Genomic DNA, 55,754 nt, shown 5'->3' on the forward strand with positions numbered 1-55,754 from the left:
CCGCCATCGAGCACCCGGTAATAGTTGCCCGCGCGGCGGTCGTCGCCGATCGCGGCCTGGGTGCGGATGGCCTCGCGCACCCGGTCGCCCAGTGGTTCGGTCAGCATGATGTAGGTGGCGATCGGCAGCATCGCCCGGCGCAGCGCCGGCACCACATCGCCGGTGTAGCCGCCAGTGGCCAGCACCACGGTGCGCGCGTCGACCTGGCCGGCGGCGGTGCGCAGCTGCTTGACAGCCCCATCCAGGCGCGCCTGCGTGACGGGCGAGTCCTCGTGGATGCGCACGCCCAGCCGCGCGCACTCGCGGGCCAGGGCGCGGGCATAGTTGAGCGGATGAAAATGGAATGACGCAGGGTCTTCGATGCCCTGGAAGTAGGCGTCGGACAGCAGCCGCTCGCGCACCTGCGCGCGGTCCAGCAGGCGCACGTCGCGTTGGAAGTCGCGGCGCTGGTCCTCGCAATAGCGGCGCAGCGCCTCGGCGGCCTCGTAGCGCACCACCCGCAAGCGGCCATCGACCTTGTGGGCATCGGCGATGCGCAGGTCGCGGATGTTGTCGCGGATGATCTCCACGCCTTCCATCGACAGCCGGTACAGCTGGCGGTAGTGGTCTTCGTCGACGTGCCGACGGATGGCGTCGGCGCCGGCCGAGAACGCCGGCGACACCGAGCCGCCGTTGCGGCCGGATGCGCCCCAGGCGATGCGGCGCGCCTCCAGCAGCGTCACGGCGCGGCCGCGGCGCGCCAGTTCCAGCGCCGTCGACAGGCCGGCCAGGCCCGCGCCCACCACGCAGACATCGGCCTCGGCCGTGCCCGCCAGCGGTGCGTAATAGGTTTGCGCCTCGCCCAGCGTGCGCTTGTAGTAGGTGTCGATGTACTCAGTGGCCATGGTCTTGGTTCAGTTCAGCCCTGCGCCCTGCAATCCGCCGGTAAGGCGTTTTTCCAGCCAGGTGGCCAGCCGCAGCAAGGGATAGCAATACAGGAAATAGATGGCCGCGATCAGCCCGTAGATGAACAGCGACTTCGCCGGGAAGGTGATGATGAACACTTCGCCCTGGCGCGTCAGTTCGGTGATGCCGACCACCGACAGGATGGCGGTGCTCTTGATCAGCATCACGTACACCCCGCTCATCGGCTGCACGATCAGGCGCATGGCCTGCGGCAGGATCACCAGCCGCAGGATCTGCAACGGCCGCAGGCCCAGCGTCATGGCGCCCTCGGTCTGGCCGCGCGGCACCGCGCGAATGGCGCCGGAAACGATCTCCGCCACATAGCAAGAGGTGTAGACCGACAGCGACACGAAGGCCGCCGTGGCCGAGTCCCAATGCAGCAGCGCGATCCCGGTGCCGGGCAACACGAAGTAGAAGATATAGAGTTGCACCAGGAATGGCGTGCCGCGCAGCACATGGATATACAGCCCGAGCAACTGGTGCAGGCCGCGCACCCGGTAACTGCGGATCACGCCGATGACGAAGCCCAGCAGCGAACCGGCGATGATCGCCACGAACGAGATCTTCAGGGTCTCCCAGAAGCCCTTGAGCAGGAACGGCAGCACGACGCCGGCGGTGGACAGGTAGGAATCCAGCATGCTCACCTCGCGTTCCAGGCGGGACCCGCCAGCCACAGGCTGACCCCGCGCGACAGCAGCAGCATCACCGCGTAGATCAGCAGGTAGCCGGCCGCGATGGTCAGGAAACTCTCGGTGGGCACGATGCGCTCGCTGTTCATCTGCACGCCCGCGGCCACCAGTTCGAAGACCGTGATCAACGACAGCAGCGAGGTGTCCTTGATCAGCACGGCGGTCTGCCCCAGCAGGGGCGGCAGCGTGTTGGCGAAAGCCTGCGGCAACACCACGTAGCGCAAGCGCTGGTGGTAATTCATGCCGCAGGCCTTGGCGCCCTCGATCTGCCCGCGCGGGACGGATTCGATGCCGACGCGGATGATCTCGCTCATGTAGGCGGCGTGGTGCAGTGTCATGGCCAGGATGCCCAGCAGCATTTCGCTCCAGCCCTTGGCGCCGGGCACCAGCATGGGCACCGCGTAGTAAACCAGGTAGATCTGCACCAGCAGCGGCGTCGAGCGAATGAACTGCACGTAGCCCGCCACCGGCCGCCAGACCCAGGCCCGCGCCGACATGTGCGCCAGCGCCAGCGGAATGCCGGCGAGCACCGACAGCACCAGGCTGGCGCCGGCCGCGATCAGGGTGTTGACCAGGCCCGTGGCGAACTGGCCCGTGTACTGGCCGACGATGCGCCAGTTGTAGTAGTCGATGAGCCAGTCCATTCAGGTCCTGTCGGTCAAGGGTGGCGGATGCGCGCTATCAGTGGTCTTTTTTCCAGTCGGTCGAATACCAGTACTTGATCTGCTCGGGCAGCGTGTTGTCGGCGGTCTTGAGCGTCTGCCAGTTGTCGAGCCAGAACTTGAGCCGGAACGCATTGGGCGCCACCGCGAAAGCCAGCGGCTCGCGCACCATGACGCCGTCCAGCACCCGCAGGTTGCCGAAGTCCACCAGGAACTGGTTGGCGGTGGACAGCGACATGATGCCGGCGTCCAGGCGGCCGCTGGACAGCGCCTGGCCCACCGGCGCGCTGCCGCCGGAGAATTCCTTGAGCGTGGCCTTGGGGAGCATCTTCTTGCCGACCTCGGCGTAGGTGCTGGCGCCCAGCGCGCCGACGGTCACGCCGTCCTTGTCCAGTTCCGCGTACGACTTGTAGGGCGAGTCCTTGGGCACCACCGCCACGGTGTCGGCGTAGAACATGGGCGTCGAGAACAGCACCTGGGCGGCGCGCTGCGGCGTCGGCGTCATGTCGGCGGCCACCATGTCGGCCTTGCCGGACAGCAGCGCCGGGATCAGGCCCTTCCATTCGTAGTCCTGCAGCACCAGCTTGACGCCCAGGTCGTCGGCCATGCGCTTGGCGACTTCCACCGCCAGGCCGGTGCGCTTGCCGCTCTTGTCCATGAAGCTCATCAGCGGGCCGGAGGTCTGCACCGCCACCCGCAGCTCGCCGCGCTTGATGATGTCCGACAGCTCGTCGGCCCGCGCCGGCTGCGCGATGGCGGCCACGGCCAGCACGACGCCGGCGGCGCCCAGCCATTGTTTGATTTTCAGCATTTGCTTCCCCTTCTGGATGAAAGACATGTGTCGTTCCGGGCGTACACCTGGTGCCGGCGGCGCCCGGTCAGGCCGGGCCGGCCCTGCTTGCTGCTTGCTGCCTGATGCGGTTGCTGCCTGATGCGGATGCGGTGTGCTGCTTGCTGCGAAGACTGCGTGATGCGCAAATAACCAACGGCAATGCGGGCCCGGCGCCAACGGCGCGGCGCGCCCGCTACAGAATCTTTTCCAGGAAAGCCCGGGTACGCGCCTCTTTCGGCTGGCCGAAGACTTCGGCCGGCGTGCCGGATTCGACGATGCGGCCGGCGTCCATGAACAGGGCGCGGTCGCCCACGTCGCGGGCAAAGCCCATCTCGTGCGTCACCACCGCCATGGTCATGCCATCGCGCGCCAGGGCGCGCATCAGTTCCAGGATGCCGCCGACGGTCTCGGGGTCGAGCGCCGAGGTGGCCTCGTCGAACAGCATCAGCTTGGGGTCCATCGCCAGGGCGCGGGCGATCGCCACGCGCTGCTGCTGGCCGCCGGACAACTGGCTGGGATAGCGCGGGCCGAAGTCGGCCATGCCGACCCGGTCCAGCAATTCAAGCGCGTAGCGTTCGGCCTGGGCGCGATCGCGCCCGCGCACCACGCGCTGCGGCAACGCCACGTTGTCGAGCGCGGTGCGGTGCTGGAACAAGTTGAAGTGCTGGAACACCATGCCCACGTCGGTGCGCCAGCGGTTGACGTCGGTGGCCGGGTCGGTCAGCGACACGCCGTCGACGCGGATGGTGCCGCTGTCGATGCGCTCCAGGCCATTGAGGGTGCGCAGGAAGGTGCTCTTGCCCGAGCCCGACGGCCCCACCACCACCAGCACCTCGCCGCGGTCGAGCCGGCAGTCGATGCCATCCAGCGCCAGGTGATCGGGCTGGCCGTCGCGCTGGTAGGTCTTGGTGACCGCCTCGACTACGAGCAGGGGTTCGGACACGAGCATGGCCTTCAAAAAGGTTTCGCATTTCGCGCTGGAGTTTCGTATAGTAAATTTATTTCCAGAATCGCCACTTAGGCATAACCCTTAAGCGAAGGCCCGCCTTCGCCGGCATCTCCAAGGAACCGGTATGGACACGCCCCAAGACATCCTGCGCGCACTCGGCCTCAACCCCGCGACCCTGACCGGCGGCACGCTCGTCGCCCGCAGCCCGATCGACGGCGCCGAGCTGGCCCAGGTCCACGAGCACACGGTGGCGCAGGCCCACGCGGCCATCACCCGCGCCCGCCAGGCCAGCCTGGCCTGGCGCGACGTGCCGGCGCCGCGCCGCGGCGAACTGCTGCGCCTGTTCGGCGAAGTGCTGCGCAAGCACAAGCGCGAACTGGGCCGCCTGGTCAGCCTGGAAGCCGGCAAGATCCTGGCCGAGGGCGAAGGCGAGGTCCAGGAAATGATCGACATCTGCGACTTCGCCGTGGGCCTGTCGCGCCAGCTTTACGGCCTGACCATCGCTTCCGAGCGCCCCGGCCACCGCATGATGGAAACCTGGCATCCGCTGGGCGTGGTGGGCGTCATCAGCGCCTTCAACTTCCCGGTGGCGGTGTGGTCCTGGAACGCGGCGCTGGCGCTGGTGTGCGGCAACGCCGTGGTCTGGAAGCCGTCGGAAAAAACGCCGCTGACCGCGCTGGCCTGCCAGGCGCTGTTCGCGCAGGCTTTGCAGCGTTTCGGCGATGCGCCGGCCGGCCTGTCGGAAGTGCTGATCGGCGGCCGCGACGTCGGCGAGGCGCTGGTGGATTCGCACGCCGTGGCGCTGGTGTCCGCGACCGGCTCGACCCGCATGGGCCGCCAGGTCGGCCCGCGCGTGGCGCAGCGCTTCGGCCGCGTGCTGCTGGAACTGGGCGGCAACAACGCCATCATTGTCGGCCCCACCGCCGACCTCGACATGGCGGCGCGCGGCATCGTCTTCGGCGCCATCGGCACCGCCGGCCAGCGCTGCACCACCACGCGCCGCCTGATCGTGCACGAAAGCGTGGCCGACGATCTGCTGCAACGCTTGCACAAAGCCTACGCCAGCGCGCCCATCGGCAACCCGCTGGACGGCAAGAACCTGGTCGGACCGCTGATCGACCGCGCCTCGTTCGACGCCATGCAGGCCGCGCTCAAGGCTGCCGGTGAACAGGGCGGCAAGGTCACGGGTGGCGAACGCGTGCTGGCCGACCAGTACCCGGACGCCTGGTACGTGCGCCCCGCCATCGCCGAAATGCCCGGCCAGACCGACGTGGTCTGCCACGAGACCTTCGCGCCGATCCTGTACGTGATGCGCTACAGCGATTTCAACCAGGCGCTGGCGCTGCAGAACGGCGTGCCGCAAGGCCTGTCGTCGGCCATCTTCACCAATGACCTGCGCGAGGCCGAGACCTTCCTGTCGGCGGCGGGCTCGGATTGCGGCATCGCCAACGTCAACATCGGCACCTCGGGCGCCGAGATCGGCGGCGCCTTCGGCGGTGAAAAGGAAACGGGCGGCGGCCGCGAATCGGGCTCGGACGCCTGGCGCAACTACATGCGCCGCGCCACCAACACCATCAACTACTCGCGCAACCTGCCGCTGGCGCAGGGCATCAAGTTCGGCGAGTAAGCCGCCAGCCATAGGGCAAGAGGCCCCGCGCATCGTCGCTGATGCACGGGGCATCCTGCCTTGCGGGGCGCCGATATCGGCCGGCAGCCGCGCGCCAGCGGGTCCCGCGGACACGCGGGACGCGGCCGGCGGCGCGTCCACGCTACCGCGCCCATGTTGCAAGTCCTACATCCGATAAGCCCGACTTACAAAATGTAGGCCGGGCCGATGCTACATTGCATCGTCACAGATTCCACCCGCCTCCCATGACTTCGTCCCGACGCATCGCCCTTCCCCCGCGCACCCTGGTCGCCGCCCTGGCGCTGGGCCTGGCCGGCACAGCCACCGCCGGCGTGTCCTACCGGCTCGACCGTCCTTCGGCCGCCCCTGGCGACACCGTCACCATCGAGGCCGTGTACTTCAACGAAGGCAACGCCCGCGCCACTTGGGAGGCGCCGCCCGAACTGGTGCTGCAATGGCGCGGCCAGGACGGCCAGATCGTGCGCAGCCTGGCCAAGCTGCAAGGCGGCAAGGCCAGCTACAGCGTGCCGGTCAACAATTTCGCGCGCATGGCCTGGAGCGCGGAAGTGCCCGCCAGCGCCCGCGGCCTGCAGGCTATTTCCATCGAGGGCCAGCCGGCCATGATGGCGCTGGACGCCACCGGCCGCGACAGCGGCACGCTGGCCAGCACGCCCGCTCCCGTCCCGGTGGTCGATCCGCGCACAGGCCAGCCGGTGCCGCCGGCCGTGGTCACGGCGGCCGGCGCATCGCCCGAAGGCGGCCCGGCGCCGGACAGCGTGGCCGTCTCGTCCTACCAGCAATCGGCCTTCGATCATTTCCGCAGCGCGATCTCGGAATACAAGCCGGTGTACTTCGACATCGGCACCCGCGGCCAGACCACCGCGCGTTTCCAGATCAGCGCCAAGTACCGCCTGTTCAGCCCGTCCGGCAACCGGCCCGCGACCTGGGGCGAGAACTTCTACCTGGGCTATACCCAGACCTCGCTGTGGGACCTGCAGGGCGATTCCATGCCCTTCATCGACACCACCTTCAACCCCAGCCTGTTCTGGCTGTCGGACAACATGTGGCAGTCGGAAAGCCAAAGCTGGCGCCTGGGGCTGAACACCGGCGTCGAACACAACTCCAACGGCAAGGCCGGCGACGACTCGCGCTCGGTCAACGACGCCTACATCCAGCCGCAGTTCAACTACCGTTTCGACGGCGGCAGCACGCTGACCTTCGCGCCCAAGGTCAAGGCCTATTTCGGCGTCGCCAGCGAGAACTCCGACTACGCCGACTACGCCGGCCGCGTCGACTGGAACCTGCGCTGGGCGCAGGACAACGGCGCGGTGGTCTCGGCCATGTACCGCCAGGGCGACCAGCGCCGCCGCACCACGCAGCTCGATTTCGCCTGGCCGCTGCAGCGCACCTGGCTCAACATGAACGGCTACCTGCACCTGCAGTATTTCAACGGCTACGGCGAAACGCTGCTGGGCTACAACCAGCGCAACGAATCGCAGTTCCGCATCGGCTTGTCGCTGGTGCCTTGACGCGCAGGCCGGCGTCGGCCTGGCGTCCTAGCGCCCCCAGCGCAGCACCAGCGGATCCAGCCGCCGCGCCACGTCCAGCAGGCCCTGCCGCACTTCCGGCCGCATGGCCGGAAATGGATGGCGCGGCGCGTCGCAGGCGATCACGCCGCCCGCCTTCATCAAGGCCTTGGCGGTCAGGATGCCGCCCTGGCGGTTCTCGTAGTTGATCAGCGGCAGCCAGCGCTCGTACAGGCGGTAGGCGTCGTCGGCGCGGCCTGCGCGATGCGCCTCGATGATCGGCCGGATGCCGTCGGCGAAACCGCCGCCCGTCATGGAGCCGGTGGCGCCGGCGTCCAGGTCCGGCAGCAGCGTGATGGCCTCTTCGCCATCCCACGGCCCTTCCACCGCCGCGCCGCCCAGCGCGATCAGGTCGCGCAGCTTGCTGGCCGCGCCGGCGGTTTCGATCTTGAAGTACGACACCTGCGCGATCTCGCGCGCCATGCGAGCCAGCAGCGCGGCGGGCAGCGGCGTGCCGGCGACCGGCGCGTCCTGGATCATGATGGGGATGTCGATGGCGTCCGACACCCGCTGGAAGAACCCGACCACCTGCTCCTCGGCAACGCGGAGGGTGGCGCCGTGGTACGGCGGCATGATCATCACCATGGCCGCGCCCTGCGCCTGCGCCCGGCGGCTGCGCGCCGCGCATACCTGGGTGCCGTAGTGCGTGGTGGTGACGATCACCGGCACCCGGCCGGCCACGTGTTCCAGCAAGGTGCGCGTCAGCACTTCGCGCTCGTCGTCCGACAGCGAGAACTGCTCGGAGAAGTTGGCCAGGATGCACAGGCCGTCGACGCCGCAGTCGATCATGAAATCGGCCGCGCGCTTCTGGCCCGGCAGGTCCAGCTCGCCCGACTCGGTGAAGATGGTGGGCACCACCGGGAAGATGCCGCGATAGCGCGGCGCCGGCACTGTCGTCGTGGTCATGGCGCTCACTCGATGATGTTGAAGTCTTTCAGGTATTCGGTCTTCAGGCTCAGGCCCAGCCCCGGCTTGTTGTCGTCCAGGTCGATGAAGCCTTCCCTGGCCACCGGCTCGCCGTCGAAGATGTAGTAGAACAGCTCGTTGCCCACTTCCACGTCGAACATCGGGAAATACTCGCTCATGGGCGAGGCCAGCGTGCTCATGGTCAGGTGGTAGTTGTGCATCTGGCCGGCGTGCGGGATGACCGGCACGCTGTAGGCCTCGCACAGGGCGTTGATCTTGTGCGCGGCCGTGATGCCGCCGACGCGGTTGGTGTCGTACTGCACCACCGACACCGCCTTGCGGTCCAGCAGCTGCTTGAAGCCATACAGCGAGAACTCGTGCTCGCCGCCCGAGATGGGGATGGACGTCAGCTGGTTCAGCTCCGCATAGCCGTCGATGTCGTCGGCGATCACCGGTTCTTCCAGCCAGCGCGGCTCGAACTTCTCCAGCTTGGGCAGCATGCGCTTGGCGTACTCCAGGTTCCAGCCCATGTAGCATTCGAGCATCAGGTCGGTGTCGTAGCCGATCACCTCGCGCACCGCCTCGACCGATTTCAGGTTCTCCGCCACGCCGCGCTGCAGGTGCGCCGGGCCGTAGCCGAAGCGCATCTTGAACGCCGTGAAACCCTGGTCCAGATAGGTCTGGGCCTCTTCCTGCATGGCCTTCAGGTCGGTGCGGTACAGCTTGGAGTAATAGACCGGAATCTTCTCCTTGGTGCGTCCGCCCAGCAGCTTGAAGACCGGCTTGCCGACCGACTTGCCCAGGATGTCCCAGATCGCCAGGTCCACGCCCGAGATCGCCGCCATGGTCACGCCCTTGCGGCCCCAGGCGTGGGTGGCGCGGTACATGCGCTGCCACAGGTACTCGTAGTCCCACGGGTCCTGGCCGATCACCAGCGGCGCCAGGTACTGGTCGATGATGGCCTTGGCCACGCGCGGCGCCAGCGCCACGTTGCCCAGCCCGACGAAGCCGTCATCGGTCTCGACCTCGACCACGGTCCAGCCGTGGAAGCGGAAGGTGCTCATGGTTTCCTGCGGCGAATACAGCAGGTCCATGGCGTTGGAGCAGAAGTTGCCTTGCGGCGGCACGGTCTTGCCGGTCCATTCAAAGACGCGGGCGCGGACGGATTTGATCTTCATGGGGGGTTCCTGCGAAAAGGGGTCGAACGATGCGATGAACGGTAAAGAACGGCCGCCTCAGGCCGCCGCGCGCGCGGCGCGATGCGACAGGCCCATGCGGCAGGCGATGCGGAAGGCCTGCCAGGTAGCGTCGACGCTGGCGCGTCCCTGGCCGGCAATGTCGTAGGCGGTGCCGTGGGCCGGCGTGGTGATCGGGATCGGCAGGCCGCCCTGCACCGTCACCCCGCGCGAAAAGCCCAGCAGCTTGATCGCGATCTGGCCCTGGTCGTGGTACATGGTGACGATGGCCTGGAACTCGCCCGCCTGCGCCTTCAGGAAGATGGTGTCGGCGGGGAACGGGCCCTGCACCGGCAGCCCTTCCTGGTTCAACTGGCGCACGGCCGGGGCGATGATGTCGACTTCTTCGCGCCCGCAGGTGCCGCCGTCGCCGCCATGCGGATTGAAGGCCGCCACCGCCACCCGCGGCGCGGCCACGCCGTTGGCCTGCAGCGACTGGTAGATCAGCCGCGTGGCGGCCTTGATGCCGTCGATGCTGAGCGCGGCGGCGGCGTCCTTGAGCGGAATGTGCGAGGACACGCGCGAGGTCCACAGCTCGCCCAGCGTGTTGAATTCGCAGAAGTAGCCGGTCACGCCCAGGTACTGCGCGAAGTGGTGCAGTTCGTCGTCGTGGCGCAGGCCGCCCTGCTTCATCGCGTGCTTGTTCAGCGGCGCGAAGCAGATGGCGTCGATATGGCCGGCCAGCGCCGCGTCCATGCAGGCGTCCAGCACGCGCAACACCGAGGCGCCGCCGGGGGCCTGCGCCTGCCCCAGGTTGACGTCCTCGCGCCGCACGGTGTCCATCGCCAGCCACGCCGGCAGGCGGGTGTCAGGACGCGTGCGCACCGCGCCGAAGCCGTCGACCGCCTGCGTCGCCACCTGCACGCCCGCCACCCGCTGGCCCTCGCGCCACAGCCATTCATCGCCCACCAGCACGATGTTGGCCAGCTGCGCCGCCTCGGGCCGCGCCAGCAGGCGCGCGATCAGTTCGGGGCCGATGCCGGCGGGGTCGCCCAGCGTCAGGGCAATGACGGGCTTGGCGGCGGGGTTGCTTTCGATGCTCATGCTGCGTTCATTCCACGGAAATATGGTTCTTCTTGATGATGGCGGCATAGCGCTGGTTCTCGGCCTGGTGGAACTGCGCGAACTGCGCCTGGCTCATGGGGCTGATGTCGGCGCCGATGGCCTGCAGGCGTGTCTGGGTCTCGGGCATGGCCAGCACCGCATTGACCGAGTCATGCACGCGCTGCTGCACCGCCGCCGGCGTGTTGCCGGGCATGTAGATGCCGTACCAGGCGCTCATCTCGACGCCGCTGACGCCGGCCTCGGCCATGGTCGGCACATCGGGCAGCTGCGGATTGCGCCTGGCGCTCAGCACCGCCAACGCGCGCACCTTGCCGCTCTTGATGTGCGGAATGACGGACGACGCGGTCTCGAAGGCGATCTGCACCTGGCCGCCCATCAGGTCGACCATGGCCGGGCCGCTGCCGCGATAGGGAATATGGGTCATCTGCACGCCGGTGGCGTCCTTGAACAGCTCGGCGGCGATGTGCTGGGTGCTGCCCGAACCGCTGCTGGCGAAGTTGTATTCACCCGGCTTGCGCTTGAGCAGCGCGATGAGATCCTGCACCGACTTGGCCGGCAACTGGTTGTTGACCACCAGGATGTTCGGCACCGCACCCACGAACACCACCGGCGTCAGGTCGCGGTCGTTGTCGTAGCCCAGCTTGAGCAGGTGCGGCGCGATCGCATGCGCGGTGGACACGCCCATCACCATGGTGTGGCCGTCGCCCGACTTGGCCGCCAGGTCCGCCGCCAGCGTGTTGGACGCGCCCGGCTTGTTCTCCACCACCACGGTCTGCTTGAGCATCGGCCCAAGCTTGTCGGCCACGGCGCGCGCCATGGCGTCGGTGCCGCCGCCGGGGGCCGAGCCCACCAGCAGGCGCAGCGGCCGGGCCGGCCAGTCGGCGCTCTGCGCCTGGGCGGATACGGCGGCGGACAGGCACAGCACGCCCGCCGCCAATGCGGCATAAAGCCGAGTCTTCATGGTTGTCTCCTTGGGGGCTTATGGCCCGTAGCGGGCTTTGTTATGCCTGCATCTTAGAAACAACCGCTGTTTCCGTAAAATGAAACTTTTGCACCAACCGTTCACCACAAGCGATCAATCATGGAACGCGTCCCGAACGTCCCCGCGCTGCTGTCGCGGCTGCGCATGCGGCAGATCGTGCTGCTGTTGGCCATCGAAGAACGCGGCACCCTGCGCGCCGCCGCCACCCAGCTCAACATGACGCAGTCCGCCGCCAGCAAGATGCTGCATGAACTGGAACTGGCCATCGGCCAAGCGCTGTTCGAGCGCGTCGGCCGCGGCCTGGCGCTGACCGCCGCCGGGGAATGCGTGATGGAGTATTTCCGCGGCATGCGCGGCACGGTGTCATCGCTGGCGCGGGAACTGGAAGAACTGCGCCTGGGCAGCGCCGGCAAACTGTTCATCGGCAGCATCATGGCCGCCTCGCCGGGCCACCTGACCGACGCCCTGCTGCGCCTGAAGCGGACCTACCCGCTACTGGCCGTGGAGATCTCCACCGGCACCAGCGACCTGCTGATCGAACGGCTGAACGAGGGCAGGCTCGACGTCGTCATCGGCCGCATGCTGACGCTATCCGAACGCCATTACGTCTTCCGCCCCATCGGCGACGAGGCCCTCTCCGTCATCGCCGCGGTCGATCACCCCCTGACCCGCCGCAAGCGCGTCGGCTTCGCAGCCCTGCAAGCCTATCCGTGGATCCTGCAACCCCACGGCAGCCCCATGCGCGACGTCCTGGAACAGGAATTCCGCGCCCACGACACGCCCCTGCCCAAGGGCCTGATCGAGTCCGCCTCGATCCTCACCACCACCAACCTGGCCATGAAGTCCGACATGCTGGGGGTCATTCCCGATTCCGTCGCCAGCCGCTACGCCCGCCACGGCCTGCTCGCCATCATCCCCTACCAACTCCAACACACCCTGACCGCCTTCGGCAGCATCATCCCCAAGGACCGCCCGCTAAGCGCGCCCGCCCGACACTTCGTGGACCTGCTGCACGACACGGAATAAAGACGCACCACACCCAGGACAAATATCGCCAGCCGCTAACACCCCAACACCGCCCCGACGCAAGACACCGCGTAAGCCCCAAAAGGCCGCCCGCGCGGCCGACCTGGGGCGGGCCCCGCAAACCTCTCCGTGCCCCCACCGTTCTGACAACGCGACGCTCCAAGACGCTCGCAGCCCCTCGCGGCGGGCGAGTCGGTGGCGGGCAACCTCGATGCGCCCGAGGGAATCCGAAGGAGTCGCCGAAGGCGAGGACGAGGATGACAACGGGGCAGTCCGGAGCGAACGCTCCGGACCGCAATCGTGGGCGCCCGCCACCGACTCGCCCGCCGCGAGGGGCGACCTACGAAGCGCGCCCACAACAACGCCCCCCACGAAGCCCCCAAAAAAGAACCGACCTAAAGATCCGGATCCTCCTCCACCTTGGGCATCAAATAAGCCGTCAACGCACTCGACGCCCCCGCCATCCCCCAAAGCAGAAAGAACGACACGGTATAGAACCCCACCCGCCCCGTCGGCACATATCCGAACACCGCCACGTCCAACGGGTCGATCAACGCAAAGACAATCGCGCTGCCCACGGCCGCCGCCAGGAACGACGGCCACAGTATCCACATCAACGACCTCAACCCCATGGCGCGCCTCCGGAAATCATCAACGAACGCCGACCGCGGCCGGCGGCGTCGGCAGCGGCTCCGCCTGCTCGATCACCAGTCCGCGCTTGACCACGCCTTCCTGGATCGGCTGGTTGCCGAACTGCGTATAGGCCAGGTAGATCGTGATGGCACAGCCGATCACCGCCAGGAACGGCCCGGCCATCAGGAACCACGGCCAGAACTCGCGGTACCAGGGTTTCGCCGGCATCGGCGCGGCAAGATGGACAGTATTCATCGTTGGCATCCTTGGTTCGGAATCACTCGGGGACATAAAAACTCGCGGCTTCGTCGGTTTCGACCGGCCGGTTCTCTTGATCGTGGGCGCGGGCCCGCAGCGTGATCGGGTGCGCGCCCGGCTCGGCGCCGGCCGGCGCGCGGATCACCATCGGCACCAGCTTGTTGGCCGCCGCCTCGACTTCCACCACGTCCGACTCGCCCTGCCCGGCGCGCACCGCCAGTCCGGGCATGCCATCGGCCGACAGCCGCAAGCGCAGCGGCGAGTCCGAGGTGTTGATGATCTGCAGCCGGTACACGTTCTCGATCATGCCGCCGGCCACCTCGCGCCCCAGCGCGCCGCGATCGCGGATCACGTCCACTCGCAGCGGGTTGCGCAGCGTCAGCGACACCACGAATGCCACCGCCAGCCCCAGGATCAGCGTGCCGTAGATCAGCACGCGCGGGCGCAGCAGGTGCGAGCGCGCGCTCCGGGTCGACAGCCCTTCCAGCATCGCCCGCTCCGAGGTGTAGCGGATCAGCCCGGACGGGTACTGCATCTTGTCCATCACCTGCTCGCAGGCGTCGATACAGGCGCCGCAGCCGATGCACATGTATTGCAGCCCGTCGCGGATGTCGATGCCGGTCGGGCACACCTGCACGCACAGGCTGCAATCGACGCAGTCGCCCAGCCCCGCGGCCTTGTGGTCGACCTTGCGCGAACGGCCGCCGCGCGGATCGCCGCGACGCTTGTCGTAGGTCACCACGAAGGTGTCGGGATCGACCATCACGCTCTGGAAACGCGCGTACGGGCACATGTACTTGCACACCGACTCGCGCATGAAGCCGGCGTTGCCCCAGGTGGCGAAACCGTAGAACACCATCCAGAACCATTGCCACGGCCCCAGCTGCAGCGCGAACAGCTCGTGGCCCAGTTCGCGGATCGGCGCGAAGTAGCCGATGAAGGTCGAGCCGGTCCACCAGGCCAGCGCGATCCACAGGAAGTGCTTGGTGACCTTCAGGCGCGCCTTGCGCCAGGTCCAGGGCGATTCATCGAGCCGGATGCGGGCGATGCGGTCTCCTTCGACCTTGCGCTCGATCCACATGAAGATCTCGGTGTAGACGGTCTGCGGACAGGCGTAGCCGCAGAACAACCGGCCGGCCACCGCGGTGAACAGGAACAGCGCCAGCGCCGAGATCACCAGCAGCACCGCCAGGTAGACCACATCCTGGGGCCACAGCACCAGGCCGAACAGGTAGAACTTGCGCGCGCCCAGGTCGAACAGCACGGCCTGGCGGCCGTTCCATTGCAGCCAGGGCAGGCCGTAGAAGATCAGCTGCGTGAGAAAGACGAAGGCAATGCGCCAGCGCGCGAAGATGCCGCTGACCGAGCGCGGATAGATCTTGCTGCGCACGCCGGCCAGGGTCTGCTCCAGCGTCTCCTGCCCGGGCCGGGGCGGCCGCACGTGCGGCCGCCAGGGTGGCGGGTCGCCGCCAGGCGAGCTGCTGACGCTTGCGGTTGACCCATCATCCATTTGCTGCTCCGTGCGGTAAGTCCATGTGATATGGGGGCCGCCGTCGCGGCGCCCCACCTATGCGCCGCCTATTTGGCCGCGGCGGTCGTGGCCGGCTGCGCTTGCGCGTCGGGCTTGTTCGACAGGCCCCAGACCCAGGCCGTCAGGATCTTGATCTGTTCCGGGGTCAGGATGTCGCCGTGCGCCGGCATGCGGTTCTCGCGGCCATCCAGGATCGTCTTGACGATGGTGGCTTCCGAGCTGCCATACAGCCAGACGTCATCCGTCAGGTTGGGCGCGCCCAGGGCCTGGTTGCCCTTGCCGTCGACACCGTGACAGGCGACGCAGAAGTTGGCGAACTCGCGCTGGCCGCGGAACACCCGCACCGGATCGGCCGTCAGTCCCGACAGCGAACGCACGTACTGGGCGATGTCACCGGCGGTCTTGGGATCGATGGCGGCCTTCCAGGGCGGCATCACGCCGATGCGGCCATTGGTGATGGTCTGCATGATGGCTTCGGGCGAGCCGCCATGCAGCCAGTCCATGTCGGTCAGATTGGGAAAGCTGGGCCCGCCCTTGGCGTCGGAACCATGGCACTGCGAGCAGGTGTTCAGGAACAGGCGCTGGCCGATTTCACGGGCGCCCGGATCCGCGGCGATCTGCGGCACCGTCATGGTCTCGAAACGCGCGTAGATCGGGCGCACGGCCTCGGCCATTTTGGCCTGCTGCTGCGCCACCTCGTTGGCGCTGCTGTAGCCCAATTGGCCCTTGTACGAACCCAGGCCCGGCATGAAGAACAGGTAGCCCAGCGCGAACGCGCAGGCCAGCAGGTACATCCAGGTCCACCAGCCAGGCACCGGGTTGTTCAGTTCGGTCAGGTCGCCGTCCCAGACGTGGCCGGTGTCCTCGACCTGGCCGTTGGCCGGCTTGGTCTTGAGCCAGCGGCGCTGCGTGTACAGCAGCCACACACACCACACCACGCCGCCCACAGCGACGATCGAGATGAAATACCCCCAGAAGCCATTGACGAAATCGCTCATGACCGATCCGCTCCATCTTGTTGTACCGGCCCGAATTCATCGGGCAGCGCGAACGGCAGCATGGCCGATTCGCTGTTGGCATGCTGGCGGCCGCGCGAGCAGGCCCACCAGACGATGCCGAAAAAGGTTGCCATCGAAATGGCGGTGACGATTGCGCTCAAGTAAGCCATGATCAGCCTCCCGTGGCCGCGGGTTGCGCGGCGGCGGCGGGTTGCGCGGCGGCGGCGGGTTGCGCGGCGGCGGCGGGTTGCGCGGCGGCGGCGGGCTGCGCCGCCTTTCGGGCTTCTTCGGCCTTCCTGGCCTCTTCCGCCTTTTTGGCCTGCTGCGCCTTGCGCACGCCCACGCCCAGCCCTTGCAGATAGGCCACCAGCGCGTCCTCTTCGGTCTTGCCTTCGATGGCCTTGGGCGCGGCGGCGATCTCTTCGTCGGTGTACGGCACGCCCAGGGCGCGCAGCGCGCGCATGCGCTGCTCGACGTTCTGGCCGGTTATCACCGTCTTTTCCAGCCACGGATAGGCCGGCATGTTGGACTCGGGCACCACCTTGCGCGGATCGCGCAGGTGGATGCGATGCCAGTCGTCGGAATAGCGTTCGCCCACGCGCGCCAGGTCCGGGCCGGTGCGCTTGGAGCCCCACAGGAACGGATGGTCGAACACCGACTCCGAGGCCAGCGAATACGAACCGTAGCGCTGCACTTCGGCCGCCAGCAGGCGCACCTGCTGCGAGTGGCAGCCGACACAGCCTTCGCGGATGTAGACGTCGCGCCCCATCAGGCGCAGTGGGCTGTAGGGTTCGACCCCCGCCACCGGCTGCGTGGTGCTGTGCTGGAAAAACAGCGGCACGATCTGCACCAGGCCGGCGAACGACACCACCAGGATGCTGGCGATGATCATCCAGCCGATGTTCTTTTCGAGCGTCTGGTGGGAGAAAAAGCCTTGTTGCTTGTTGGCCATGATGTCCTCGTCAAACAGTGGCCGGCGCGGCGGCGATGGCCGGCGTGCGGGCGGCGTGGGGATCGTCTTGCGGAATGGGGGGATTGATCGCTTGCGCGCCGCTCACCGTCTTCCACACGTTCCACGCCATGACAAAGACACCCGACAGGAACAGCGTGCCGCCCAGCAGCCGGATCAGGTAATACGGCAGGCGCGTCTTGAGCTCTTCGACGAAGCTGTACACCAGCGTGCCGTCGGCTGCCGTGTCGCGCCACATCAGGCCCTGCTGCACCCCGGCGATCCACATCGCGGCGATGTACAGCACCACGCCGATGGTGGCGATCCAGAAGTGCAGTTCGATGGCCTTGACGCTGTACATCTTTTCGCGGCCATACAGGCGCGGGATCAGGTAGTAGAGCGAGCCGAACGAGATCATCGCGACCCAGCCCAGCGCGCCCGAGTGCACGTGGCCGATGGTCCAGTCGGTGTAGTGCGACAGCGCGTTCACGGTGCGGATCGACATCATCGAGCCTTCGAACGTGGACATGCCGTAGAACGACAGCGCCGTCACCATGAACTTCAGGATCGGATCGGTGCGCAGCTTGTACCAGGCGCCCTGCAGCGTCATGATGCCGTTGATCATGCCGCCCCACGACGGCGCCAGCAGGATCAGCGAGAACGTCATGCCCAGCGACTGGGTCCAGTCGGGCAGCGAGGTGTACAGCAGGTGGTGCGGACCGGCCCACATGTAGGTGAAGGCCAGCGCCCAGAAGTGGACGATCGACAGGCGATACGAATAGATGGGGCGGCCGGCCTGCTTGGGCACGAAGTAATACATCATGCCCAGGAAGCTGGTGGTCAGGAAGAAGCCCACCGCGTTGTGGCCGTACCACCACTGCACCATGGCGTCCTGTACCCCCGAATAGGCGGAGTACGACTTCCACAGCGTCACCGGCATCTCGATGTTGTTGAAGATGTGCAGGATGGCGATGGTCAGGATGTACGAGCCGAAGAACCAGTTGGCCACGTAGATATGCTTGGACCGACGCTTGATGATGGTGCCGAAGAACACGATGGCGTAGGCTACCCAGACCAGCGTGATCAGGATGTCGATGGGCCATTCGAGTTCGGCGTATTCCTTGCTGCTGGTGTAGCCCAGCGGCAAGGTGATGGCAGCCGCGACGATGACCGCCTGCCAGCCCCAGAAGGTGAACGCGGCCAGCCGGTCACAGAAAATGCGGGTCTGACAGGTGCGCTGGACCACGTAGTACGAGGTCGCGAACAGCGCGCTGCCGCCGAAGGCGAAGATCACGGCGTTGGTGTGCAGCGGGCGCAGGCGGCCGTAGCTGAGCCAGGCGGTGTCGAAATTCAACTGAGGCCAAACCAGCTGCGCGGCGAGAAAAACGCCCACAGCCATGCCGACGATGCCCCAGACCACGGTCATGAGCGCGAACTGCCTCACGATCCGATAGTTGAAGGTGTCGGCCTTGCTTGCGATTGCGGCGCAATCGTTCATCACCCTTCCCCCAAACAAAAAGAAACAAGTAGCTCCAGGTTTCAATGATGGGGGGTCGGACACGATCCGGGGTTGATGTGAATCAAACCCTACTGGTCGTGCAGGGGAACCCGCAGCGGCCGCGCAACGTCCAGGGCACGGCGGCCGTCAGTCCCGCGAGGGCTGGCCGCCGTCGTCGTCGCGCAGGATGGCGGCGCCGGCGTTGTCGGTATCGTCATATTGGCCATTGAAAACGGCCCACCACAACGACACGCCGATGACCAGCACGAACAGCAGGGACAGGGGCAGGAGAAGATAGAGGATGGTCATGGCGCGGCTTCCAGCGCGCCGCCGGGCGCCGCGCGGCCGGACCAGTCGCGCCGCGACAGCCGCCACGAGTTGTAGGCAACCGCCAGCGACGACACCAGCATGGTGATCGCCGCCAGCCAGGGCGTGACCCAGCCGACCAGCGCCAGCGGCGTCATCAGCAGGTGCCAGACCAGGGAACCATGCAGGTTCTGGCGCGCCTTGCGCTGCGCCTGGGCCAGCAACGCGTCCAGTGCCGCGTCGGGCATTGACGGATGGGCCGCCAGCGCCGAATGGGCCGACGCCATGGCGGTGGGCACCGCCATCGACATGGCGCAGGGACAGCTCATCACCAGCAGCGCGACCATGACGGGAAGGCTGTGGGCCGGATCGATATAGGCCCAGGCGGCCGCCGCCCCCAGCGCCAGCGCCACCTGCGCCATGACGAAGCGCGAGGCCAGCCGGTCGGCGCCGGCGCCCAGCAGCAGGCGCTGCGCCTCGACCCGGGCATGCCGTTGGCCGCCCGTCGAGCCGCCGAACGACTGCCGGGCGCACAGTTCCAGGTAGCGCGCCGTCAGCAGGAAGGCGACGAACATGGTGACCGAATCGAAATACACCTCGCCGCGGCCCGTATAGGTGGCATGCACGCTGGGGACGAAGGCGGCGACGATGCCCAGCGCCACCGGCACGTCCATGCCGGCGCGGCCCTGGCGCAGGTTGGCGCCGGCGTGGCGCCAGATCGGCCAGGCCGAATACAGCACCACCGGCACGGTCAGGGCCAGGCTGGCCCAGTTCATCAGCACGATGGCCCAGTCCAGCGTTTCCAGGGCGTCCCTGGGGATGCCGTCATGGCGCAGGTAGCCCGGCCAGGCGAACATCATCACCTGCATCATCGCCAGCCACGCCAGCGACAGGCGCACCAGCGCGTGCCGGCGCTGCTGGCGGTCGGCGTCGGGCAGGGTCGGAGGAACGGCGAAAATGGATTTTGCTCGCATGCGCCGATGCTACCCAGCGCCACCGGGGCGCGCCTTGACCTGGATCAAGCCGCCTCGGACGGTTTGCCCGCGCGCGGCCGGCCGCCGGCTCAGGGCCGTTGCGCGCGCAACACCGCCACCACCGCCCGCATCAAGGTATCCAGTTCGTCCGCCGCGATGGTCAGGGCCGGCGTCAGGTAGACCACGTTGCCGAACGGCCGCACCCAGACCCCGGCCTCGACCAGGCGCCGTTTCAGGGCTTCGCGGTCCTCGATGCGATCCAGCTCGACCACGCCGATCGCGCCCAGCACCCGCACGTCGCGCACCCACGGCAACTCGCGGCATGGCGCCAGGCCCCGCGCCAGCGCAACCGACAGCGCCTGCGCCTGGGCCAGCCGCGGCTCGCTTTCGAACAGGTCGAGCGAGGCATTGGCGGCGGCGCAGGCCATCGCGTTGCCCATGAAGGTGGGGCCGTGCATCAGGGCATGGGATGGATCGTCCGACCAGAAGGCGTCGAACACCCGGCTGCTGGCCACGGTGGCCGCCAGCGGCAAGGTGCCGCCGGTCAGGGCCTTGGACAGCGTGATGATGTCGGGACGCGCGCCGGCCTGCTCGAACGCGAACATCGTGCCGGTGCGGCCGAAGCCGGTGAAGATCTCGTCGAAGATCAGCAGCAGGCCATGGCGGTCGGCCAGCCGGCGCAGGCGCCGCAGCACCTGCGGCTCGTGCAGCAGCATGCCGCCGGCGCCCTGCACCAGCGGCTCGACCAGGATGCCGGCCAGTTGCGGCCCGCGGGTTTCCAGGAAAGCGTCCAGGCGCGCCATGGCGGCATCGTCGCGCGGCAGGTCGACGATGTCGTGCTCGGCCAGCATGCCGCGGAACAGGCTGTGCATGCCCTCGTCCGGATCGCATACCGCCATGGTGCCCAGGGTGTCCCCGTGGTAGCCGCCACGGAACGCCAGGAAGCGGCTGCGGCCGCGTTCACCCTGGTTGAGCCAGAACTGCACCGCCATCTTCATGGCCACTTCCACCGCCACCGAGCCGGAATCCGTATAGAACACCCGGTCCAGCCCCGGCCCCAGCAGGCCGGCCAGGCGCCGCGCCAGGGTCAGCGCGGGCTCGTGGGTCAGGCCGCCGAACATGACGTGCGGCATGGCATCCAGCTGCTCGCGCAGCGCCCGGGCGATGTGCGGATGGTTGTAGCCGTGGCAGGCGGTCCACCAGGACGCCACGCCGTCGATCAATTGGCGACCGTCGGCCAGCTCCAGGCGGCTGCCATGGCTGCGCACCACCGGCAGCGGCGGCGTGGCCGTCTTCATCTGGGCGTACGGCAGCCAGATATGCGGCTGGCCCCGCGCCATCCAGTCAGGGGTCTGCATGTTTCACCTCCACTACAATGGCTCGCATTCTACGGCCGGGGGCCTGACGGCGCGCTTTGCGGCCGCGGTCCTCTGGCGGGGCTCCCGCCGCCGGCCGCCGCAGGAAATCGTCATGTCCAAGCTGGATCCCCTCTTTTCTTCCGAACTGGCGCAAGCCGAATCGCGCCGCGTGCGGCGCCGGCTGCGCACGGCCACCGCCGCGCCCGCGGGCCGCATCGCATTGGACGGCGTCCCGGCGCTGAACTTCTCCAGCAACGACTACCTGGGCCTGTCCAAGCACCCGCTGCTGATTGAGCGCTCGCGCGAATGGGCCGCCCGCCATGGCGCCGGCGCGCAGGCCTCGCGACTGGTGTGCGGCAATCTCGACCTGCACGAGCAGGTCGAGGCCAAGCTGGCGCGCCTGAAAGGCACCGAGGCCGCGCTGCTGCTGGCGTCTGGCTGGCAGGCCAATGCCGCCGTGCTGCCGGCCCTGCTGCGCGCGGCCGCCGGCCAGGGCGAAGTGCAGGTCTACGCCGACAAGCTCAACCATGCCAGCCTGCATCACGGCTGCCAGGCAGCCGGCGTGCGGCAGATCCGCTTCCGCCACAACGACCTGGACCACCTCGAAGCCTTGCTGGCGGCGCGCGCCGGACCATCGGCCGCGCCCGCCGCGCGCTTCATCGTCACGGAAAGCGTCTTCAGCATGGACGGCGACCGCACCGACGTGGCGCGGCTGGCGGCGCTGGCCGAGCGCTACCAGGCCTTCGTCTACCTGGACGAAGCCCACGCCACCGGCGTGCTGGGGCCGGGCGGCATGGGACTGGCCGGACTGGCGCCCGGCGGCATCGACCTGGCCATGGGCACCTTCAGCAAGGCGCTGGGCGGTTTCGGCGCCTACGTGGCCGGCTCGCGCGCGCTCTGCGACTACCTGGTCAACGCCTGTTCGGGTTTCATCTACACCACCGCCCTGCCGCCCGCGGTGCTGGGCGCCATGGACGCCGCCCTGGACCTGGTGCCGACGCTGGACGCCGAGCGCGCCCGGCTGGCGGCCTCGGGCGAGCGGCTGCGCGTCGCGCTGCGCGGCCTGGGGCTGGACAGCGGCGACTCGTCGACCCAGATCGTGCCCGCCATCGTCGGCGACGAGGGCCGCGCCCTGGCGCTGGCGGCAACGCTGGAGCAGCGCGGCCTGCTGGCCGTGGCGATCCGCCCGCCCACGGTGCCGGCCGGAACCAGCCGCCTGCGCATCGCCCTGAGCGCGGCGCACCGCGACGCCGATATCGATCGCTTGATAGACGGCCTGACGGCCGCGCTCGCCTGATGCCGGCCGCCGATTCCCTGCGCCCCACCCTGCTGTTCGCGCACGGCTGGGCCTTCGACGCCACGTTCTGGGCGCCACTGGCCGCCGCGCTGGCCGACTGGCCGCAGGCCGTGGCCGACGCCGGCTATTTCGGCCCGCCCCACACGCCCGCGCCCGACGGCCCGGTACTGGCCATCGGCCACTCGCTGGGCGCGCTGCGCCTGCTGGGCGAGCCGCCGCCCGCCTGCGTGGGCCTGGTGGCGATCAACGGCTTTGCCCGCTTCGGCGCGGGCGCCGATTTTCCGGAAGGCGTCCCGGCGCGCATGCTGGACCGCATGCTGAACCGGCTGGCGACGCAGCCCGAAACCGTGCTGCGCGATTTCCGCCAGCGCTGCGGCGACACCAGCGCCATCGGCGTCCCCCAGGTCGAACCGCTGGCGCGCGACCTGGGCATCCTGCGCGACGCCGACCAACGGGCCGCGCTGGCGACGCTGCCGATGCCGCTGCTGGCGCTGGCGGGCACGGCCGATCCGATCGCGCCCGCGGCCATGACGACGGCGGGCTTCGGCGCCGCGGCCGAACTGCACTGGCGCGACGGAGGCGGCCACCTCTTGCCGCGGACCGATCCCGACTGGTGCGCGCAACGCATCCGCGCCTTCCTGGCCCGCGTGGCGCCCGCCGCATGAGCGCCGTACCCCGCAATGCCCGGGTCGGCGCGCGCTTCGGCGCCGCCGCCGCCCGCTACGACGAACACGCCCCGGCCCAACGCATCACCGCCCAGCGGCTGGCCGACGCGATCGGGCGGCTGCCGCTGCCGCCGCGTCCGCGCATCCTGGAGATCGGCTGCGGCACCGGCCTGCTGACCCAGGCGCTGGCCGCCCGGCTGGGCCCCGCGGACTGGACCGTGACCGACATTTCGCCCGCCATGCTGACGCGGGCGCGGCAGGGACCGGCGCTGCCCGGCAACGCGCGCTACCAGGTGCTGGACGGCGAGCGCCCCGACAGCCTGCCGGGCGGCTACGACCTGATCTGCTCCAGCCTGGCGGTGCAATGGTTCGGCGACCTGAACGCCGGACTGGGACGGCTGGCAGCGCTGCTCGCGCCCGGCGGCCACCTGGCGGTGGCCACGCTGGCCGACGGCACGTTCGAGGAATGGCGCGCCGCCCACCGCGCGCTCGGCCTGGCCGCGGCCACCCCGACCTATCCGCCCGCCGCCGCCATCCGTCCGACCATGGGCAATCTGGCCGGTGGCGTGCACAGCGAACGGCTGATACAAGATCATCCTGACGGCCTGCATTTCCTCAAGGCGCTCAAGGGCATCGGCGCCACCACGCCCGCGCCCGGCACCGCCCCGCTGGGTCCGGCCGCGCTGCGGCGGGTGCTGGCGCAGTTCGACCAACAAGGCGCCACGGTGACCTATCACCTGGCCTACGGAATCTGGAAGAAACATGACTGACTCCCCCGCCAACGGCGTTTTCGTCACCGGCACCGACACCGGCATCGGCAAGACCCTGGTCTCGGCCATCCTGGCGCGCGCCTGGAACGCCGACTACTGGAAACCGGTGCAGACCGGCGTGGCCGAGGAACCGGGTGACACCGACACGGTCGCGCGCCTGGCGCAACTGCCGCCCGAACGCCTGCACCTGCCGGCCTACGTGCTGCAGGCGCCGCTGTCGCCGTGGGCCGCCGCGCCGCTGGAAGACGCCGTGATCGACGCCACCGCCATCGTGCCGCCGGCCACCACGGCGCCGCTGATCGTCGAAGGCGCCGGCGGTCTGTACGTGCCGATCGACGACAGCCACATGATGATCGACCTGATCGCGCGCCTGGGCATGCCGGTGGTGCTGGCCGCGCGCAGCGGCCTGGGCACCATCAACCACACGCTGCTCAGCCTGGAAGCCTTGCGCCGCCGCGCCATCCCGGTGCTGGGCGTGATCATGAGCGGCCCGCTGTCGGCCGGCAACCGCGAGGCGATCGAACGCTTCGGCAACGTGCGCGTGCTGGCCGAGATCCCGCCGCTGGAACGGGTCGATGCGGCAGCCGTCGAGGCGCTGGCGCGCACCGTGCCGCCGCTGGCGGAATGCCTGGCGGCGATGCGCGCCGCGGATTGACGGCCTCGGGCGCCGCCGCGCTCAGTCCGCGGCGCGCAGGAAGCGCTCGATGGCCGCCGCCAGCGCGAGCGGCGTTTCATTCATCGGATAGTGCCCGGCATTGGCCAGCACCTCGATCGTCACGCGCGGATAGCGGCGCGCATAGGTCGCGGCCATCAGCGCCGGCGTGAACACCGGATCGTGCTCGCCCACCAGGGCCAGCACCGGATGGCGGCCGTCGATGCGGTCGCTGAAATCGGTGCCGACCCAGGCGGGCAGGTACGCGGCGAACGCGGCCGCCGACGAATGCGCGGCGGAATAGGCCGCCTTCCACGCCACCCATGCAGCCGGCAGGCGCCCGCCGGTGCTGCGGTCGATGATGGCGCGGCGCGCGGCCAGGTCCGCAGCCGCGCCGTCGAACAGCGCGCGCGTGGCCGGCGCCATGGCCACGCCTCCGCACGGCACCGGGGCCACCGCCACCAGCGCGCGCACCCGCTCGGGCGCCAGCGCCGCGACCCGCTCGATCGCCATGCCGCCCATCGAATGGCCCACCAGGCTGAAGCGCTCGAACCCCAACGCGTCGGCCAGCGCCAGCGCGTCGGCGGCGATCTCGTCGATCGAATGTTCGCCGGCCGCCTCGCGCATGCCGCCGTAGCCTCGGTAGTCCATGAAGACGTAGCTGAAGTCCGCGCCCGACAGCCAGGGTTCGATCGGCTCGAAGGCGCGCGCGTCGCCGAACCAGCCGTGCAGCACGATGACGGGATGCGGGCCGTGGCCCACGCGATGGAAAGTGTTGGCCATGTCGGCTCCTGGAGTGTGGCGATGCGCCGCCCCAGGGCAGCGAACGCGATGGACAATGCGGCATCCTAGGCCTGACGGCGACGGCCCGCCTTCGATATCAGGTCATTCACTGTAGAATCCAGGCCATGCGCAATACCCTGGTCGATCCCTACGAGGATATTCCGCGCGACGTGGTGGTGACGGCCTGCGACTATCCGGCCGGCCTGACCTTCCCGCTGCACGCCCACCGCCGCGGCCAGTTCGCCTACGCCGCGCGCGGCGCCATCAGCGTGAACACGCCGACAGGCCGCTGGCTGGTGCCGCCGCAACGCGCCTGCTGGGTGCCGGCGGGCATGGATCACCAGATGACCATGCGCGGCGCGGTGACCATGCTCAACACCTTTCTCACCGAGCGCGCCGCGCAGGCCCTGCGCCTGCCCACCGACTGCCGGGTCCACGCCGTCTCGCCGCTGCTGCGCCACCTGCTCGACGAAGCCATCGACCTGCCCGCGCTCTACGACCTGGACGGCCGCGCCGGCAAGCTGATGGCGCTGCTGGCGGCCGAAATCGCCGCCATGCCGGCGCTGTCGCTGCACGCGCCGCTGCCCGCCGCCCCGCGCCTGGCGCGCGCCTGCCGCGCGCTGTGGGCGGCGCCGGCGATCACCGCGGACCTGGACACGATGGCTGCCGCCGCCGGCATGAGCCGGCGCACCTTCACCCGCCAGTTCCGCGCCGAAACCGGCGTCAGCTTCGGCGCATGGCGCCAGCAGGCCTGCCTGCTGGCCGCGATCGAGCGCCTGAGCCAGGGCCAGCCCGTGACCCGCGTCGCGCTGGACCTGGGCTACGCCAGTCCCAGCGCCTTCACCAGCGCGTTCCGGCGCGTGCTGGGACAGGCGCCCGGCGCGTATCTGGCGGCGCAGCGCTAGCTCGCCAGCGGCGACCAGCGGCTCCCGCCGTAAAAAAAGAGGGTGCCCGAAGGCACCCTGAATCCACCCTACAACAGCACTACAACTTCAACTGCAAAATCAATCGGTTCCGGCTCAGGCGGCCTTCTGTTCCTTGCCGTGCTCGAACTGCGCTTCCTCGGTCGAGCCGGTCAGCGCGGTGGTCGAGGACTGGCCGCCCTCGATGGTCTGCGTGACGGCGTCGAAGTAGCCGGTGCCCACTTCGCGCTGGTGCTTGACCGCGGTGAAGCCCAGGTCGGCGGCGGCGAATTCCTTCTGCTGCAATTCGACGAAGGCGCTCATCTGGCGGCGGGCGTAGCCGTGGGCCAGTTCGAACATGCCGTAGTTCAGCGCGTGGAAGCCGGCCAGCGTGATGAACTGGAACTTGTAGCCCATGGCGCCCAGCTCGCGCTGGAACTTGGCGATGGTGGCGTCGTCCAGGTTCTTCTTCCAGTTGAACGACGGCGAGCAGTTGTACGCCAGCAGCTTGCCCGGGAACTGGCGATGGATCGCGTCGGCGAACTTGCGGGCGTATTCCAGGTTGGGCGTGGAGGTTTCGCACCAGATCAGGTCGGCGTACGGCGCGTAGGCCAGGCCGCGCGAGATCGCCTGGTCAATGCCGGCGCGGGTGCGGAAAAAGCCTTCCACGGTGCGCTCGCCGGTGATGAACGGGCGGTCGTTGTCGTCGACGTCGCTGGTCACCAGGTCGGCGGCGTCGGCGTCGGTGCGGGCCAGCAGCACGGTGGGCGTGCCCATCACGTCGGCCGCCAGGCGCGCCGAGACCAGCTTGGCCACGGCTTCGCGGGTCGGCACCAGCACCTTGCCGCCCATGTGGCCGCACTTCTTCACGGACGCCAGCTGGTCCTCGAAGTGCACGCCCGAGGCGCCGGCCTCGATCATGGCCTTCATCAGCTCGAAGGCGTTCAGCACGCCGCCGAAACCGGCCTCGGCATCGGCCACGATGGGCGCGAAGAAATCGATGTAGCCCTCGTCGCCCGGGTTCTTGCCTTCCATCCACTGGATCTGGTCGCAGCGGGTCAGCGAATTGTTGATGCGGCGCACGACCTGCGGCACCGAATTGGCGGGGTACAGCGACTGGTCGGGGTACATCTCGCCGGCCAGGTTGGCGTCGCCGGCCACTTGCCAGCCCGACAGGTAGATGGCCTTGAGGCCGGCCTTGACCTGTTGCATGGCCTGGTTGCCGGTCAGGGCGCCCAGCGAATTCACGAAAGGCTCGCTGTGCAGTTGCTCCCACAGGCGGGTCGCGCCGCGGCGAGCCAGGGTGTGCTCGACGGCGATCGAGCCGCGCAGGCGGATGACATCCTCGGCGCTGTAGTCGCGCTTGATGCCCTGCCAGCGGCTGTTCTCGGCCCAGTCTTTCTGCAGATTGCGGATTTCGGTTTCGCGGTGGCTCATGGTCATGCTCCTTGGTCTATGGCTGAAAAGGCAAGAAAACTTCGGGGTTGCATTGCGTGAATCGTTGGAGAAAGTCTATGCCTGTGCTGCGGAGCAATGTGGCCATGCCTCTTATATAAGATGAAAAATATTATTCATAAAAATCAATAAGTTATATGGATCGTTCCGCATTACGGAAGGCAATTGTCATCCGTGAAATGCGCTTGCGCGGCGGCGCAGCACGAACTTTCACATGCCGGGAGCGGCGTTTCATGATGCGAAAAATGACGGGTTTGAGAGCGCCTACAATGCGGTCATCTCCACGTTTTCCGACGACCTTCTCCATGACGCTGTCTCACGGCCCGCTGGGCCAGAGCGTGACCTACGTCTCGCAATACGATCCCTCGCTGCTGTTCCCCATCGCCCGCGCCCACAACCGCGAGGCGCTCAACCTGGCGACCGGGCCCCTGCCGTTCACCGGGGTCGATCTGTGGAACGCCTACGAGCTGTCCTGGCTCGACGCCAAGGGCAAGCCGCGGGTGGCGATGGCGACGTTCTCGGTGCCGGCCGACAGCCCCAACATCATCGAGTCCAAGTCGTTCAAGCTGTACCTGAACTCGTTCAACCAGACCCGGCTGGTCAACTCGGCCGCCCTGCGCGGCCGCCTGGAGCGCGACCTGAGCGCCGCCGCCGGCGCCCCCGTGGGGCTGGACTTCATCCTGCCGCAGCGCTTCGGCGAGCTGCGGATGGGCGAACTGGACGGTATCTATATAGACAAGCTCGACATCGAGATCGACACCTACGAACCGGCGCCCGAGTTGCTGCGCAACCGCCCGGGCGACGTGATCGAGGAAACCCTGTGCTCGCGCCTGCTCAAGTCCAACTGCCCGGTGACCGGCCAGCCCGACTGGGCCAGCGTGCAGATCCGCTACCGCGGCCAGCCCATCGACCGCGAATCGCTGCTGCGCTACGTGATCTCGTTTCGCCAGCACGCCGAATTCCACGAGCATTGCGTGGAACGCATCTTCACCGACATCATGCAGGCCTGCGCGCCCGAGCAGTTGACGGTGTATGCGCGCTACACGCGGCGCGGCGGGCTGGACATCAATCCGTGGCGCAGCAACGTCGAGACCACGCCGCCGGCCGACGTGCGCACGGTGCGCCAGTAAAAAAAGCCTCGTCCGCCCGAAGGCGGACGTTTTTTTACAAGCGACGCCCATCCCGGCGGCGTCGCCCGCCGCCCTACTTCACGAACGGCGCAGGCCGCGGCGTGTCGTCCGCCGACGGCGGCAGCAGCGGATACTGGATCGCCGGCTGGTCGCCCGTCAGGGTCTTCAGGAACGCCACGATCTGCGCGTTCTCATCTGGCGTGAAGGTGCGGCCCAGTTGCAGGCGGCCCATCACGTCCACCGCCTGCGTCAGGGTGGCGGCCTCGCCGTCATGGAAGTACGGATAGGTCAGCGCCACGTTGCGCAGCGTCGGCACCTTGAAGTTGAAGCGGTCGGCGTCCTTGCCGGTGACGGCGGCGCGGCCCTCGGCCTTGTTGTCGGTCTGGTACGGCGCCACCAGCCCCATCTTCTGGAACGAGTTGCCGCCCACCGCCACGCCGTTGTGGCACGCCACGCAGCCGCTGTTCTTGAACAGGGTGTAGCCGGCCAGTTCCTGGACGGTCAGCGCCTTGTCGTCGCCCTTGAGCCACTGGTCGAAGCGCGAATTCGGCGTCACCAGCGTTTCCTCGAAGGCCGCCAACGCGCCCGTCACCTCCTCAATGGTGATGCCGTCCTTGCCGAACACCTGCTTGAACTCGGCGCGGTAGCCGGGAATGGAGTTGAGCACCTGCACCGCCAGTTCGTGGGTGGAGGCCATTTCCATGGGGTTGGCGATCGGGCCGCCGGCCTGTTCGCGCAGGTCCTTGGCGCGGCCGTCCCAGAACTGGGCGATGTTCAGGCTGGAATTGAGCACCGTGGGCGAGTTGATCGAACCCTGCTGCCACTTGTGGCCGATCGACGCCTTCAGGTTGTCGGAACCGCCCATGCCCAGGTTGTGGCAGGAATTACAGGAGATCGCGCCCGAGCGCGACAGGCGCGGGTCGAAGAACAGCTTCTTGCCCAGTTCGACCTTGGCCGGGTCCTTGACCACCGCCGCCTCGATCGGCTGGATCGGCTCCTGGCGGGGCGCGCCCGACGCCTGGCCCGCCCAGAGCGCAATGACGACACCCGCCGCGAGCATCGCGTGCTTCTTTCTCATGGCTTTCTCCTGTTGAATAACCTTATCCATATAAAGGTCATTACATCGGAGCCGGCCGGCGGGCAGCTTGCGATGCGTCAAGGACGCCGGCGCGCTGGCGCGCCCCGCAACGGCGGCTTGACCTGACGCAATCGGAACACGCCGACCTGTCGCCACGCCATGCTCCGCCACGGACTCGTGCATCGAGCGCGGACATCGATTCGCTGCCTCGATTGGCTGCCTCGATCCGCCAGGCCGGTGAGCCGCGCGGGCCGATCGCGTCAGTCGTTCGCGTCGAGCTGGCGCAGATGCGCCTCCAGGAAATCCACGCACACGCGTACCTTGGCCGAGGCGTTCAGCCGCGCCGGATACACCGCCCAGATGTTGGCCTCCTGGCGGTACTGCGGCAGCACCGGCACCAGCTTGCCGGCGGCGATCAGCGGGCCCACGTCCCAGGCCGAGCGCAGGATGATGCCGCGGCCGTCCACCGCCCACTGCACCACCATCTCGCCATTGTTGGCCGACAGCGGTCCGCGCACCTTGACGGTGTGCTCGCGCTCGCCGCGCCGCATGCGCCAGACGCCAAAGGGATGGTCGCGCTCCTTGATCACCAGGCAGTCGTGCGCGGCCAGGTCGTCCAGCTTGCGGGGCGCGCCGCGTTCGGCCAGGTATGACGGCGCGGCGCACAGCAGCCTGTGGTTGGCGGCAAGCTTGCGCGCGATCACGTGCGGCGCGATGTCGTCGCCCACCCGCACGTCCAGGTCGTAGCCTTCGGCCGCCACGTCGACCAGGCGGTCGAACACCTCGAAGCGCACCTGCACGGCGGGATGGCGCGACACGAACGCCGACAGCGCCGGCGCCACCACCCGCCGCCCGAAACCGAAACTGCTGCAGATGCGCAGCAGGCCGCGCGGTTCGCGGCGCGTGACGCCGACTTCTTCGACCAGGTGCTCGACGTCGTCAAGAATGCGCTGGGCCCAGTGATAGACACGCTCGCCGGCCTCGCTCACCACCACCCGCCGCGTGGTGCGGTGGAACAGCGGCGTGCCCAGGCTGGCCTCCAGCAGCCGGATGCGCTTGGTGACGTAAGCGGCCGACATGCCCAGGTCTTCGGCGGCGCGGGAAAAACTGGAGGCGCGCACCACGGCGTTGAATACGCGCAGGTCGGCGGGCAGCAGGTCATTATTCATGATTCGTGCATATTCATTTCACGCGATGGACCATTGTAGATGGACTGTAGGGCCGCCTACCATGCTGTCGTCCTCCCGCCGCCGCCCCCTGAGCGCTGCGGCCGGCCCTTTTTTCCTCTTTTGTTTTTCAGGTCCATCCATGTCCCACGTCCACAAGATCGCAGCCATCGCCGGCGACGGCATCGGCAACGAAGTCCTGCCCGAAGGCCTGCGCGCCGTCGAAGCCGCCGCCCGCCGCTTCGGCCTGGCGCTGCAGATCGATACCTTCCCCTGGGCCAACTGCGAGTACTACGCGCAGCACGGCGAGATGATGCCGCCCGACTGGAAGGAACAGCTGCAGGGCTACGACGCCATCTACTTCGGCGCGGTCGGCTGGCCCGCCACGGTGCCGGACCACGTGTCGCTGTGGGGCTCGCTGCTGAAATTCCGGCGCGAGTTCGACCAGTACATCAACCTGCGCCCGGTCCGCCTGTTCGAGGGCGTGCCGTGCCCGCTGGCCGGCCAGCGCCCGGGCGACATCGATTTCTTCATCGTGCGCGAGAACACCGAAGGCGAATACACCAACCTGGGCGGCCGCCTGTTCACCGGCACCGACCGCGAAATCGTGATCCAGGAATCGGTCTTCACCCGCCACGGCACCGACCGCGTCATGCGCTACGCCTTCGAGCTGGCCAACCGGCGCCAGCGCAAGCAGCTCACGGTCGCCACCAAGAGCAACGGCATCGCCATCAGCATGCCGTGGTGGGACGAACGCGCCGACGCCGTCGGCCAGCAGTATCCCGACGTCAAGACCGACAAGCAGCACATCGACATCCTGGCCGCGCGCTTCGTGCTGCAGCCGCAACGCTTCGACGTGGTGGTGGCCTCCAACCTGTTCGGCGACATCCTGTCGGACCTGGGTCCGGCCTGCACCGGCACCATCGGCATCGCGCCGTCGGCCAACCTGAACCCGGAGCGCGCCTTCCCCTCGCTGTTCGAGCCGGTGCACGGCTCGGCGCCGGACATCTACGGCAAGGGCATCGCCAACCCCATCGCCATGATCTGGTCGGGCGCGCTGATGCTGCAGTTCCTGGGCAGCCAGGAGGCGCACGACGCCATCCTGGCGGCCATCGAGCACTGCCTGAAGGACGGCCCGCGCACGCCCGACCTGGGCGGCCAGGCCCGCACCGAGGACATCGGCCGCGCCATCGCCGCCCATATCGAGGCGCAAGGCTGATCCCGGGCGCGGCAAGCGCTCTCCTGCCCGGGACGGCGGCAAATCCGCCGGCCCCAAAAGCAGAACGCCGCCCGAGGGCGGCGTTCTGCCTGCTGCGACGGCGGACGCGTCAGGAACGCGCCGGCACCGCGGCGGCGGGATCGGCCCGGCGCGCCTGCACCGCGATCCACTGCGCCAGCAGTGCGGCGGCGGCGAACGCCACGCCCGCGCCGATCCAGGGGCCCTGACGCAGGCCGGCGTCGAGCAGCAGGCCGAAGGCCAGCGGCCCCAGCGCCGAACCGACGTCCATGCCGGAATACACCAGGCCGTAGACCGAGCCGGTGGAGCCCTTGGGCGTCACGCGCCGGATCAGCATGTCGCGCGACGGCGCCGCCACGCCCGAGCAGAAGCCGGCCAGCGCCACCACCGGCGCGGCGAACAGCGCCGGCACCAGGCCCAGCGCCAGCACCACCAGCGTCAGGCCGGCCAGGATCAGCGCCACCATCACGGTGCGCTCGGTGCGCGGGTTGGCCGACACCAGGAAGCCGCCGGCCGCCATGCCCACCGCCGACGCCACCATGTAGCCCGACAGCGCCGAGCTGGCCGCCACCTTGGACAGGTCGTACAGCTGGCCCAACAGCGGAATGGTGTAGTTCTGCACCGACGACAGCGCAATGGAGGTGCAGGCGAAGAACAGGAACGCGCCCCACAGCGCCGGCTTGGACAGCAGCGTGGCCAGGGTCGTCAGCACGCCTTCCTGCGGCTTGGGCGCGGCGCGCGCGCCATTCCTGGCATCGTCAGCCTGGGCCGGTTCGGCGCCGCCCAGCAGGTTGCGGCCCAGCACGGTCAGCAACAGCACGAAGGCCACCAGCGCGGCGGCGCTGTAGGCCGCCACGCGCCAGTTGGCCAGCAGCGTGATCGAGGTCATGAACACGGGCGTGAGGGCCCAGCCCAGGTTGCCGGTCAGGCCGTGGGCGGAAAAGGCATGGCCCAGGCGCGGCGCGGTGATGCGGTGGTTGATGATGGAGTAGTCGGCCGGGTGGAACACCGAATTGCCGATGCCGCCGACCACGGCGGCCGCCATCAGCATGGTGTAGCCGGTGGCCGAGCCGATCAGCAGCCCCGACAGCACGAAACAGGCCAGGCCGAACCACAGCACCGGCCGCGCGCCCACTCGGTCCACCACGAAGCCGGACGAGGCCTGGCCGATGCCCGAGACCACATAGAAGGTCGACACCAAGAGGCCGAGGCGGGCGAAGTCCAGCCCGAACTCGTTGCCGAGCGACACGTACAGCGACGGCAGGACCAGTTGGAAGAAGTGCGACGAGGCGTGGGCCACGCCGATCAAGAGGATGATCTGCCAGTCGCGGCGGCGGACGGCGGCGTCCGAGGCCAGGTTGGATGCAGCGGTAGTCATTGCGCAAGGCCGCGGGCAGCGGCGAAAGGCGGCCGCCCCGGGGCGGTTCGCGGGTTGTCTCCAGCAACGACCGGCCAGGCCGGCGTTGTCCCTGTGGCGAATGCGGCGCGTGGCCGTGCCGGTCGCGGTCCAAGCCCCACCGGCATCGCTCTTGGTCTGTCCTGGCGGCCCCGGGCGCGAGCCGGGCCGCCGTGTTTCACTGCGCTTTCTCGCGGATCGCGGGCCAGGCGCGCTGCAGGTAATACAGCATCGACCAGACCGTCAGCACCGCGGCCACGACGATCAGCACGTCGCCCAGCAGCTTGCTGGACACGCCATAGATCGGCTGGTTGTACAGCAGGCACGGAATCGCCACCATCTGCGCGGCGGTCTTGAACTTGCCCAACCGGTGCACCGCCACGCTGGCGCTGGCGCCGATCTTGGCCATCCACTCGCGCAGCGCCGAAATAGTGATTTCGCGGCCGATGATGATGAGCGAGATGAAGGCATCGACGCGGCTCAGGTCCAGCAGCACGATCAGCGCGGCGCAGACCATCAGCTTGTCGGCCACCGGATCCAGGAACGCGCCGAACGCCGAAGTCTGGTTCCAGCGGCGCGCCAGCCAGCCGTCGAACCAGTCGGTCAGGGCGGCGATGATGAAGGCCCAGGCGGCGAACGTGTCGCGCACCGGCACGGACATCCAGCTGTCGGGCAGGTAGAACAGCCCGACTACCAGCGGGATCATGGCGATACGCAGCCACGTCAGGATGATGGGTACGTTAATTGGCATAGTGTCCGTATGCTACATCAGCCGGGTTGCGCTGGCTGTCTCGGGGCCGCCGGGCGGCCACGAACCGGCCGTCCGGAGCCCTATCCGCGCAGCGCCTCGTAGATCCGTTCGGCCAGTTCCTCGGAAATCCCGTCCACCGACGCCAGGTCCTCGATGCTGGCCGAGGCCACCCCCGAAAAACCGCCGAAACGGGCCAGCAGCCGCTGCCGGCGGCGCGCCCCCACCCCCTCGATCTCTTCCAGCCGCGACACGTTACGGGTCTTGGCGCGGCGCGCCCGCATGCCGGTGATGGCAAAGCGGTGCGCCTCGTCGCGCACCTGGGCGATCAGCATCAGGGCGGCCGACTCGCCGCCCAGCGCCACCGGCGGACGGCCGTCGGCGAACACCAGGGTCTCCAGGCCGACCTTGCGCCCTTCGCCCTTGGCCACGCCCACCAGCGCCTGGATGTCCAGCCCCAGCTCGGCGAACACCTGGCGCGCCACCTCGACCTGGCCCTTGCCGCCGTCGATCAGCACCAGCCCGGGCATCTGCGCCTCGCCGTCGGCCACCTTGGCGAAGCGCCGCGTCAGCACCTGGCGCATGGCGGCGTAGTCGTCGCCCGGGGTGATGCCCGCGATGTTGTAGCGGCGGTACAGCGACGGCTGCATGTCATGGTGCTCGAACACCACGCAGGAAGCCTGGGTGGCCTCGCCGGCGGTATGGCTGATGTCGAAGCACTCGATGCGCAGCGCGTCCAGCGCCGCCTCGTCGGTATCCAGGTCCAGGGTTTCGGCCAGCGCCAGGGTGCGGGCGGCGCGGGCGCCGGATTCGGTCAGGGCCCGTGCCAGCGCCATCTCGGCGTTCTTGACCGCCTGTTCCAGCCAGGCGCGGCGGGCGCCCTGGGGCCGCGTCAGCACGCGCGACGGGCGGCCGCCGGCCTGCTCCACCAGCAGGTCGATCAGGCCGGCGTCGGGCAAGGCGTGCGAACAGACCAGCACCGGCGGCAACGCATTGTCGGTGTAGTGCTGGGCCACGAAGGCTTCCAGCACCTGCGGCGCGGCCTCGCCCTCGGCGTGGGTCGGGAAGAACGGCTTGTCGCCCAGGTGGCGCCCGCCCCGCACCATGGCCAGGTTGACACAGACCTTGCCGCCGGCGATGGCCACCGCGACGATGTCGGTGTCCTCGCCGCTGACGTTTTCCATGGTCTGCTGGTGCAGCACCCGCGCCAGCGAGCCCATCTGGTCGCGCAGCGCGGCGGCTTCCTCGAAGCGCAGCGCCTCGGCGGCCTCCAGCATGCGGGCCTCGATCTCGCCCATCACGTCCTTGGCCTCGCCATTCAAGAAGCGCACCGCGCGCTGCACGTCCGAAGCGTAGTCCTGCGCCTGGATGGCGCCCACACAGGGCGCCGAGCAGCGCCCGATCTGATGCAACAGACAGGGCCGCGAACGGTTGGCGAAGACGGTGTCCTCACAGGTGCGCAGGCGGAACACCTTCTGCAGGATCTGGATGGTCTCGCGCACCGCCCAGGCGTTGGGGAACGGGCCGAAGTACTGGCCGCGCTTGTTGGTGGCGCCGCGGTAATAGGCGATGCGCGGCCAGTCGTGGCCGGTGATCAGCAGGTAGGGATAGGACTTGTCGTCGCGGAACAGGATGTTGTAACGCGGCTTCAGGCTCTTGATGAGGTTGTTTTCCAGGATCAGCGCTTCGGCCTCGGAGCGCGTCACAGTGACCTCCAGCCGCGCCACCTTCGCCACCATCTGGGCGATGCGCGGGCTGGCCAGGTTCTTCTGGAAATACGACGAGACGCGCTTTTTCAGGTCGCGCGCCTTGCCGACATACATGACCTCGCCGGCCGCATCCAGGTGCCGGTAGACACCCGGAAGATGCGGCAGGTCAGCCAGGAACGATTTGAGATTGAAGTCGTCGGGCATTCTGGTAACGGCTTTCGGCCTGCAGGGCGTCCCAGTCGAGCGCGTCGAAACGCGGCATCAAGCGGCGGATGCGGGCCACGGACTCGGGGGCATGGTCGAACTCGAGCCGCGCCAGCAGCTCGTCGGCCAGGTCGGGCCGGTTGCACACCAGCACCATGTCGCAGCCGGCGCCCAGCGCGGCCTGGGCGCGCGCCAGGATGTCGCCGGCGACGGACGCGCCTTCCATGGTCAGGTCATCGGAGAACACCACGCCATCGTAGCCCAGGCGGGTGCGCAGGATGTCCTGCACCCAGCGCTTGGAGAATCCGGCCGGATGCTTGTCGACCTTGGGGTAGATCACGTGCGCCGGCATCACCGACGGCAGCACCGCGTCGCCCAGCCAGGCGTAGGGCGCGGCGTCGTCCTTCAGGATGCTTTCCAGCGGGCGCGGATCGACCGGGATCTCGTGGTGCGAATCCGCGCCGACGAAACCGTGCCCCGGGAAATGCTTGCCGCAGGCCGACATGCCGGCCAGCGCCAGGCCCTGGATCAGCGCGCGCGACAGCATCGTCACCACCCGCGCGTCTTGGTGGAAGGCGCGATTGCCGATCACCTTGCTGACGCCGTAGTCCAGGTCCAGTACCGGCGTGAAGCTCATGTCCACGCCGCAGGCGCGCAGCTCGGCGGCCAGCACGTAGCCGGCCTCGGTCGCCAGGCGCATCGCGGTCAGCGGATCGCGGTCCCACAGCGCGCCCAGGTCGCGCATCGCGGGCAGCGGCGTGAAGCCGTCTTCGCGGAAGCGCTGCACCCGGCCGCCCTCGTGGTCCACCAGGATCAGCAGGCGCTCCTTGCGCGCCTTGTGGATCTGGCGGGTCAGCTCGGTCAGCTGGCGGCGGTTCTCGAAATTGCGCGCGAACAGGATCACGCCGCCCACCAGCGGGTGGCGCAGGCGCTTCTTTTCTTCCTTGGTCAGCACGGTGCCGGCCACATCGACCATCACGGGACCGGGCGGCAGCGCCCGGGATTTCTTCTTGGCCATCGGCTTGTCCTTCTGTCTTGCAAACCGGCCCGCGGGCTCAGGGCTTGCGTTCGACCACCACGTAGGCGGCGGCCATGTCGGATTCATCGGTAATGGAAACGTGCGCGGCGCCGAAGCGCTGCACGTACCATTCCAGCAATTCGGGGGCGATCACCAGCACCGGCCGCCCCCCGGGCGCGTTCAGGGTCTGCACCCGGCGCCAGGTCATGGGCATGCGCATGCCCAGCCCCACCGCCTTGGAAAAGGCTTCCTTGGCGGCAAAGCGCGTCGCCAGGAAGCGCACGCCGCGCACCGGGTCGCGGGCGCGGCGGGCGTGGAATTTGGCCAGTTCCTCGGGCCCCAGGATCTTCTCGGCGAAACGGTCGCCGTGGCGCGCCAGGGCGCGCTCGATGCGGTCGATGCGCAGCAGGTCCATGCCGATGCCGCCGATGGCGGCCGGCGCGGGAACGACGAGCGGAGATTCGGGCTGGGACATCGTTGCGGGCGCCTTGGGAGGGAGTCGGCCTGGGCTCAACGGCCGCGCAGCGCTTCCAGGCGGGCCTGCACCATCAGCGCCTTCATGTCGCGCACCGCCTTTTCCCAGCCGTCGAACACCGCCTGCGCGACGATGGCGTGGCCGATATTGAGCTCGGAAATGCCGTCCAGCGCCGCCACCGGCTTGACGTTGCCGTAGTGCAGGCCATGGCCGGCATTGACGCGCAAGCCATGGCGCAGCCCTTCGGCCACCGCCACGCGGATGCGTTCGAGTTCGGCCTGGGCGGCCTCGCCCTCCGCTTCGGCGTAGGCGCCGGTATGCAGCTCGATGACGGGCGCGCCGGCGCGGGCAGCGGCTTCGATCTGTGCGGGATCGGGGTCGATGAACAGCGACACGCGGATGCCGGTCTCGGTCAGCAGGCCGACCGCGTCCGTCACCGCCGACAAGGCGCCGGCCACTTCCAGCCCGCCCTCGGTAGTCAGCTCGGTGCGTTTTTCCGGCACCAGGCAGACGTCATTGGGCTTGACCGCGCAGGCGATCTCCAGCATTTCCGGCGTCACCGCGCATTCCAGGTTCATGCGGGTGCGCAACCGCGGCCGGATGGCGTAGACGTCGGCGTCCTGGATGTGGCGGCGGTCTTCGCGCAGATGCAGCGTGATCAGGTCGGCGCCGGCGTCCTCGGCGCGCAGCGCCGCCGCGACCGGGTCGGGATAGGTCGTGTGACGCTGCTGCCGCAGGGTCGCGACGTGATCGATGTTTACACCAAGTTCTATCATTGCACTTTCGTTGTTTCTTCCCAGCCGCCGCCCAGTGCCTTGTAGAGTTCCACACGGTTGATCAGCGCGGCCAGGCCGGTTTGCACCAGCGCCAGCTGGGCATTGAAAAAGTCCACTTGCGCGGTCTGCACCTGCAGGTAGCTGTCGATACCATTGGTATAGCGCAGGTTCGACAGCTCCAGGGTGCGCGCCGACGAATCCTGCAGCGCGCGCTGGGCGTCCAGCTGGGCGCCGTAGGTGGCTTCGCCCGCCAGCGCGTCCGAGACCTCGCGGAACGCCTGCTGGATGGTCTGCTCGTACTGCGCCACCGCGATGTTGTCGCGCGCCTTGGCCAGGTTCAAGCCTTCGCGGATGCTGCCGCCGGCGAACAGCGGCGTGGTGATCGACGGCGAGAAGCTCCAGTACCCTTGCCCGCCCTTGAACAGCGTATCCAGCGACGGGCTGGCCACGCCGAACAGGCCGGTCAGCGAGATGGTCGGGAAGAACGCCGCGCGCGCCGCGCCGATGTTGGCATTGGCCGACTTCAGGTTGTTCTCGGCGGCCAGGATGTCCGGACGACGCTCCAGCAGGTCGGACGGCAGCCCGGCCGGCACCGTCGCCAGCAGCTGGTCGCGGCCGAACGTGGCGGGCGGCGGCAGGTCCTCGGGCAACGGCGTGCCGAGCAACAGCACCAACGCATTGACGGCCTGGGCCTGGGCCCGGGCCAACTGCGCCAGGTCGGCCGAGGCCGTATCCAGCAGCGACTTGGACTGGTTCAGGTCCAGTTCGGAAGCGACGCCACCGTCGAAGCGGCGCTTGACCAGGTTGTACGACTCCTGGCGCGAGGCCAGCGTGCGCTGGGTCAGTTCCAGCTGCACCTGGGCCGCGCGCAGGTTGAAGTACGACTGCGCCACCGCGCCGATCAGCGTGATGTGGGTGCTCTTTTGCGCCTGCTCGGTCGACAGGTACTGCTGGTACGCCGCTTCCGACAGGCTGCGCAGGCGGCCGAACAGGTCGATCTCGAACGTGGTCAGGCCGATGCCGGCCTGGTACGAACTGGTGACCGAACCGGCGCCCGGCTGGCGCATGTTCTCGGGGAAACGCTGGCGCTGCCCCTGGATGCCGGCGCCGATGCTGGGCCATTGCGCGCCGCGCTGCACGCCATACTGGGCGCGCGCCTCTTCGACGCGCTGCACCGCCACGCGCAGGTCGCGATTGTTGACCAGCGCCAGCTCGATCAGGCGCTGCAGGCGCGGATCACGGAAGAACTCGCGCCAGCCCAGGTCGGCCGCGGGCGTGCCCGCCTGCGGCGCCACCGCCGACGCGGGCTGGGTCCCCAGCGTCATCGGCGTGGCGTACGCGCCGTACTGCACCTTGGGCTGGTCGGGCCAGTTGCCGGAGACCGGCGCGTCGGGACGCTTGTAGTCGGGCGCCAGCGAGCAGCCGGCCAACGCCACCGCCACGAAGGCTGACAAGGCGGTCTGTTTGAACATCAGGGCGCTCATTCCTTGCCCTCCTGGCCACCGTTGGGTTGTGCGGATGCGTCCGGCGGGGTTTGCCCCGCGGCCGCCTTCTTGGCCGCCTGTTCTTCCTCGAAGGCGCGCAGCTCGGCGCCCAGCAGGCGCGGCTTGGTCTTGAACAGACCCAGCACCACGACGAAGAAGGTCGGCACGAAAATCACCGCGAACGGCGTGGCGGCCAGCATGCCGCCCAACACACCCAGGCCCACCGCGCGCTGGCTGGCGGCGCCGGCGCCGGTGGCCATGGCCAGCGGCACCACGCCCAGGATGAACGCCAGCGAGGTCATCAGGATCGGCCGGAACCGCAGGCGCGCGGCTTCCACCGCCGCCTCGTACAGGCCCATGCCGCGCGCGTACTGGTCCTTGGCGAATTCCACGATCAGGATGGCGTTCTTGGCCGCCAGCCCGATCACGGTCACCATGCCCACCTGGAAGTACACGTCGTTGGACATGCCCAGCGCGCTGACCAGCGCCACCGCGCCCAGCATCCCCAGCGGCACCACCAGCATCACGGAGATCGGGATGGCCCAGCTTTCATACAGCGCGGCCAGCACCAGGAACACCACCAGCAGCGACAGGCCCATCAGGATCGGGGCCTGGTTGCCGGCCTGGCGTTCCTGGTAGGACAGCCCGGTCCATTCGTAGCCGAAGCCCTGCGGCAGCTGGCCCACCAGCTTCTGCATTTCCTCCATGGCCTGGCCGGTCGTGTAGCCGGCCGCGGCGCTGCCGCCGATGCGCATGGATTCGTAGCTGTTGTAGCGCACCACCTGCACCGGGCCCTGCGACCACTTGGCCGTCACGAACGACGACAGCGGCACCATGCCGCCCTGGGCGTTGCGGGCGTTCAGCTGCAGCACGTCCGACAGCTGCATGCGGTACGGCGCATCCGCCTGCACCCAGATGTTCTGCATCCGGCCCAGGTTGGGGAACTTGCTCAGGTAGGCCGAACCGACGGCGGTGGAGATCAGCGAGGCGGCCTCGTCGAAGTTCACCCCCAGCGCCGCTGCCTTGTCGCGGTCGATGTCCAGCGTCAGCTGCGTGCCGGCCGACAGGCCGGTGATGCGCACCTGCGACAGCACCGGGCTCTTCATGGCCATGCCCATCAGCTGGCCGGTGGCCGCGGCCAGCGCCTCGGTGCCGGCCGCGCCGCGATCCTGCAGGCGCAGGTCGAAGCCGGTGGCATTGCCCAGCGACGAGATCGCGGGCGGCACCAGCGTGAACACCTGGGCGTCGTGGATGCCCATGAGCTGCTTCTGGAAGGCGTTGAACGCGATCGCGCCGGCCGAATCCCCCTTGCCCTTGCGATCCTTGAAGTCCTTGAGCGTGGTGAAGGCGATGGCCGCGTTCAGGCCATTGCCGTTGAAGCTGTAGCCCTGCACCGTGATGATGTTCTCGACCGCGGGAATCTCGCGGAAATAGGCCTCGACCTCTTCGATCACCTGCACCGTGCGATTGGCGCTGGCGCCCGTGGGCAGCTCGATGTTGCTGATGACGTAGCCCTGGTCTTCTTCCGGCAGGAACGACGACGGCAGGCGCAGGTACAGCCAGCCCAGCAGGATCACCAGCACCAGGAAGGCCAGCATCATGCGGCCGCCCTTGTGCAGGATGCGCGAGACCCAGTTCTGGTAGCCGTGCGTGGTGGCATCGAACTTGCGGTTGAACCAGCCGAAGAAACCCTTCTTGTCGTTGTGGTGCCCCTTGGGCACCGGCTTCAGGATGGTCGCGCACAGCGCCGGCGTGAAGGTCAGCGCCAACAGCGCCGAGAAGAAAATCGACACGGCCATGGCCACCGAGAACTGGCGGTAGATCACGCCCACCGACCCGCTCATGAAGGCCAGCGGCAGGAACACCGTCACCAGCACCAGCGTGATGCCGATGATGGCGCCGCTGATCTGCGGCATGGCTTTCTTGGTGGCTTCCTTGGGCGGCAACCCTTCGGTCGCCATGATCCGCTCGACGTTCTCGACCACCACGATGGCGTCGTCCACCAGGATGCCGATGGCCAGCACCATGGCGAACATGGTCAGCACGTTGATCGAGAATCCAAACCCCAGCATGACGGCGAACGACCCCAGCATGGCCACCGGCACCACCAGCGCCGGGATCAGGGTGTAGCGCACGTTCTGCAGGAACAGGTACATCACCAGGAACACCAGCACCATGGCTTCGGCCAGGGTGTGCAGCACCTGCTCGATCGAGACCTTGACGTAGGGCGCGGTGTCGTAGGGGATGGCGTAGGTGATGTTGCCGGGGAAGTACTTGGACAGCTCGTCCATCTGCTGGCGCACGCCCTGCGCGGTGGCCAGCGCGTTGGCGTCGGGTGACAGCACGATGGCGAAGGCGGCCGTGGGCTTGCCGTTCAGGCGGGCGCCGAACTGGTAGTTGTCGGCGCCGACCTCGATGCGGGCGACGTCGCGCAGCAGCACCTTGGAACCATCGCTGTTGGCGCGCAGCACGATCTTGCCGAAACCATCGACGGTGCTGAGCTGGCCGTTGGCCACCACGGTGGCTGTGATGCGCTGCGAATCAGGATTGGGCGGCGCGCCGATGCTGCCGCCCGACACCAGCACGTTCTGCGCGGCGATGGCCTGGTTGACCTCGGACATGCTCAGGCTGAAGCCGACCAGCTTGGCCGGGTCGACCCAGATGCGCATGGCGCGCGGCGCCGCGAACAGCTGGAACTGGCCCACGCCGGACACCCGCGACACCGGGTTCTGGATGTTGCGGGTGATGTAGTCGGCCAGCGCGGTCTGATCGAGCGAGCCGTCGGTGGACGACAGCGTCACGATCATCAGGAAGCCGGTACTGGTCTGCTCGTACTTCAGGCCCTGTTGCTGCACCGCGGACGGCAGCTGGGCGATCACGTTGGACACGCGGTTCTGCACGTCCACCTGCGCCAGGTCAGGGTCGCGGCCGGGCGCGAAGGTGGCGGTGATGGTCGAGGTGCCGTAGGAATCGCTGACCGACTCGTAGTAGATCAGGCCCTTGGCGCCGTTGAGCTTGTCCTCGATGATACTGGTGACCGATTCGGCCACTTCCTTGGCCGAGGCGCCCGGATAGGTCGCGGTGATGGTGATGGCCGGCGGCGCCACGTCGGGGTACTGCGACACCGGCATGTTCGGGATGGCCAGTATCCCCGCCAGCAGGATGAACAGGGCGACTACCCAGGCGAAGATTGGTCGATCAATAAAAAATTGCGGCATGTGGGCTGACTCTGAAAGCGATGCTCACCAAAGAGGAACGCAGCGCATTGCGCTGCGAGCCGCTTACGATTTCTGCGGGGCCTGTTGCGCCGGCTCGGCCGGCTTGGCGCCGGGGTCCGCGGGCTTGGCGCCGGGCTGCCCCGGCCGCCCGCCCGCGGCGGGCGCGCCGCCCGCCTTGTTCCAGGGGCTGGCCTGCACCGGCGCCCCGGGACGGATCTTCTGGAAGCCCTCGACCACGACCACGTCGCCGGCCTTCAGGCCGCTGGTGATGATCCAGTCGGTCTTGACGGCGCCGCCGGTGGTGACGGGCAACTGTTCGATCTTGTTGTCCTTGACCAGCATCAGGCTCTGCGAACCGTCGGCCGTGCGCTGCAGCGCCTGCTGCGGCACCAGCAGGGCCTGGTCGTCCACGCCCTGCTCCAGCCGCACGCGCACGTACATGCCGGGCAGCAGGATGCCGTCGGGGTTGGGGATCTCGGCGCGCAGGTTGACCTGGCCGGTGCTGGGATCGACGGTGATGCCGGTGAACAGCAGCTTGCCGGGACGGTCGTATTCGGTGCCGTCCTCCAGCACCACGGTGGCACGGGCGGCGTCCTTGCCGACCTGTTGCAGCTTGCCGCTGGCAAAGGCGCGGCGCAGCGCGGCCAGGTCCGAGGTGGACTGGGTGAAGTCGACGTAGATGGGATCGAGCTGCTGCACAGTGGCCATCTGCGTGGCCGAGGTGGCCTCGACCAGCGCACCTTCGGTCACCAGCGGCTTGCCGATGCGGCCCGTGATGGGCGACACGACGTCGGTGTAGCCCAGGTTGATCGAGGCGTTGTCCTGGGTCGCCTTGGCGGCGGCCACGGTGGCCTCGGCCTGGCGATAGGCCGCCACGGCGTTGTCATATTCCTGCTTGCTGACGGCGTTGGCCTTGACCAGCGGCGCGTAACGGTCGGCCAGCAGCTTGGCGCTGAACAGGTTGGCCTGCGCCTGCTTGAGCTGCGCGGTGGCCTGGTCGTAGGCGGCCTTGTAGGGCGCCGGATCGATCTTGAACAGCAGCTGGTTTTCCTTGACGTCGCCGCCCTGTTCGAAGGTGATCTTCTGGACGATGCCGGTGACCCGCGAGCGGATCTGGGCGTCGCGCACGGCGTCGACGCGCCCGGGCAGTTCGGAGACGATGGGCGTGCGCTGCGGCTGCACGGTAATGACGCTGACCTGGGGCATGCCAGGGTTCATCTGCGGCTTTTCACCGCACCCTGCCAACAACAGCGCGAGGACGCCGCCGGAGAAAGCCAGACCTGAGACACGTTTAGGCGAAAACCGCATTGAAACCCCCGCGAAGTTAACCGCGCCAAGCGACCGCAACAATGTGACGGCGATGACCCTCGCCGCGTCCGGTTGCCGTAGGCGGCCACGGGGTTGCGCGGCCGCATTTCGACCGCCGTATTTGACCGCAATCCTTGTTTGCGATCAAAGCAAAACCCTGCGCCCCGCCTGTGACACGTGAATAGCCCGTTAATGTAACTCAGTTATTGGGGAAATCACTGATTTTCACGACGAGACGCGACATCGGGAGGGAGGGAAATCCAGCCGCCGCGATCAGAGGTCGGCAACCTCTTGCAGATTGCCCAGGAACACGTAGCCCACGCCATGCACCGTATGCAGGGGCAGGCGCCCGCCCGCCTGGCGCACCTTGCGGCGCAGGCGGCAGATCGCCACGTTCAGGGCGCGCAGGTTGGTGCTTTGGCGCGGCAACATCAGTTCCTCGCGCAGGACGGCGAGTTCTTCGCGCAGCAGTTCCTTGCGGGGATTGCGCAACAGGCACTGGAAGCAGGCGCGCTCGACCTCGGTCAGGTCGAGCCGGGTTCCTTGCGGGGTCAGCAGGGTCCAGCCATGGTAGAGCAGGCTCCACCAGCCATCCAGGCGGACCGGAAAGGCGTCGGACGCCGCGGCCGCATCATTGCTGGAGCCCTCGCGCCCCGCGTCGGGAGACGGCGCGGCCGGCGGCACGCGGAGAGGGGAATGGGAAAAGGGTGCGGTCATCGTCGGTGTCTCCACCGGGCGGGCCGCCTGGAAAAGGACGACGGCCCGGACCCGGAACAAGGTTTCAAGTCTTGCCGAAAGACTACCGTTGCTGACGTGATTGCGCGGCGATGTTGCCCTGGAATCAGACGAGTCCTAGGAAATCGCACCACAGGTCAAGAGGTGTGCGTGCCGTTTCGATGGATATCGTGCGTGACGAAACAGCTGTCCTGGGTGGGACGCGCCAGGATGCCCGGCCGCGCCAGCGTCTGGCGGATATCGGCCAGCCCGGACTCCCAGTGCTCGCGCATGGCCTCCGTGCCGAACTCATAATCCTTGGAATAGCGCTCGCGGTGCTTGGATTCGTAGATCAGGTTGATGATGTTGGTGGCCGGCGTCTTGGCCAGCCGCCGGATTTCCGCCAGGTCCGGCGCGTCGCGCTCGCGCTCGGGCAGGCGCTCGAGCAGCTGCTGCAGGCCATGGCGAAGCTTCAGCACGCGCCGCAACTGGTCGGTGACCATGCGGGTCCGGCTGGAGTACTGGATGTCCTTCTGGCGCTCGGCCACTTCCTCGAGCGTGGTCGGCAACGCGCCGCGGGCGGGCCACAGATCCACCTGGAACGCCAGCGTGTCGCGCATGGTGTCGCTGGTCAGCACCTGGGCCAGCGGCGTGTTGGACACCACGCCTCCGTCCCAGTAGTGCTCGCCGTCGATCTCCACGGAGGGAAAGCCCGGCGGCAAGGCGCCCGAGGCCATGATGTGCTCGGGCCCGAGGGTATGCCGGAGGCTGTCGAAATAGGCGAAATTGCCGCTGCGCACGTTCACCACGCCGAAACTGGCGCGCACCGCGCCGGCGTTGAGCAGGTCGAAATCGATGTACTGGCGCAGGGTCGCGGCCAGCGGCGTGGTGTCGTAGAAGCTGGTCGACGCCGCGCCCTTGCCATGCACCCAGTACGGCGGCGGAAAGCGCGGCTTGAAGAACCCCGGCTGGCCCGAGAACAGGGCCTGGAAGGCCGACAGCTGGCCATTCATGGCAGGCGAGCCGAATCCGAACGGGATGCCCTCGAACATGCCGGCCAGCGTGTCGCCCCAGGGTACCGAGGCGAACCCCGCCGGCCGGCAGATGCTTTCCCAGAACCCGCGCAGGCGCTCCACCCGCTCGTTTTCGGGCGAGCCGGCGATGATCGCCGCATTGATCGATCCGATCGAAATCCCGGAAATCCAGTTCGGCCGGATGCCTGCCTCGTGCAGCCCCTGGTACACGCCGGCCTGGTAGGACCCCAGGGCGCCCCCGCCCTGCAGCACCAGGGCCACGGTTTCATAGGGCGGCGTCGCGCCGGTGTCTGGGGATGCGGCCTTGCGGCGAGTACTCATGCGGGGTTCCTTCGAAACACGGGCTAGGGCTTGCTCTTGTCCGGCACTTGCGGCGCGGCCACACCGGCACGGAACGGATATTTGGCGAAGATCCCGGCCACGGCCTTGTCGATGTTCTGCGACGAGGTCGCCGTGTCCGGGTTCTGGACTTCCCCGACGGCCACGCCTTCCCACACCATCTGCTTGCGACGCGCGTCGACCAGGTCGATGTTGAGAGTGCCTTCGGTGTATTGGTAGACGGTGTCGCCCCAGCCGTAGCCGGGCCAGCCGCCATAGAAGCCACTGCGATAGCCGTAGTACGGGCCCATGGGCGGCGGCGGCGCCTCGGTCACCTGGGTCTTCTGCTGCAGCTTGCCATTGAAATTGACCAGCAGGTCGGGATTGGCGGCGTCGTACACATAGCCACGCATTTCCATCTGGCCGCGCGTGGCGTCCTTGAGGCGTTCGGTCAGCAGCGTGCTGTAGCCGGCCTTGTCGGTGCCCAGCGGCGACATGTAGCCGAAGGTCCGGTAGCGCGAGAAATCCGCCTGGCGGTCGTAATCGCTTTTGATGGCGGGACTGGAGGCGCAAGCCGCCAGGATGGTGACCAGGGAACCCGATGCCAGCATTTTCAGCGCTTTCATGTCGATCTCCAAGAAGCGGGGCCGTGAGCCGGTCCCCCGAGTTGAACACCCATCAACACACCCCGAGCGCGTCCATAGTGCCGCGAAGCGGATAAAGTTTCAACAGCATCTCATTCTCATCGGATATATCTCAAACGGCCGCCGGACGGGCTCCATTACACTCGGGAATATTCCAGACCCCGACCAGACCTGATACCGATGTTGGAACTCGACGGCTCGATTTGGTTTCGTTCCGGCACCCAGACTTGGGGCGGAAAGAACCGCATAGACCTGCTGGCGCAAATTGACGCCACCGGCTCCATCACGGCCGCCGCGCGCGCGGTGGGCATGAGCTACAAGGGCGCCTGGGATGCCATCGATGCGATGAACAACCTGGCAGGCGAGCCGCTGGTGCTGCGCGCCGCCGGGGGCAAGGGCGGCGGCGGCACGCGCCTGACCGACCGGGCTCGCGGCCTGATCGCGACCTTCCGGGCCCTGGAAGCCGAACACCGCAAGTTCATGGAAAACCTGACGCACGCTGGCGTGGATGCCAGCGGCGATCTCGACTTGATGAGGCGATTCATGCTGAAGACCAGCGCACGCAACAAACTCATGGGCACGGTAATGGAAATCCGCGCGGGCGCCGTCAACGACGAAGTCCTGCTGCGCATCGCCGGCGGCCAGGTCATCACCGCCACCATCACCCGGGAAAGCACCCAGGAACTGGAGCTGGCGCCCGGCAAGGAAGCGCTGGCCCTGGTCAAGGCCTCGTCGGTCATCGTCGGCGCGCCGGGTGCGGGCCTGCGGCTGTCGGCCCGCAACCAGCTGCCGGGCACCATCACGGCGGTACGTACCGGCGCGGTCAACAGCGAGATCCTGATCGGGCTGGAAGGCGGCGCCACGCTGGCGGCCATCGTCACCAACGAAAGCGCGCAGGAACTGGGCTTGCGTGAAGGCGCGCAAGCGGTCGCCGTGTTCAAGGCTTCCAGCGTGATCCTGGGCGTGCTGGACTGACTCCCGCGCGCGGGGGCGGCCGCCGTTGAGACAGACCTTGCGCCGCCCCTGGACGCCTGCTAGACGCCGACATCCTCGTCGCGTCGGCGCACCTTGCCGTCGCGCACTTCGAAGACCTCGTCGGCCAGCGCCTCGACGTCGGCCGGATCATGCGTGATCAACAGCATCGGCACGTCCAGCTGGCGCTGCAGGGCGTTCAGCTCCAGCCGCATCTTGCCGCGCAGTTGCGAATCGAGCGCCGAGAACGGTTCGTCCAACAGCACGATCTCGGGCTTGAGCATCAGCGCGCGCGCCAGCGCCACGCGTTGCTTCTGGCCGCCCGAGATCTCGTGCGGATAGCTGCCCACGATGGCGCCCAGCTCGAAGGCGTCCACCCACCGCCGCGCCTCGGCCGAGACCGCGCGCCGGGGCGGGTTGAGCCAGCCGCGGCGCGAACCGAAGGCGATGTTCTGCGCCACCGTCAGGTGCGGAAACAACGCGTAATCCTGGAACAGGTAGGCCACGCGGCGGGCCTGCGGCGCGACGCTGACGCGGGCCTCGGCGTCGAACAGCACCCTGCCGTTGACCTCGATGCGGCCGGCGTCCGGCCGCAGCAGCCCGGCCACCGCTCGCAGCGTCAGGCTCTTGCCGGCGCCCGACGGGCCGAACAGCGCAATGCGCTTGGCCTTGGACGAGAACGCCACGTCCAGCGAAAAATGGCGGTCGCCGGACACCATGTTCTTGCGGATGCGCAGATCGACGCTCATTGTCCGCCTCCGCGTCGGCTGGAACGGATCGGCACCAGCTTGCCGGCCGCCAGCAGCACCACGATGCAGGTGATGGAAGTCACCAGCACCAGGAAATTGGCGGTGGCGTCATCGCCCGCCTGCACCGCCTCGTAGATGGCGACCGACAGCGTCTGGGTGCGGCCCGGCAGGTTGCCGGCGATCATCAGGGTGGCGCCGAATTCGCCCAGCGCGCGCGCAAACGCCAGCAACACGCCGGCGACGATGCCGCGCGCCGCCAGCGGCAGCGTCACGCGGAAGAACACCCCGGCCTCGCACACGCCCAGCACGCGGGCCGCGTTTTCCAGTTGCGAATCGACGTTCTCGAAAGCGGCGCGGGCCGACTTGAACACCAGCGGGAAGGCCACCACCGACGCGGCGATGACCGCGCCCTGCCAGGTGAACACCAGCTCAATGCCGATATCGGCCAGCCGCTCGCCCAGCACGCCGCGCCGGCCCAGCAGCACCAGCAGGTAGTAGCCCAGGACCGTGGGCGGCAGCACCAGCGGCAGGGTCAGGATGGCATCGAGCAGATCGCGCCCGGGCCAACGCCAGCGCGACAGACAATAGGCGGCCGCGGAGCCGGCCACGGTCGCCAGCAACGTCGCCCAGCCCGCCACTTTCAGGGTAAGCAGCAGGGGCACCCATACCGAATCACTCATCGCTGACTGCGTTGGCTGTCGCCCGCGCCCTCAAGGCTTCTGGAAGCCGTAGCGCGACAGGATTTCCTGCCCGGCGGGCGACATCACATAGGCCACGAAGCTTTGCGCTTCCTTGGCGGCGTCGTCGCGCGCGGTCACGGCGATGGGATAGGTCACCGGGGTCTGCGACGGCACGCGCACGGCCACCTTGACCTTGTCCGGCATCACGGCGGCGTCGGTGGCGAACACGAAGCCCGCGTCGACCTCGCCGCGCGACACGTAGTCCAGGCTCTGGCGCACGTTCTGCGCCAGCACGCTCTTGGCCTGCACCGCGTCCCACAGGCCGGCGGCCTGCAACGCGCCCTGCGTGTAGCGGCCCACCGGCACCGAAGCCGGGTTGCCGTAGGCAATGCGCTTGATGTCGTCGCGCGTCAGGTCCTTGAGCGCGGTGATGTTGGCCTTGCTGTCGGTCGGCACGATCAGCACCACCTGGTTGGCGGCGAAGTCGATGCGCGTATCGGGTTTGACGGCCTTTTCCTCGACCGCCTTGTCCATGGCCTTCTGGTCGGCGGACGCGAACACGTCGGCGGGCGCGCCCTTGACGATCTGCTGCAGCAGCACGTCGGAGGCGCCGAAGTTCAGGATGACCTTGGTGCCGGCATGCTCCTTTTCGTACGCCTGGGCCACGTCCTTGAACGCGTTGGTCAGGCTGGCGGCGGCGGACACCACCAGGTCGCCGGCGTGGGCGCTGGTGCCCCAGACGGCGGCCAGGACCAGCGATGCGGCCAGGATCGGGGATTTGCGGAACATGAAGCTCTCCTCAGGCAGATCAATCTCGGTAACGAAATATATATAGGTATATAACGCCCGTCAATTTGCGTCGGCGGCTGGCTTGCGCCAGGTCAACGAAGGAGAAAAATCAGCCTGGGGCGCGCTCAGCCGCGCTCGACCGTGGTGACGCGCACCGTGTCCGGCCCCAGCGCCGCCCGCAGGCGTTCGAGCGCCAGTTCCGGGCGGGCGGCCCCGCACATGAAGATGTCCAGCGCCGCGAACCGGTGTTCGGGCCAGGAATGGACGCTGATATGGGATTCGCTCAGCATGACCACGCCGGTCACGCCCGCGCCCTCGCCGAAGTGATGGAAATGGGCGCCCAGCACCCGCGCCCCCGCCGCCTCGGCGGCCAGGACCAGTTCGCGTTCGAGCGCTGCCGCGTCGGCCAGCAGAGCGGCGGGCACGCCGCGGAAATCGGCCAGGATATGGCGGCCGGGCGTGGCGTGCGGCGTCACTTGTGCGAACCGCCCGACGACCAGCCCGAGCTGCCCGAAGAACCGCCGCCCCAGCTGCTGCCGCCGCCGCTGGTGTAGCGGGCGCCGGGCGAACTGGCGCCGGTCGCGGCCATCACCACGATGACGGCGTAGATGGCGTATAGAAGCTTGCCCATCCCTTATTCATCCTTTGCGGAGATCTTGTCCGCGAGGCTGGCCGGCAGCCACAGGAACGCCAGGCCGATCACGATCGGCAGGATGCGCCCACTGAAAATGTTGCCAATATTGAGAAAGCCCATGGCGATGGTCGCGAACCAGGCCCATTTGCGGTAACCGCCGGACAAGGCGGCGCGCGGCATCGCTTTCTGCCTGGCCAGCTCGGGGTTGCCGAACCATTCGGCCAGTTGCGCGGGCGCGACCGGTGCGGCGGCCGACCAGCCCACTTCGGCCGGAGCCTGCTCCCGGGTGAGCTTGAGATTGCCCGCCTTGTAGTCGGTGATCTGGGTGCGGTCGCCGACCTTCACGCGCCAGTTGAAGGCGCCCAGCGCCAGGTCGACGCGCGACGTGTAGTCGTACAGCTTGTGGTACAGCTTGGAACGCCAGCGCACGCTGGTGGCATTGTTGTGGCTGGGCCAGGTATCGCAGACCTGCACGCGTTCCCAGCCCTCGTCGGTCTCGACCAGCCAGGTGAAGCCCTTGACCGGACTGAACAGCAGGTATTCGATCCAGTCCGACGGTTCTTCCGGATCCGGGTCCGCGCACTTCATCAGCCCGATCAGGGTGTAGGTCGTGCCGTCGATCCTGGCGGTGGCGCCCAGCGCCAGCGTGGTCTTGATGGCCCGGACCTTGCGCGCCTTGTCGATGACTTCGGCGGTTTCACCGGCGCAATCGACGGTGGCCGCGCAGGACGGGCACACCACCTGGGTCGCCATGGCCGCCACGAAGCTGATGGGCGCGCCGCAGTTGGGGCAATCGAGCGCCTTGATCTGGCCGCGGAAGCGCCCGGCGGTTTCCTCGACCTGCTCGTTCGAGCGCAGCGTGGAGGCCTGCATGGCAGACAGGTCGAAGGCCTTGCCGATATAGAGTTCGGGCTGCGGGCCGTCGGAAAAATCCAGCGTGAGGAAGGCATCCAGGCTGCGGAAGTCCGCCACCTTGGCTTCCCAGCCATCGCCAGGCACGAACGGCAATTCGCCCTGCGCGCCGCCGGCGCGGCAACGGCGCACGTCGGAGGCGGTGAAGCGCTGGCCGTCCAGCTTCAGGTCATCGCCCGCGGCGATGTCGGCAAATGCCGGCAGGCCCTGCACCGTCTTGACCTTGCGGCGACGGGTGATGGCGTACTGGCCGGAAGCATCCGACAGCCAGCCGTCCGAGCCGTCGTCGAACCACAGGTACCACTCGTTCCAGAAGCCGTCCTCGTAGCGCAGCTGGATGCGGCCGATCAAATCGAAGCGCTTGCCCTCGAACTTGCCGGAAGCGCCCAGGCACAGCGGCGAATAGTCTTCCAGGACATCGGCGGTCTCGCCGATGCGCCTGACCGATTCGGCGTCCTTGAGCAGCGTGCTGCGGCAGGCGCCGCAGACCGCCATGACCGATGCCGTGGAAGTGAACTTGACGGGCGCTCCGCACTGCGGACACAGGACCTGCTGCATGGGCGTGCGGCGCTCAGCTGGTGAGTTTCTTCAGGACTTCGGCCTTGGCCGTGTCGTAATCGGCCGGCGTGATCAGGCCCTTGTCCAGCAAGTCCTTGAGCTGCTGCAGCCGCTGCACCGGATCGGCGCCAGCGCCGGCGGCCGCCCCCGCTGCCGCGGCCCCGGCCGCGGCGCCCGGAGCCGGCTGGCCCTGGGCCACGCCCAGGCCGGCGGCCATGGTCTGGCCCAGCGCCGCGCCGGCCGCCAGGCCCGCGCCGATGCCGGCGATGCCGCCTTCGTTCTGGGCCGCCAGCGGGATCGAGGTGGCGGTCTGGTACTGGGTGAATTTGCCCAGGTCGCCAGCCATGCCCATCGAGATCCGCGTATCCAGCGCCTTCTGCAATTCCTCGGGCAGCGACACGTTCTCGACCGTGAAATTGTCGAGTTTGACGCCATAGCGGTCGAACACCGGGCCCAATTGCTCGGCGATACTCTGCGACATCAGGCCCTGGTTGCCGGCGATATCCAGGAACGGCACCTTGGATCCGCCCAGCGCCGTGGTCATGGCCGCAACCACCATGTTGCGCAGTTGCATTTCCAGGTCGTCGACGGTGTAGACGTCGCGCGTGCCGCTGATCTCGCGGTAGAACTTGGCCGGGTCGGTGATCTGGTACGAGTACACGCCGAAGGCGCGCAGCCGCACCATGCCGAACTCGCTGTCGCGCAGCGTCACGGGCTGCGCCGTGCCCCAGCGCCGGCCCAGTTGCAGGCGGGTGCTGAAGAAGATCACGTCCGACTTGAAGGGCGACTCGAACAGCTTGTCCCAGTTCTTCAGGTACGTCAGCACCGGCAGGGTCTGGGTCGTCAGCTTGTACATGCCGGGGCCGAACACGTCGGCCACCTTGCCTTCGTTGACGAACACCGCCATCTGCGATTCGCGCACGGTCAGGCTGGCGCCGTACTGGATTTCGAAATCCTGCATCGGGTGGCGCCAGGCCAGCACGCCGTCGCCGTCCTCGTTCCATTGCAGGATGTCGATAAACTGCTTGCGGATAAATGAACCGAGACTCATGGCAAGTTCTCCTGTTTCAGATCAAGGTCGACGCGCCTGGCCGCTCAGGTCAGGCAGGCGGCGTTGACCACGCCGGCGGCCAGCGAGATCGAACCGATCAGGCCGCCCATGGCGATGTTGTTTTCTTCGATGGCCTCGTGCAGGCCGTGGATGGCGCGGGACACGACGGCGTAGACGACCAGTTGCACCACCATGGCGGCGACGCCCCAGACCAGAAACATGACGAAACTGGCGTGGACCGCGATGCTGGAACAGAGCGTGAAGGAAAAGCCCACCAGGGCGCCGCCGTAGGACAACACCGCGGCGATGTTGCCCTCGCGGATCAGCTCGAATTCCTTGTAGCGGGTAACGGTGGTGTAGACGGCGGTGAAAATGCCCAGCATGACCAGTGCCGAGACGATGTAGATCAGATAGGTCACGGCCGGATGCATCGCTTCTCCCATAATCGCCCCTTCAGGCCCTAATTGCGCGCAGTATATACGGCGCCTTCGATATACTGCGAACGCATTTTCACGTCGGAACCCCCATGCGCGACCGCGTTCTCATCCTGTCGGTATTGATCGTCGCTTCCTGCGGCCTGGGCTATGAGCTCATCAGCAGCGCGCTGGCCAGCTATCTGCTGGGGGATTCCATTCTCCAGTTCTCGTCCGTCATCGGCTGCTATCTGTTCGCGATGGGCATCGGATCGTGGTTGTCAAAATATGTAAGAGACGACGACGTTTTGAATCGATTCATCGATGTCGAGCTGGCCGTCGCATTGTTGGGCGGAGTTTCCGCCGCGGTCCTGTTCCTGGTGTTCGCCTGGCTGTCGGCGCCGTTTCGCGCGGCGTTGTACGCGGGCGTCTTCATTATCGGACTGATGGTCGGCATGGAAATTCCGCTGGTGATGCGGGTATTCAACCAGCGCAAGGCCGAGTTCCGCGAAATCGTCAGCCGCGTGCTGACCTTCGATTATCTCGGCGCGCTGGCCGTGTCGCTGATCTTTCCGCTGTTGCTGGCGCCCAAGCTGGGCCTGCTGCGCACCAGTTTCCTGTTCGGCATGCTCAACGCCGGCGTGGCGCTGTGGACCACCTGGCTGTTCCGCGGCGAGATCCGGCGTCCGGCCGAACGCGCCGTGCGCGGCGGCGTGGTGCTGGGGCTGCTGGCCCTGGGCTTCCTGTTTTCCGGCCAGATGACGGCGTGGGCCGAAAAGGGCCTGTACGGCGACGACGTGGTGCACGCCGAGACCACGCCCTACCAGCGCCTGATCGTGACGCGCTGGCACGACGACCTGCGGCTGTACATCAACGGCAACCTGCAATTCTCGTCGCGCGACGAGCACCGCTACCACGAGTCGCTGGTGATCCCCGGCCTGCAGGCGCTGCCGTGGGCCCGCAACGTGCTGGTGCTGGGCGGCGGCGATGGCCTGGCGGTGCGCGAGATCCTCAAGTACAAGCATGTGGAGCACGTCACGCTGGTGGACCTGGATCCTGCCATGACGGGCCTGTTCTCGCGCTCCGAACCGCTGACGAAACTGAACCAGGGCTCGCTGACCGATCCGCGCGTCACCGTCATCAATGACGACGCCGGCCGCTGGCTCGAAAGCCACGCCGAGGTCTACGACTTCATCGTGGTGGACTTTCCGGATCCGTCCAACTTCGGCCTGGGCCGGCTGTACTCCGTGCCGGTCTACCACCTGATGGCGCGGCACCTGGCCGAGAACGGCTACATGGTGATCCAGTCGACCTCGCCCTACTTCGCGCCGCGCTCGTTCTGGAGCGTGGACGCCACGCTCAAGGAGGCCGGCCTGAACACCTGGCCGTACCACGCCTACGTGCCGTCCTTCGGCGACTGGGGCTTCATCCTGGCCGGCAAGCGCCGCGACTACACGCCGCCGACGGCGGTGTCGGTGCCCACCCGCTACCTCGACCCCGCCACCCTGCGCGAGCTGTTCCACTTTCCCGCCGACATGCCGGCGCTGGCCATGCCGCCGAACCGCCTGAACGAGCAATCGCTCGTGCGCTACTTCGACGAGGACTGGCGCAAGGTCATCCGCTGATGCGCCGCCGTACCTTCCTGCTGGGCGCCGCCACCGCCGCCGCCGCGGGCACGGCAGGCTATTACCGTTCGCGCGTGGTCGAGACCACGCCGGACGTGCGCTACCCCGGCATGCAGGCCGGCCACGCGCTGCGCGATGGCGCGGCGCTGCCGTCGTCGTCCGGCGCCCGGCGCTGCCAGGT

General features: G+C 68.1%; 54 protein-coding genes and 1 pseudogene (2 of these 55 running past the window's edge). 12 read left to right on the forward strand and 43 right to left on the reverse strand.

Annotation, left to right across the window (positions count from 1 at the left end):
- The 5 genes from ACUTAG_RS06470 to ACUTAG_RS06490 all read right to left on the reverse strand — a co-directional run.
- Positions 1-884, reverse strand: partial view of an NAD(P)/FAD-dependent oxidoreductase gene (locus ACUTAG_RS06470; RefSeq protein WP_054473143.1) — the 5' portion only. It extends 409 nt beyond the left edge of the window; 884 of the gene's 1,293 nt are visible here — the first part of the coding sequence; it begins with the start codon at positions 882-884; its stop codon lies beyond the left edge, outside the window.
- Positions 885-893: 9 nt separating this feature from the next.
- Positions 894-1,583, reverse strand: coding sequence for an amino acid ABC transporter permease (locus tag ACUTAG_RS06475; RefSeq protein WP_006387544.1), 690 nt, complete (start codon positions 1,581-1,583; stop codon positions 894-896).
- A 2-nt stretch (positions 1,584-1,585) separates the two neighbouring features.
- A complete protein-coding gene (locus ACUTAG_RS06480; protein ID WP_006387543.1) occupies positions 1,586-2,278 on the reverse strand; it encodes an amino acid ABC transporter permease in 693 nt (230 codons plus the stop codon).
- Between the two features lie 37 nt (positions 2,279-2,315).
- The gene (locus ACUTAG_RS06485; RefSeq protein WP_024069953.1) at positions 2,316-3,107 is read right to left on the reverse strand and encodes an ABC transporter substrate-binding protein; all 792 of its coding nucleotides are present in this window, start codon (positions 3,105-3,107) and stop codon (positions 2,316-2,318) included.
- Between the two features lie 214 nt (positions 3,108-3,321).
- Positions 3,322-4,077: an amino acid ABC transporter ATP-binding protein gene (locus tag ACUTAG_RS06490; protein ID WP_006387541.1), complete on the reverse strand. Its 756-nt coding sequence runs from the start codon at positions 4,075-4,077 to the stop codon at positions 3,322-3,324.
- A 124-nt stretch (positions 4,078-4,201) separates the two neighbouring features.
- On the opposite strand from ACUTAG_RS06490, the gene amaB reads away from it, so the two are divergent.
- Entirely contained in the window at positions 4,202-5,704 is a 1,503-nt protein-coding gene (gene amaB, locus ACUTAG_RS06495) for an L-piperidine-6-carboxylate dehydrogenase (RefSeq protein ID WP_148318367.1), read from the forward strand.
- 245 nt (positions 5,705-5,949) lie between these two features.
- Positions 5,950-7,233 (forward strand): phospholipase A, encoded by a 1,284-nt coding sequence (locus ACUTAG_RS06500; protein ID WP_035199989.1) that lies wholly within the window; start codon positions 5,950-5,952, stop codon positions 7,231-7,233.
- A gap of 27 nt (positions 7,234-7,260) precedes the next feature.
- On the opposite strand, the gene ACUTAG_RS06505 is transcribed toward ACUTAG_RS06500, so the two are convergent.
- Genes ACUTAG_RS06505 through ACUTAG_RS06520 form a run of 4 tightly spaced genes read right to left on the reverse strand, consistent with a single transcriptional unit; the run spans position 7,261 to position 11,457 of the window.
- Complete coding sequence (locus ACUTAG_RS06505; RefSeq protein ID WP_148318365.1) at positions 7,261-8,196, reverse strand: dihydrodipicolinate synthase family protein; 936 nt, start codon at positions 8,194-8,196, stop codon at positions 7,261-7,263.
- Between the two features lie 5 nt (positions 8,197-8,201).
- Positions 8,202-9,374 (reverse strand): L-rhamnonate dehydratase, encoded by a 1,173-nt coding sequence (locus ACUTAG_RS06510; RefSeq protein WP_020929005.1) that lies wholly within the window; start codon positions 9,372-9,374, stop codon positions 8,202-8,204.
- A 57-nt stretch (positions 9,375-9,431) separates the two neighbouring features.
- A complete protein-coding gene (locus ACUTAG_RS06515; RefSeq protein ID WP_006387536.1) occupies positions 9,432-10,475 on the reverse strand; it encodes a 4-hydroxythreonine-4-phosphate dehydrogenase PdxA in 1,044 nt (347 codons plus the stop codon).
- A gap of 7 nt (positions 10,476-10,482) precedes the next feature.
- Positions 10,483-11,457 (reverse strand): Bug family tripartite tricarboxylate transporter substrate binding protein, encoded by a 975-nt coding sequence (locus ACUTAG_RS06520; protein WP_020929006.1) that lies wholly within the window; start codon positions 11,455-11,457, stop codon positions 10,483-10,485.
- A 120-nt stretch (positions 11,458-11,577) separates the two neighbouring features.
- Here ACUTAG_RS06520 and ACUTAG_RS06525 point away from each other — a divergent pair, with 120 nt between their 5' ends.
- Complete coding sequence (locus tag ACUTAG_RS06525) at positions 11,578-12,504, forward strand: LysR family transcriptional regulator (RefSeq protein WP_058665047.1); 927 nt, start codon at positions 11,578-11,580, stop codon at positions 12,502-12,504.
- A gap of 395 nt (positions 12,505-12,899) precedes the next feature.
- Here the strand turns inward: ACUTAG_RS06525 and ACUTAG_RS06530 are convergent, their stop codons facing one another.
- The 10 genes from ACUTAG_RS06530 to ACUTAG_RS06575 form a co-directional block, all read right to left on the reverse strand.
- Entirely contained in the window at positions 12,900-13,136 is a 237-nt protein-coding gene (locus tag ACUTAG_RS06530; protein ID WP_026383281.1) for a hypothetical protein, read from the reverse strand.
- A gap of 19 nt (positions 13,137-13,155) precedes the next feature.
- Positions 13,156-13,392: a FixH family protein gene (locus tag ACUTAG_RS06535; RefSeq protein ID WP_035183144.1), complete on the reverse strand. Its 237-nt coding sequence runs from the start codon at positions 13,390-13,392 to the stop codon at positions 13,156-13,158.
- A gap of 22 nt (positions 13,393-13,414) precedes the next feature.
- Complete coding sequence (gene ccoG, locus ACUTAG_RS06540) at positions 13,415-14,905, reverse strand: cytochrome c oxidase accessory protein CcoG (RefSeq protein WP_148318363.1); 1,491 nt, start codon at positions 14,903-14,905, stop codon at positions 13,415-13,417.
- Between the two features lie 68 nt (positions 14,906-14,973).
- A complete protein-coding gene (gene ccoP, locus ACUTAG_RS06545) occupies positions 14,974-15,924 on the reverse strand; it encodes a cytochrome-c oxidase, cbb3-type subunit III (protein ID WP_148318361.1) in 951 nt (316 codons plus the stop codon).
- Positions 15,921-16,097: a cbb3-type cytochrome oxidase subunit 3 gene (locus ACUTAG_RS06550; RefSeq protein WP_148318647.1), complete on the reverse strand. Its 177-nt coding sequence runs from the start codon at positions 16,095-16,097 to the stop codon at positions 15,921-15,923. The genes ccoP and ACUTAG_RS06550 overlap by 4 nt, the downstream gene beginning before the upstream one ends.
- The gene (ccoO, locus tag ACUTAG_RS06555; RefSeq protein ID WP_148318359.1) at positions 16,097-16,876 is read right to left on the reverse strand and encodes a cytochrome-c oxidase, cbb3-type subunit II; all 780 of its coding nucleotides are present in this window, start codon (positions 16,874-16,876) and stop codon (positions 16,097-16,099) included. Before ccoO ends, ACUTAG_RS06550 begins: the two co-directional genes overlap by 1 nt.
- Positions 16,877-16,886: 10 nt before the next feature.
- Positions 16,887-18,371 carry a cytochrome-c oxidase, cbb3-type subunit I gene (gene ccoN / locus ACUTAG_RS06560; protein WP_006387527.1) on the reverse strand — a complete coding sequence of 495 codons (1,485 nt, stop codon included), beginning with the start codon at positions 18,369-18,371 and terminating at the stop codon, positions 16,887-16,889.
- A 147-nt stretch (positions 18,372-18,518) separates the two neighbouring features.
- A complete protein-coding gene (gene ccoS, locus ACUTAG_RS06565; RefSeq protein ID WP_006387526.1) occupies positions 18,519-18,680 on the reverse strand; it encodes a cbb3-type cytochrome oxidase assembly protein CcoS in 162 nt (53 codons plus the stop codon).
- A complete protein-coding gene (locus ACUTAG_RS06570; RefSeq protein WP_006387525.1) occupies positions 18,677-19,651 on the reverse strand; it encodes a P-type ATPase in 975 nt (324 codons plus the stop codon). Before ACUTAG_RS06570 ends, ccoS begins: the two co-directional genes overlap by 4 nt.
- 89 nt (positions 19,652-19,740) lie before the next feature.
- A complete protein-coding gene (locus ACUTAG_RS06575; RefSeq protein WP_020929014.1) occupies positions 19,741-21,009 on the reverse strand; it encodes an adenosylmethionine--8-amino-7-oxononanoate transaminase in 1,269 nt (422 codons plus the stop codon).
- A gap of 112 nt (positions 21,010-21,121) precedes the next feature.
- Here ACUTAG_RS06575 and bioF point away from each other — a divergent pair, with 112 nt between their 5' ends.
- From bioF to bioD, 3 genes and pseudogenes are all read left to right on the forward strand, one after another.
- Complete coding sequence (gene bioF, locus ACUTAG_RS06580) at positions 21,122-22,306, forward strand: 8-amino-7-oxononanoate synthase (RefSeq protein WP_054447061.1); 1,185 nt, start codon at positions 21,122-21,124, stop codon at positions 22,304-22,306.
- On the forward strand, positions 22,306-22,971 hold the full coding sequence (locus ACUTAG_RS06585) for an alpha/beta fold hydrolase (protein WP_020929016.1): 666 nt from the start codon (positions 22,306-22,308) through the stop codon (positions 22,969-22,971). Before bioF ends, ACUTAG_RS06585 begins: the two co-directional genes overlap by 1 nt.
- Positions 22,968-24,396, forward strand: a pseudogene (gene bioD, locus ACUTAG_RS06590) (dethiobiotin synthase). Before ACUTAG_RS06585 ends, bioD begins: the two are co-directional and overlap by 4 nt.
- A gap of 21 nt (positions 24,397-24,417) precedes the next feature.
- Here the strand turns inward: bioD and ACUTAG_RS06595 are convergent.
- A complete protein-coding gene (locus ACUTAG_RS06595; protein ID WP_148318357.1) occupies positions 24,418-25,176 on the reverse strand; it encodes an alpha/beta fold hydrolase in 759 nt (252 codons plus the stop codon).
- 125 nt (positions 25,177-25,301) lie between these two features.
- Here ACUTAG_RS06595 and ACUTAG_RS06600 point away from each other — a divergent pair, with 125 nt between their 5' ends.
- Positions 25,302-26,081, forward strand: coding sequence for an AraC family transcriptional regulator (locus ACUTAG_RS06600; RefSeq protein WP_148318355.1), 780 nt, complete (start codon positions 25,302-25,304; stop codon positions 26,079-26,081).
- 114 nt (positions 26,082-26,195) lie between these two features.
- On the opposite strand, the gene aceA is transcribed toward ACUTAG_RS06600, so the two are convergent.
- Positions 26,196-27,515, reverse strand: a complete 1,320-nt coding sequence (aceA, locus tag ACUTAG_RS06605; RefSeq protein ID WP_024069969.1) for an isocitrate lyase — start codon at positions 27,513-27,515, stop codon at positions 26,196-26,198.
- A gap of 323 nt (positions 27,516-27,838) precedes the next feature.
- On the opposite strand from aceA, the gene queF reads away from it, so the two are divergent.
- Positions 27,839-28,663, forward strand: coding sequence for an NADPH-dependent 7-cyano-7-deazaguanine reductase QueF (gene queF, locus ACUTAG_RS06610; protein WP_148318353.1), 825 nt, complete (start codon positions 27,839-27,841; stop codon positions 28,661-28,663).
- A 73-nt stretch (positions 28,664-28,736) separates the two neighbouring features.
- Here queF and ACUTAG_RS06615 read toward each other — a convergent pair whose 3' ends face one another.
- The gene (locus ACUTAG_RS06615) at positions 28,737-29,741 is read right to left on the reverse strand and encodes a cytochrome-c peroxidase (protein ID WP_116792122.1); all 1,005 of its coding nucleotides are present in this window, start codon (positions 29,739-29,741) and stop codon (positions 28,737-28,739) included.
- A 260-nt stretch (positions 29,742-30,001) separates the two neighbouring features.
- Positions 30,002-30,910 carry a LysR substrate-binding domain-containing protein gene (locus ACUTAG_RS06620; RefSeq protein WP_006384814.1) on the reverse strand — a complete coding sequence of 303 codons (909 nt, stop codon included), beginning with the start codon at positions 30,908-30,910 and terminating at the stop codon, positions 30,002-30,004.
- A gap of 139 nt (positions 30,911-31,049) precedes the next feature.
- On the opposite strand from ACUTAG_RS06620, the gene ACUTAG_RS06625 reads away from it, so the two are divergent.
- Positions 31,050-32,126 carry a tartrate dehydrogenase gene (locus ACUTAG_RS06625; protein WP_006384815.1) on the forward strand — a complete coding sequence of 359 codons (1,077 nt, stop codon included), beginning with the start codon at positions 31,050-31,052 and terminating at the stop codon, positions 32,124-32,126.
- 109 nt (positions 32,127-32,235) lie between these two features.
- Here the strand turns inward: ACUTAG_RS06625 and ACUTAG_RS06630 are convergent, their stop codons facing one another.
- The 12 genes from ACUTAG_RS06630 to ACUTAG_RS06685 all read right to left on the reverse strand — a co-directional run bounded on the left by ACUTAG_RS06630 (position 32,236) and on the right by ACUTAG_RS06685 (position 47,172).
- The gene (locus tag ACUTAG_RS06630) at positions 32,236-33,522 is read right to left on the reverse strand and encodes an MFS transporter (protein ID WP_006384816.1); all 1,287 of its coding nucleotides are present in this window, start codon (positions 33,520-33,522) and stop codon (positions 32,236-32,238) included.
- A 196-nt stretch (positions 33,523-33,718) separates the two neighbouring features.
- Complete coding sequence (gene pgsA / locus ACUTAG_RS06635) at positions 33,719-34,291, reverse strand: CDP-diacylglycerol--glycerol-3-phosphate 3-phosphatidyltransferase (protein WP_020929024.1); 573 nt, start codon at positions 34,289-34,291, stop codon at positions 33,719-33,721.
- Between the two features lie 80 nt (positions 34,292-34,371).
- On the reverse strand, positions 34,372-36,201 hold the full coding sequence (gene uvrC / locus ACUTAG_RS06640) for an excinuclease ABC subunit UvrC (protein WP_020929025.1): 1,830 nt from the start codon (positions 36,199-36,201) through the stop codon (positions 34,372-34,374).
- On the reverse strand, positions 36,164-37,219 hold the full coding sequence (gene nagZ / locus ACUTAG_RS06645; RefSeq protein ID WP_026384743.1) for a beta-N-acetylhexosaminidase: 1,056 nt from the start codon (positions 37,217-37,219) through the stop codon (positions 36,164-36,166). The genes uvrC and nagZ overlap by 38 nt, the downstream gene beginning before the upstream one ends.
- Positions 37,220-37,256: 37 nt before the next feature.
- Positions 37,257-37,694 carry a holo-ACP synthase gene (acpS, locus tag ACUTAG_RS06650; RefSeq protein ID WP_006384820.1) on the reverse strand — a complete coding sequence of 146 codons (438 nt, stop codon included), beginning with the start codon at positions 37,692-37,694 and terminating at the stop codon, positions 37,257-37,259.
- Positions 37,695-37,729: 35 nt separating this feature from the next.
- A complete protein-coding gene (gene pdxJ / locus ACUTAG_RS06655; protein WP_006384821.1) occupies positions 37,730-38,470 on the reverse strand; it encodes a pyridoxine 5'-phosphate synthase in 741 nt (246 codons plus the stop codon).
- A complete protein-coding gene (locus ACUTAG_RS06660) occupies positions 38,467-39,954 on the reverse strand; it encodes an efflux transporter outer membrane subunit (RefSeq protein WP_020929026.1) in 1,488 nt (495 codons plus the stop codon). Before ACUTAG_RS06660 ends, pdxJ begins: the two co-directional genes overlap by 4 nt.
- Positions 39,951-43,172, reverse strand: coding sequence for an efflux RND transporter permease subunit (locus ACUTAG_RS06665; RefSeq protein WP_020929027.1), 3,222 nt, complete (start codon positions 43,170-43,172; stop codon positions 39,951-39,953). Before ACUTAG_RS06665 ends, ACUTAG_RS06660 begins: the two co-directional genes overlap by 4 nt.
- A gap of 63 nt (positions 43,173-43,235) precedes the next feature.
- A complete protein-coding gene (locus tag ACUTAG_RS06670; protein ID WP_446650076.1) occupies positions 43,236-44,480 on the reverse strand; it encodes an efflux RND transporter periplasmic adaptor subunit in 1,245 nt (414 codons plus the stop codon).
- Positions 44,481-44,753: 273 nt separating this feature from the next.
- Entirely contained in the window at positions 44,754-45,197 is a 444-nt protein-coding gene (locus tag ACUTAG_RS06675) for a winged helix-turn-helix domain-containing protein (RefSeq protein WP_006384825.1), read from the reverse strand.
- Positions 45,198-45,352: 155 nt separating this feature from the next.
- Complete coding sequence (locus ACUTAG_RS06680; protein WP_148318351.1) at positions 45,353-46,549, reverse strand: DUF3734 domain-containing protein; 1,197 nt, start codon at positions 46,547-46,549, stop codon at positions 45,353-45,355.
- A gap of 23 nt (positions 46,550-46,572) precedes the next feature.
- Positions 46,573-47,172, reverse strand: coding sequence for a DUF4136 domain-containing protein (locus ACUTAG_RS06685; protein WP_020929031.1), 600 nt, complete (start codon positions 47,170-47,172; stop codon positions 46,573-46,575).
- Positions 47,173-47,370: 198 nt separating this feature from the next.
- Here ACUTAG_RS06685 and ACUTAG_RS06690 point away from each other — a divergent pair, with 198 nt between their 5' ends.
- Positions 47,371-48,165: a TOBE domain-containing protein gene (locus ACUTAG_RS06690; RefSeq protein ID WP_006384828.1), complete on the forward strand. Its 795-nt coding sequence runs from the start codon at positions 47,371-47,373 to the stop codon at positions 48,163-48,165.
- A gap of 59 nt (positions 48,166-48,224) precedes the next feature.
- Here the strand turns inward: ACUTAG_RS06690 and ACUTAG_RS06695 are convergent, their stop codons facing one another.
- The 8 genes from ACUTAG_RS06695 to ACUTAG_RS06730 all read right to left on the reverse strand — a co-directional run bounded on the left by ACUTAG_RS06695 (position 48,225) and on the right by ACUTAG_RS06730 (position 53,966).
- Positions 48,225-48,911 (reverse strand): ATP-binding cassette domain-containing protein, encoded by a 687-nt coding sequence (locus tag ACUTAG_RS06695; RefSeq protein ID WP_020929033.1) that lies wholly within the window; start codon positions 48,909-48,911, stop codon positions 48,225-48,227.
- Positions 48,908-49,591 carry a molybdate ABC transporter permease subunit gene (modB, locus tag ACUTAG_RS06700; protein ID WP_026384746.1) on the reverse strand — a complete coding sequence of 228 codons (684 nt, stop codon included), beginning with the start codon at positions 49,589-49,591 and terminating at the stop codon, positions 48,908-48,910. Before modB ends, ACUTAG_RS06695 begins: the two co-directional genes overlap by 4 nt.
- Before the next feature lie 30 nt (positions 49,592-49,621).
- Entirely contained in the window at positions 49,622-50,380 is a 759-nt protein-coding gene (gene modA / locus ACUTAG_RS06705) for a molybdate ABC transporter substrate-binding protein (protein ID WP_020929035.1), read from the reverse strand.
- A gap of 125 nt (positions 50,381-50,505) precedes the next feature.
- Positions 50,506-50,856 carry an adenosylmethionine decarboxylase gene (gene speD, locus ACUTAG_RS06710; protein WP_006384832.1) on the reverse strand — a complete coding sequence of 117 codons (351 nt, stop codon included), beginning with the start codon at positions 50,854-50,856 and terminating at the stop codon, positions 50,506-50,508.
- Positions 50,853-51,011 (reverse strand): hypothetical protein, encoded by a 159-nt coding sequence (locus ACUTAG_RS06715; RefSeq protein ID WP_006384833.1) that lies wholly within the window; start codon positions 51,009-51,011, stop codon positions 50,853-50,855. The genes speD and ACUTAG_RS06715 overlap by 4 nt, the downstream gene beginning before the upstream one ends.
- A 3-nt stretch (positions 51,012-51,014) precedes the next feature.
- On the reverse strand, positions 51,015-52,484 hold the full coding sequence (locus tag ACUTAG_RS06720; protein ID WP_006384834.1) for a DUF4178 domain-containing protein: 1,470 nt from the start codon (positions 52,482-52,484) through the stop codon (positions 51,015-51,017).
- A 13-nt stretch (positions 52,485-52,497) separates the two neighbouring features.
- A complete protein-coding gene (locus ACUTAG_RS06725; RefSeq protein ID WP_054444443.1) occupies positions 52,498-53,535 on the reverse strand; it encodes an SPFH domain-containing protein in 1,038 nt (345 codons plus the stop codon).
- A 44-nt stretch (positions 53,536-53,579) separates the two neighbouring features.
- Positions 53,580-53,966 (reverse strand): DUF350 domain-containing protein, encoded by a 387-nt coding sequence (locus ACUTAG_RS06730; protein WP_026384192.1) that lies wholly within the window; start codon positions 53,964-53,966, stop codon positions 53,580-53,582.
- Between the two features lie 95 nt (positions 53,967-54,061).
- On the opposite strand from ACUTAG_RS06730, the gene ACUTAG_RS06735 reads away from it, so the two are divergent.
- Positions 54,062-55,573, forward strand: coding sequence for a polyamine aminopropyltransferase (locus ACUTAG_RS06735; protein ID WP_006384837.1), 1,512 nt, complete (start codon positions 54,062-54,064; stop codon positions 55,571-55,573).
- A protein-coding gene (locus tag ACUTAG_RS06740; RefSeq protein ID WP_058665053.1) for an NAD(P)-binding protein crosses the window boundary here: on the forward strand, positions 55,573-55,754 show its 5' portion. Its footprint extends 1,456 nt past the window's final position; 182 of the gene's 1,638 nt are visible here — the first part of the coding sequence; its start codon is at positions 55,573-55,575; its stop codon lies off the right edge, out of view. Before ACUTAG_RS06735 ends, ACUTAG_RS06740 begins: the two co-directional genes overlap by 1 nt.

The sequence above is a fragment of the Achromobacter sp. CSND-B12 genome, from assembly GCF_052906545.1.

Coding starts and splice junctions, on each gene's coding strand:
- modA (WP_020929035.1), bottom strand. CDS start 50,380: ATGTTCCGCAAATCCCCGATCCTGGCCGCATCGCTGGTCCTGGCCGCC.
- ACUTAG_RS06575 (WP_020929014.1), bottom strand. CDS start 21,009: ATGCAGACCCCTGACTGGATGGCGCGGGGCCAGCCGCATATCTGGCTG.
- ACUTAG_RS06625 (WP_006384815.1), top strand. CDS start 31,050: ATGTCCCACGTCCACAAGATCGCAGCCATCGCCGGCGACGGCATCGGC.
- ACUTAG_RS06500 (WP_035199989.1), top strand. CDS start 5,950: ATGACTTCGTCCCGACGCATCGCCCTTCCCCCGCGCACCCTGGTCGCC.
- pgsA (WP_020929024.1), bottom strand. CDS start 34,291: ATGCCAATTAACGTACCCATCATCCTGACGTGGCTGCGTATCGCCATG.
- ACUTAG_RS06715 (WP_006384833.1), bottom strand. CDS start 51,011: ATGGGCAAGCTTCTATACGCCATCTACGCCGTCATCGTGGTGATGGCC.
- ACUTAG_RS06475 (WP_006387544.1), bottom strand. CDS start 1,583: ATGCTGGATTCCTACCTGTCCACCGCCGGCGTCGTGCTGCCGTTCCTG.
- acpS (WP_006384820.1), bottom strand. CDS start 37,694: ATGTCCCAGCCCGAATCTCCGCTCGTCGTTCCCGCGCCGGCCGCCATC.
- ACUTAG_RS06665 (WP_020929027.1), bottom strand. CDS start 43,172: ATGCCGCAATTTTTTATTGATCGACCAATCTTCGCCTGGGTAGTCGCC.
- ACUTAG_RS06570 (WP_006387525.1), bottom strand. CDS start 19,651: ATGCGAGCAAAATCCATTTTCGCCGTTCCTCCGACCCTGCCCGACGCC.
- ACUTAG_RS06615 (WP_116792122.1), bottom strand. CDS start 29,741: ATGAGAAAGAAGCACGCGATGCTCGCGGCGGGTGTCGTCATTGCGCTC.
- ACUTAG_RS06730 (WP_026384192.1), bottom strand. CDS start 53,966: ATGCATCCGGCCGTGACCTATCTGATCTACATCGTCTCGGCACTGGTC.
- ACUTAG_RS06585 (WP_020929016.1), top strand. CDS start 22,306: ATGCCGGCCGCCGATTCCCTGCGCCCCACCCTGCTGTTCGCGCACGGC.
- ACUTAG_RS06660 (WP_020929026.1), bottom strand. CDS start 39,954: ATGAGCGCCCTGATGTTCAAACAGACCGCCTTGTCAGCCTTCGTGGCG.
- ccoO (WP_148318359.1), bottom strand. CDS start 16,876: ATGGCCAACAAGCAACAAGGCTTTTTCTCCCACCAGACGCTCGAAAAG.
- ACUTAG_RS06535 (WP_035183144.1), bottom strand. CDS start 13,392: ATGAATACTGTCCATCTTGCCGCGCCGATGCCGGCGAAACCCTGGTAC.
- ACUTAG_RS06600 (WP_148318355.1), top strand. CDS start 25,302: ATGCGCAATACCCTGGTCGATCCCTACGAGGATATTCCGCGCGACGTG.
- ACUTAG_RS06670 (WP_446650076.1), bottom strand. CDS start 44,480: ATGCGGTTTTCGCCTAAACGTGTCTCAGGTCTGGCTTTCTCCGGCGGC.
- pdxJ (WP_006384821.1), bottom strand. CDS start 38,470: ATGATAGAACTTGGTGTAAACATCGATCACGTCGCGACCCTGCGGCAG.
- ACUTAG_RS06690 (WP_006384828.1), top strand. CDS start 47,371: ATGTTGGAACTCGACGGCTCGATTTGGTTTCGTTCCGGCACCCAGACT.
- ACUTAG_RS06680 (WP_148318351.1), bottom strand. CDS start 46,549: ATGAGTACTCGCCGCAAGGCCGCATCCCCAGACACCGGCGCGACGCCG.
- ACUTAG_RS06485 (WP_024069953.1), bottom strand. CDS start 3,107: ATGCTGAAAATCAAACAATGGCTGGGCGCCGCCGGCGTCGTGCTGGCC.
- ACUTAG_RS06510 (WP_020929005.1), bottom strand. CDS start 9,374: ATGAAGATCAAATCCGTCCGCGCCCGCGTCTTTGAATGGACCGGCAAG.
- ccoG (WP_148318363.1), bottom strand. CDS start 14,905: ATGGATGATGGGTCAACCGCAAGCGTCAGCAGCTCGCCTGGCGGCGAC.
- modB (WP_026384746.1), bottom strand. CDS start 49,591: ATGAGTGATTCGGTATGGGTGCCCCTGCTGCTTACCCTGAAAGTGGCG.
- aceA (WP_024069969.1), bottom strand. CDS start 27,515: ATGAGCCACCGCGAAACCGAAATCCGCAATCTGCAGAAAGACTGGGCC.
- ACUTAG_RS06630 (WP_006384816.1), bottom strand. CDS start 33,522: ATGACTACCGCTGCATCCAACCTGGCCTCGGACGCCGCCGTCCGCCGC.
- ACUTAG_RS06675 (WP_006384825.1), bottom strand. CDS start 45,197: ATGACCGCACCCTTTTCCCATTCCCCTCTCCGCGTGCCGCCGGCCGCG.
- ACUTAG_RS06620 (WP_006384814.1), bottom strand. CDS start 30,910: ATGAATAATGACCTGCTGCCCGCCGACCTGCGCGTATTCAACGCCGTG.
- nagZ (WP_026384743.1), bottom strand. CDS start 37,219: ATGGCCAAGAAGAAATCCCGGGCGCTGCCGCCCGGTCCCGTGATGGTC.
- ACUTAG_RS06480 (WP_006387543.1), bottom strand. CDS start 2,278: ATGGACTGGCTCATCGACTACTACAACTGGCGCATCGTCGGCCAGTAC.
- queF (WP_148318353.1), top strand. CDS start 27,839: ATGACGCTGTCTCACGGCCCGCTGGGCCAGAGCGTGACCTACGTCTCG.
- ACUTAG_RS06515 (WP_006387536.1), bottom strand. CDS start 10,475: ATGAGCATCGAAAGCAACCCCGCCGCCAAGCCCGTCATTGCCCTGACG.
- uvrC (WP_020929025.1), bottom strand. CDS start 36,201: ATGCCCGACGACTTCAATCTCAAATCGTTCCTGGCTGACCTGCCGCAT.
- ccoS (WP_006387526.1), bottom strand. CDS start 18,680: ATGACCATCCTCTATCTTCTCCTGCCCCTGTCCCTGCTGTTCGTGCTG.
- ACUTAG_RS06735 (WP_006384837.1), top strand. CDS start 54,062: ATGCGCGACCGCGTTCTCATCCTGTCGGTATTGATCGTCGCTTCCTGC.
- ccoP (WP_148318361.1), bottom strand. CDS start 15,924: ATGAGCGATTTCGTCAATGGCTTCTGGGGGTATTTCATCTCGATCGTC.
- bioF (WP_054447061.1), top strand. CDS start 21,122: ATGTCCAAGCTGGATCCCCTCTTTTCTTCCGAACTGGCGCAAGCCGAA.
- ACUTAG_RS06505 (WP_148318365.1), bottom strand. CDS start 8,196: ATGACCACGACGACAGTGCCGGCGCCGCGCTATCGCGGCATCTTCCCG.
- ACUTAG_RS06490 (WP_006387541.1), bottom strand. CDS start 4,077: ATGCTCGTGTCCGAACCCCTGCTCGTAGTCGAGGCGGTCACCAAGACC.
- ACUTAG_RS06720 (WP_006384834.1), bottom strand. CDS start 52,484: ATGCAGCAGGTCCTGTGTCCGCAGTGCGGAGCGCCCGTCAAGTTCACT.
- ACUTAG_RS06530 (WP_026383281.1), bottom strand. CDS start 13,136: ATGGGGTTGAGGTCGTTGATGTGGATACTGTGGCCGTCGTTCCTGGCG.
- ACUTAG_RS06685 (WP_020929031.1), bottom strand. CDS start 47,172: ATGAAAGCGCTGAAAATGCTGGCATCGGGTTCCCTGGTCACCATCCTG.
- ACUTAG_RS06520 (WP_020929006.1), bottom strand. CDS start 11,457: ATGAAGACTCGGCTTTATGCCGCATTGGCGGCGGGCGTGCTGTGCCTG.
- amaB (WP_148318367.1), top strand. CDS start 4,202: ATGGACACGCCCCAAGACATCCTGCGCGCACTCGGCCTCAACCCCGCG.
- ACUTAG_RS06725 (WP_054444443.1), bottom strand. CDS start 53,535: ATGAGTCTCGGTTCATTTATCCGCAAGCAGTTTATCGACATCCTGCAA.
- ACUTAG_RS06525 (WP_058665047.1), top strand. CDS start 11,578: ATGGAACGCGTCCCGAACGTCCCCGCGCTGCTGTCGCGGCTGCGCATG.
- ACUTAG_RS06695 (WP_020929033.1), bottom strand. CDS start 48,911: ATGAGCGTCGATCTGCGCATCCGCAAGAACATGGTGTCCGGCGACCGC.
- ACUTAG_RS06595 (WP_148318357.1), bottom strand. CDS start 25,176: ATGGCCAACACTTTCCATCGCGTGGGCCACGGCCCGCATCCCGTCATC.
- ccoN (WP_006387527.1), bottom strand. CDS start 18,371: ATGAACGATTGCGCCGCAATCGCAAGCAAGGCCGACACCTTCAACTAT.